General features: G+C 73.8%; 53 protein-coding genes and 1 riboswitch (1 of these 54 only partly in view). Of the genes, 31 read left to right on the top strand and 22 right to left on the bottom strand.

Annotated elements, in window-relative coordinates:
* Both DCW30_RS33890 and DCW30_RS33885 read right to left on the bottom strand, forming a co-directional pair.
* On the bottom strand, window positions 1–129 hold the 5' portion of the coding sequence (locus DCW30_RS33890) for a hypothetical protein (protein WP_062771914.1). 57 nt of this gene lie to the left of the window's left edge; 129 of the gene's 186 nt are visible here — the first part of the coding sequence; it begins with the start codon at window positions 127–129; the stop codon falls past the left edge of the window.
* Between the two features lie 69 nt (window positions 130–198).
* Window positions 199–690 (bottom strand): Asp23/Gls24 family envelope stress response protein, encoded by a 492-nt coding sequence (locus DCW30_RS33885; RefSeq protein ID WP_076686893.1) that lies wholly within the window; start codon window positions 688–690, stop codon window positions 199–201.
* Between the two features lie 96 nt (window positions 691–786).
* Here DCW30_RS33885 and DCW30_RS33880 point away from each other — a divergent pair, with 96 nt between their 5' ends.
* Window positions 787–1,521: a nucleopolyhedrovirus P10 family protein gene (locus tag DCW30_RS33880; protein ID WP_076686892.1), complete on the top strand. Its 735-nt coding sequence runs from the start codon at window positions 787–789 to the stop codon at window positions 1,519–1,521.
* A 22-nt stretch (window positions 1,522–1,543) separates the two neighbouring features.
* Here DCW30_RS33880 and DCW30_RS33875 read toward each other — a convergent pair whose 3' ends face one another.
* The 7 genes from DCW30_RS33875 to DCW30_RS33845 all read right to left on the bottom strand — a co-directional run bounded on the left by DCW30_RS33875 (window position 1,544) and on the right by DCW30_RS33845 (window position 9,411).
* The gene (locus DCW30_RS33875; protein ID WP_062771905.1) at window positions 1,544–2,347 is read right to left on the bottom strand and encodes an enoyl-CoA hydratase/isomerase family protein; all 804 of its coding nucleotides are present in this window, start codon (window positions 2,345–2,347) and stop codon (window positions 1,544–1,546) included.
* Between the two features lie 133 nt (window positions 2,348–2,480).
* Window positions 2,481–2,702, bottom strand: a complete 222-nt coding sequence (locus DCW30_RS33870; RefSeq protein ID WP_055550175.1) for a helix-turn-helix domain-containing protein — start codon at window positions 2,700–2,702, stop codon at window positions 2,481–2,483.
* Window positions 2,703–3,102: 400 nt separating this feature from the next.
* Window positions 3,103–4,701, bottom strand: coding sequence for a ribosomal protection-like ABC-F family protein (gene abc-f / locus DCW30_RS33865; RefSeq protein ID WP_062771902.1), 1,599 nt, complete (start codon window positions 4,699–4,701; stop codon window positions 3,103–3,105).
* 122 nt (window positions 4,702–4,823) lie between these two features.
* Window positions 4,824–5,645, bottom strand: a complete 822-nt coding sequence (locus DCW30_RS33860; RefSeq protein WP_232626647.1) for a PQQ-binding-like beta-propeller repeat protein — start codon at window positions 5,643–5,645, stop codon at window positions 4,824–4,826.
* Between the two features lie 132 nt (window positions 5,646–5,777).
* Window positions 5,778–7,223 (bottom strand): hypothetical protein, encoded by a 1,446-nt coding sequence (locus DCW30_RS33855; protein ID WP_076686891.1) that lies wholly within the window; start codon window positions 7,221–7,223, stop codon window positions 5,778–5,780.
* 111 nt (window positions 7,224–7,334) lie between these two features.
* Complete coding sequence (locus DCW30_RS33850; protein ID WP_076686890.1) at window positions 7,335–8,474, bottom strand: alpha/beta hydrolase; 1,140 nt, start codon at window positions 8,472–8,474, stop codon at window positions 7,335–7,337.
* A 226-nt stretch (window positions 8,475–8,700) separates the two neighbouring features.
* Window positions 8,701–9,411 carry a class II aldolase/adducin family protein gene (locus DCW30_RS33845; protein WP_076686889.1) on the bottom strand — a complete coding sequence of 237 codons (711 nt, stop codon included), beginning with the start codon at window positions 9,409–9,411 and terminating at the stop codon, window positions 8,701–8,703.
* Between the two features lie 373 nt (window positions 9,412–9,784).
* On the opposite strand from DCW30_RS33845, the gene DCW30_RS33840 reads away from it, so the two are divergent.
* The 7 genes from DCW30_RS33840 to DCW30_RS33810 all read left to right on the top strand — a co-directional run bounded on the left by DCW30_RS33840 (window position 9,785) and on the right by DCW30_RS33810 (window position 18,243).
* Window positions 9,785–11,086, top strand: coding sequence for an inorganic phosphate transporter (locus DCW30_RS33840; RefSeq protein ID WP_062771894.1), 1,302 nt, complete (start codon window positions 9,785–9,787; stop codon window positions 11,084–11,086).
* Window positions 11,087–11,098: 12 nt separating this feature from the next.
* Window positions 11,099–11,323, top strand: coding sequence for a hypothetical protein (locus DCW30_RS33835; protein ID WP_076686888.1), 225 nt, complete (start codon window positions 11,099–11,101; stop codon window positions 11,321–11,323).
* A 165-nt stretch (window positions 11,324–11,488) separates the two neighbouring features.
* Window positions 11,489–11,683, top strand: a riboswitch (cobalamin riboswitch).
* On the top strand, window positions 11,667–12,629 hold the full coding sequence (locus tag DCW30_RS33830; protein ID WP_076686887.1) for a cobalamin biosynthesis protein: 963 nt from the start codon (window positions 11,667–11,669) through the stop codon (window positions 12,627–12,629). Its footprint overlaps the riboswitch before it by 17 nt.
* Window positions 12,626–14,134 carry a cobyric acid synthase gene (locus DCW30_RS33825; RefSeq protein ID WP_076686886.1) on the top strand — a complete coding sequence of 503 codons (1,509 nt, stop codon included), beginning with the start codon at window positions 12,626–12,628 and terminating at the stop codon, window positions 14,132–14,134. The genes DCW30_RS33830 and DCW30_RS33825 overlap by 4 nt, the downstream gene beginning before the upstream one ends.
* Before the next feature lie 79 nt (window positions 14,135–14,213).
* Complete coding sequence (locus DCW30_RS33820; protein ID WP_076686885.1) at window positions 14,214–16,259, top strand: putative cobaltochelatase; 2,046 nt, start codon at window positions 14,214–14,216, stop codon at window positions 16,257–16,259.
* Window positions 16,259–16,867: a cob(I)yrinic acid a,c-diamide adenosyltransferase gene (cobO, locus tag DCW30_RS33815; protein ID WP_076686884.1), complete on the top strand. Its 609-nt coding sequence runs from the start codon at window positions 16,259–16,261 to the stop codon at window positions 16,865–16,867. The genes DCW30_RS33820 and cobO overlap by 1 nt, the downstream gene beginning before the upstream one ends.
* Window positions 16,861–18,243, top strand: coding sequence for a cobyrinic acid a,c-diamide synthase CobB (locus DCW30_RS33810; RefSeq protein WP_076686883.1), 1,383 nt, complete (start codon window positions 16,861–16,863; stop codon window positions 18,241–18,243). Before cobO ends, DCW30_RS33810 begins: the two co-directional genes overlap by 7 nt.
* Window positions 18,244–18,260: 17 nt before the next feature.
* Here DCW30_RS33810 and DCW30_RS33805 read toward each other — a convergent pair whose 3' ends face one another.
* Window positions 18,261–18,992, bottom strand: a complete 732-nt coding sequence (locus DCW30_RS33805) for a ZIP family metal transporter (RefSeq protein ID WP_076686882.1) — start codon at window positions 18,990–18,992, stop codon at window positions 18,261–18,263.
* 104 nt (window positions 18,993–19,096) lie between these two features.
* On the opposite strand from DCW30_RS33805, the gene cobC reads away from it, so the two are divergent.
* A complete protein-coding gene (gene cobC, locus DCW30_RS33800) occupies window positions 19,097–20,602 on the top strand; it encodes an Rv2231c family histidinol phosphate aminotransferase CobC (RefSeq protein WP_076686881.1) in 1,506 nt (501 codons plus the stop codon).
* 336 nt (window positions 20,603–20,938) lie between these two features.
* Window positions 20,939–21,736: a 2-phosphosulfolactate phosphatase gene (locus DCW30_RS33795; RefSeq protein ID WP_076686880.1), complete on the top strand. Its 798-nt coding sequence runs from the start codon at window positions 20,939–20,941 to the stop codon at window positions 21,734–21,736.
* A 20-nt stretch (window positions 21,737–21,756) separates the two neighbouring features.
* Here the strand turns inward: DCW30_RS33795 and DCW30_RS33790 are convergent, their stop codons facing one another.
* Window positions 21,757–22,851 (bottom strand): amidohydrolase family protein, encoded by a 1,095-nt coding sequence (locus DCW30_RS33790; RefSeq protein WP_076686879.1) that lies wholly within the window; start codon window positions 22,849–22,851, stop codon window positions 21,757–21,759.
* A gap of 179 nt (window positions 22,852–23,030) precedes the next feature.
* Here DCW30_RS33790 and DCW30_RS33785 point away from each other — a divergent pair, with 179 nt between their 5' ends.
* The 6 genes from DCW30_RS33785 to thpD all read left to right on the top strand — a co-directional run bounded on the left by DCW30_RS33785 (window position 23,031) and on the right by thpD (window position 28,564).
* On the top strand, window positions 23,031–24,131 hold the full coding sequence (locus DCW30_RS33785; protein ID WP_237283580.1) for a pyridoxal-phosphate-dependent aminotransferase family protein: 1,101 nt from the start codon (window positions 23,031–23,033) through the stop codon (window positions 24,129–24,131).
* An 84-nt stretch (window positions 24,132–24,215) separates the two neighbouring features.
* Entirely contained in the window at window positions 24,216–24,743 is a 528-nt protein-coding gene (locus DCW30_RS33780) for a DinB family protein (protein WP_076686878.1), read from the top strand.
* 495 nt (window positions 24,744–25,238) lie between these two features.
* Entirely contained in the window at window positions 25,239–25,790 is a 552-nt protein-coding gene (ectA, locus tag DCW30_RS33775) for a diaminobutyrate acetyltransferase (RefSeq protein WP_076686877.1), read from the top strand.
* A 70-nt stretch (window positions 25,791–25,860) separates the two neighbouring features.
* Window positions 25,861–27,132, top strand: a complete 1,272-nt coding sequence (gene ectB / locus DCW30_RS33770) for a diaminobutyrate--2-oxoglutarate transaminase (RefSeq protein WP_076686876.1) — start codon at window positions 25,861–25,863, stop codon at window positions 27,130–27,132.
* A 53-nt stretch (window positions 27,133–27,185) separates the two neighbouring features.
* A complete protein-coding gene (locus DCW30_RS33765; protein ID WP_062771849.1) occupies window positions 27,186–27,590 on the top strand; it encodes an ectoine synthase in 405 nt (134 codons plus the stop codon).
* Between the two features lie 74 nt (window positions 27,591–27,664).
* A complete protein-coding gene (gene thpD, locus DCW30_RS33760) occupies window positions 27,665–28,564 on the top strand; it encodes an ectoine hydroxylase (protein WP_062771846.1) in 900 nt (299 codons plus the stop codon).
* Window positions 28,565–28,644: 80 nt separating this feature from the next.
* On the opposite strand, the gene DCW30_RS33755 is transcribed toward thpD, so the two are convergent.
* The 4 genes from DCW30_RS33755 to DCW30_RS33740 all read right to left on the bottom strand — a co-directional run bounded on the left by DCW30_RS33755 (window position 28,645) and on the right by DCW30_RS33740 (window position 32,705).
* Entirely contained in the window at window positions 28,645–29,706 is a 1,062-nt protein-coding gene (locus tag DCW30_RS33755; RefSeq protein ID WP_076686875.1) for an aminotransferase class V-fold PLP-dependent enzyme, read from the bottom strand.
* 22 nt (window positions 29,707–29,728) lie between these two features.
* Window positions 29,729–30,445 (bottom strand): DsbA family oxidoreductase, encoded by a 717-nt coding sequence (locus DCW30_RS33750; RefSeq protein ID WP_076686874.1) that lies wholly within the window; start codon window positions 30,443–30,445, stop codon window positions 29,729–29,731.
* A gap of 114 nt (window positions 30,446–30,559) precedes the next feature.
* Entirely contained in the window at window positions 30,560–31,168 is a 609-nt protein-coding gene (locus tag DCW30_RS33745; protein ID WP_062771837.1) for a DUF1349 domain-containing protein, read from the bottom strand.
* Between the two features lie 4 nt (window positions 31,169–31,172).
* On the bottom strand, window positions 31,173–32,705 hold the full coding sequence (locus DCW30_RS33740) for an aldehyde dehydrogenase (NADP(+)) (RefSeq protein WP_076686873.1): 1,533 nt from the start codon (window positions 32,703–32,705) through the stop codon (window positions 31,173–31,175).
* Window positions 32,706–32,852: 147 nt separating this feature from the next.
* Between DCW30_RS33740 and DCW30_RS33735 the strand changes: the two genes are divergently transcribed.
* The 6 genes from DCW30_RS33735 to DCW30_RS33710 all read left to right on the top strand — a co-directional run bounded on the left by DCW30_RS33735 (window position 32,853) and on the right by DCW30_RS33710 (window position 38,836).
* Window positions 32,853–33,626 (top strand): IclR family transcriptional regulator, encoded by a 774-nt coding sequence (locus DCW30_RS33735; protein ID WP_076686872.1) that lies wholly within the window; start codon window positions 32,853–32,855, stop codon window positions 33,624–33,626.
* Between the two features lie 3 nt (window positions 33,627–33,629).
* Window positions 33,630–34,106, top strand: a complete 477-nt coding sequence (locus DCW30_RS33730; protein ID WP_062771828.1) for a GNAT family N-acetyltransferase — start codon at window positions 33,630–33,632, stop codon at window positions 34,104–34,106.
* A gap of 76 nt (window positions 34,107–34,182) precedes the next feature.
* Window positions 34,183–35,214: a hypothetical protein gene (locus tag DCW30_RS33725; RefSeq protein ID WP_076686871.1), complete on the top strand. Its 1,032-nt coding sequence runs from the start codon at window positions 34,183–34,185 to the stop codon at window positions 35,212–35,214.
* Entirely contained in the window at window positions 35,211–36,473 is a 1,263-nt protein-coding gene (locus DCW30_RS33720; protein ID WP_076686870.1) for a sensor histidine kinase, read from the top strand. Before DCW30_RS33725 ends, DCW30_RS33720 begins: the two co-directional genes overlap by 4 nt.
* Window positions 36,470–37,156 carry a response regulator transcription factor gene (locus DCW30_RS33715; RefSeq protein WP_076686869.1) on the top strand — a complete coding sequence of 229 codons (687 nt, stop codon included), beginning with the start codon at window positions 36,470–36,472 and terminating at the stop codon, window positions 37,154–37,156. The genes DCW30_RS33720 and DCW30_RS33715 overlap by 4 nt, the downstream gene beginning before the upstream one ends.
* Window positions 37,157–37,387: 231 nt before the next feature.
* Entirely contained in the window at window positions 37,388–38,836 is a 1,449-nt protein-coding gene (locus DCW30_RS33710) for a peptidoglycan D,D-transpeptidase FtsI family protein (protein WP_076686868.1), read from the top strand.
* A 91-nt stretch (window positions 38,837–38,927) separates the two neighbouring features.
* Here DCW30_RS33710 and DCW30_RS33705 read toward each other — a convergent pair whose 3' ends face one another.
* The 4 genes from DCW30_RS33705 to DCW30_RS33690 all read right to left on the bottom strand — a co-directional run bounded on the left by DCW30_RS33705 (window position 38,928) and on the right by DCW30_RS33690 (window position 41,538).
* Complete coding sequence (locus DCW30_RS33705; RefSeq protein ID WP_076686867.1) at window positions 38,928–39,686, bottom strand: hypothetical protein; 759 nt, start codon at window positions 39,684–39,686, stop codon at window positions 38,928–38,930.
* Window positions 39,683–40,024, bottom strand: a complete 342-nt coding sequence (locus DCW30_RS33700; protein WP_062771805.1) for a PadR family transcriptional regulator — start codon at window positions 40,022–40,024, stop codon at window positions 39,683–39,685. The genes DCW30_RS33705 and DCW30_RS33700 overlap by 4 nt, the downstream gene beginning before the upstream one ends.
* Before the next feature lie 16 nt (window positions 40,025–40,040).
* Entirely contained in the window at window positions 40,041–40,772 is a 732-nt protein-coding gene (locus DCW30_RS33695; protein WP_076686866.1) for a CPBP family intramembrane glutamic endopeptidase, read from the bottom strand.
* Between the two features lie 175 nt (window positions 40,773–40,947).
* Window positions 40,948–41,538, bottom strand: coding sequence for a TIGR03086 family metal-binding protein (locus DCW30_RS33690; RefSeq protein ID WP_076686865.1), 591 nt, complete (start codon window positions 41,536–41,538; stop codon window positions 40,948–40,950).
* Between the two features lie 156 nt (window positions 41,539–41,694).
* Here DCW30_RS33690 and DCW30_RS33685 point away from each other — a divergent pair, with 156 nt between their 5' ends.
* Complete coding sequence (locus DCW30_RS33685; protein WP_076686864.1) at window positions 41,695–42,903, top strand: MFS transporter; 1,209 nt, start codon at window positions 41,695–41,697, stop codon at window positions 42,901–42,903.
* Here DCW30_RS33685 and DCW30_RS33680 read toward each other — a convergent pair.
* The 3 genes from DCW30_RS33680 to DCW30_RS33670 all read right to left on the bottom strand — a co-directional run bounded on the left by DCW30_RS33680 (window position 42,878) and on the right by DCW30_RS33670 (window position 46,465).
* On the bottom strand, window positions 42,878–44,254 hold the full coding sequence (locus DCW30_RS33680) for a S28 family serine protease (protein ID WP_076686863.1): 1,377 nt from the start codon (window positions 44,252–44,254) through the stop codon (window positions 42,878–42,880). The genes DCW30_RS33685 and DCW30_RS33680 overlap by 26 nt on opposite strands.
* Before the next feature lie 64 nt (window positions 44,255–44,318).
* A complete protein-coding gene (locus DCW30_RS33675) occupies window positions 44,319–45,479 on the bottom strand; it encodes a hypothetical protein (RefSeq protein WP_076686862.1) in 1,161 nt (386 codons plus the stop codon).
* Window positions 45,476–46,465 carry a 5-dehydro-4-deoxyglucarate dehydratase gene (locus DCW30_RS33670; protein WP_076686861.1) on the bottom strand — a complete coding sequence of 330 codons (990 nt, stop codon included), beginning with the start codon at window positions 46,463–46,465 and terminating at the stop codon, window positions 45,476–45,478. The genes DCW30_RS33675 and DCW30_RS33670 overlap by 4 nt, the downstream gene beginning before the upstream one ends.
* 273 nt (window positions 46,466–46,738) lie before the next feature.
* Here DCW30_RS33670 and DCW30_RS33665 point away from each other — a divergent pair, with 273 nt between their 5' ends.
* The 8 genes from DCW30_RS33665 (at window position 46,739) to DCW30_RS33630 (ending at window position 54,356) form a co-directional block, all read left to right on the top strand.
* Window positions 46,739–47,548: an NAD-dependent epimerase/dehydratase family protein gene (locus DCW30_RS33665; protein ID WP_076686860.1), complete on the top strand. Its 810-nt coding sequence runs from the start codon at window positions 46,739–46,741 to the stop codon at window positions 47,546–47,548.
* Window positions 47,549–47,779: 231 nt separating this feature from the next.
* Window positions 47,780–48,550 (top strand): DeoR/GlpR family DNA-binding transcription regulator, encoded by a 771-nt coding sequence (locus tag DCW30_RS33660; protein WP_062771781.1) that lies wholly within the window; start codon window positions 47,780–47,782, stop codon window positions 48,548–48,550.
* A 110-nt stretch (window positions 48,551–48,660) separates the two neighbouring features.
* Window positions 48,661–50,025, top strand: coding sequence for an ABC transporter substrate-binding protein (locus DCW30_RS33655; RefSeq protein ID WP_062771778.1), 1,365 nt, complete (start codon window positions 48,661–48,663; stop codon window positions 50,023–50,025).
* On the top strand, window positions 50,022–50,972 hold the full coding sequence (locus DCW30_RS33650) for a carbohydrate ABC transporter permease (protein WP_062771775.1): 951 nt from the start codon (window positions 50,022–50,024) through the stop codon (window positions 50,970–50,972). The genes DCW30_RS33655 and DCW30_RS33650 overlap by 4 nt, the downstream gene beginning before the upstream one ends.
* Complete coding sequence (locus DCW30_RS33645) at window positions 50,972–51,835, top strand: carbohydrate ABC transporter permease (protein ID WP_076686859.1); 864 nt, start codon at window positions 50,972–50,974, stop codon at window positions 51,833–51,835. Before DCW30_RS33650 ends, DCW30_RS33645 begins: the two co-directional genes overlap by 1 nt.
* Window positions 51,832–52,821 carry a zinc-dependent alcohol dehydrogenase family protein gene (locus tag DCW30_RS33640; RefSeq protein ID WP_076686858.1) on the top strand — a complete coding sequence of 330 codons (990 nt, stop codon included), beginning with the start codon at window positions 51,832–51,834 and terminating at the stop codon, window positions 52,819–52,821. The genes DCW30_RS33645 and DCW30_RS33640 overlap by 4 nt, the downstream gene beginning before the upstream one ends.
* 42 nt (window positions 52,822–52,863) lie before the next feature.
* Window positions 52,864–53,085: a hypothetical protein gene (locus DCW30_RS33635; RefSeq protein ID WP_076686857.1), complete on the top strand. Its 222-nt coding sequence runs from the start codon at window positions 52,864–52,866 to the stop codon at window positions 53,083–53,085.
* Between the two features lie 65 nt (window positions 53,086–53,150).
* Window positions 53,151–54,356, top strand: a complete 1,206-nt coding sequence (locus DCW30_RS33630) for a TerD family protein (protein ID WP_076686856.1) — start codon at window positions 53,151–53,153, stop codon at window positions 54,354–54,356.
* Window positions 54,357–54,378 lie beyond the last annotated feature (22 nt).

Raw genomic sequence — 54,378 nt, 5'->3', positions numbered from 1 at the left:
CAGGAACCGCCCGGCCACGAAGCCGACGGCTCCCAAGGCTGCCACCAGCAGGAACGCCCCGAATCCACCGAAGTATCCGGCGAAGCCGAGCGCCATCCCTGCCACCATGCCGATCACGGCCATGCTCATCGTGCGCTCCTCATCGTGCGCTCCCTGTCCTGCGCTCGTCCTCGGGACGCGGCTGCGCCTTCGCCGGTGCTACTGGAGGCGGCCCTCGGGCTCCTCGTCCTCCTCGTCGGGGAGTTTCACGTCGCTCACGGCGATGTTGACCTCGACGACCTCGAGACCGGTCATGCGCTCCACGGCGGCGACCACGTTCTCGCGCACGTCGCGGGCGACGTCGGCGATCGAGACGCCGTACTCGACGACGATCTCCAGGTCGAGCGCGGTCTGCACCTCGCCGACCTCGGCCTTCACGCCGCGCGAGACGGATTTCGTGCCGCCGGGCACCCGGTCGCGCACGGCGCCGAAGGTCCGCGCGAGGCCGCCGCCCATCGCGTGCACGCCCTCGACGTCACGCGCGGCGAGCCCGGCGATCTTCTCGACGACGCCGTCCGCGATGGTGGTCTTGCCGCGGCCCCCGGGGGCGCCGCCGCCACTCGCGCGCCCGGTCTGGCCCCGCGCCGAAGCTTCCGTCGCGGAGTCCTGCCGCAGTGTCTGAGACGTCTTCCGCTGTCCGATGTCGGTCATCGCCGTCCCGTCCGTTCCGAAAGGGGATCTGTCTTCTTCCGCCACATTAAGTCCGGTTGCGCGGCTGCGCTCCGGGGATGCGGCAGGCTGGGGAACATGACGGGTGACGGTTGGCCCCAGGCGGTACGACGGCAGCTCGGGCTCGGCAGGGTGCTGCCGCTCGGCGGCCCGGAAGACGGCACATGGGTGACGGAGGCGGCGGCGGACGGCGCGTTGCGCGCGGCGGCGCGCGACGTGAGCGGCGTACGCCTGGGCACACTGCGCATCGCCCCGGCCGATCCGGAGGACACGCGGGCGCCGGTCGTGCCGCCCCCGCCGAGCGCGCTGCCGCCGGGGCCGCTGCGGATCACGGCGGACTTCGCGGCCGTGGCGACCGCGCCGCTGCCCGCGGCGGCCGACCGGCTGCGCGCGGCGCTCCGCGCGGCGGCGGACCGGCTCGGCCTGGTGGCCCCGGAGGTGGACCTGCGCGTGACGGCGCTGCTCGACGACGCGCGTGACGCCGAACGGGTGACGCGGAAGGCCCCGGCCGGCGCACGGCAGGAGCCGGACGAGGGGGCGACCGCGGCCGAGGACTCGAGCGACGCGGCGCGTGCCGCACGGGCCGCGCTGGCCGTGCCCGGGGTGTCCCGGCTGACCCGCGCGCTGGGCCCGGCCGTGCACCTGGAGGAGCGCCCCGCGGCCAACGCGCTGCCGCGCCGTCACGCGCGCGTGGAGCTGGCCACCGGCGGCGGCCACCGCGCCCTCGACGTGGCGCTGGCGGTCCGCGCGGCGGTGGCGGCGGCCCTGCCGGACCACCCCTCGGTGGCGGTGCTGGTCACCGGCGCAGAGTGAGCCCGGCCGGGCTGCGGCAGGCTCAGTCGCCGAGGCCCGCGAGGTCGCGGAGCCTGCGGCCCTGCGCGGCGCGCTCGGCCACGCGCTGCTCCTCGTAGGTGCGGTCCGTGGCGCCCTGGAGCAGTGCCTTGGTCTCGATGACGGCGTCGCGCGGCGCGGCGACGAGCGCGGCGGCGAGGTCGTTCGCGGCGGCGCCGAGCTGGTCCGCGGGCACGACGAGGTTGGCGAGGCCCACCCGCTCGGCCTCGTCCGCGTGGACGAAGCGCCCGGTGGCGCAGATCTCCAGGGCGCGGGCGTAGCCGACGAGGCCCACCAGCGGATGCGTGCCGGTGAGGTCGGGAACGAGGCCCAGGCTGGTCTCGCGCATGGCGAACTGCACGTCGTCGGCCGCGATCCGCAGGTCACAGGCGAGCGCGAGCTGGAAGCCGGCGCCGATGGCATGCCCCTGGACGGCGGCGATGGACACGATGTCGCTCCGCCGCCACCAGGTGAACGCCTCCTGGTATTCGGCGATCGTGGCGTCGAGGACGCCGTCGTCGCCGCGTGCCAGGTCGATGAAGGACGGCTCGCCGTCGAAGCCCTCCGGCGTGAACGCCTGCCGGTCGAGGCCCGCGGAGAAGGACTTGCCCTCTCCGCGCAGCACCACGACACGGACGCTGCCCGGCAGCAGCTGACCGGCCTCGGCCAACGCCCTCCACAGCGCGGGAGATTGGGCGTTTCGCTTGGCCGGGTTGGTCAGCGTCACCGTGGCGACGGCCTCGTCGATGGTGAGGCGTACGCCGTCCTTGTCGAGAACCGGTGCGAGCTCGCTGTCGGTCGAAGCCATGGGTGCCTCCGGTGGGGTGCGGTCGGGCCGGGCGCGGGTGAGCGCCCGTAAGTGACTGCACAGTAACCACCCGGTCGATCACGTGATCGGCCGGGTGGCCACCATCGGACCATGGAGCAGCGCGCCGCCGCGATCAGCCGGCGGCGGCCTTCTTGCCTCGCGTCGCCCCGCCGCGTCCCCGCAGCGTGACGCCGGACTCGCTCAACATCCGGTGCACAAACCCGTACGAGCGGCCGGTCTCTTCGGCCAACGCCCGGATGCTCGCACCGCCGTCGTACTTCTTCTTCAGGTCTGCCGCGAGCTTGTCGCGCGCGGCGCCGGTAACCCGGCTGCCCTTCTTCAGAGTCTCGGCCACCCGTGCCTCCTCATGGGAAGTGCGCTCTGGACTTCTCATGATCACCCCTCGCGGGCTTCCTGGCCACCCATTCGGCAAGGTCAGTACGGCGAGGTTCCTCGTTCCGGATGCGTCCACCACGAGTGGAATTAACGATTCCACACGCGGGATTTTCCGTACGAGATCCGGCGCCACGGAGAACGAGCAGGTCAGGGGCTTCCGAAGCCGGCGCCTTCCCCATCCCACCGGGGGCCCGCAAAATCCGTGTAGGACACACCTCGGTACGAGGACAGCTCACACAGATGAGGGATCACGGATCGGCCGAATGATCCATACGCAGTGGATCAGCGGTTCGATCACGCCGAGTGGACGCCGCCGCGGTGCGCGGACCGGGCGGTGGGCACCCCGCGGGCGGCCGGACTCAGGCGAGGGCGACCAGGTCCGCGTAGTCCTGGCCCCACAGGTCCTCCACACCGTCCGGCAGCAGGATGATCCGCTCCGGCTGGAGGGCCTCCACCGCGCCCTCGTCGTGGGTGACGAGGACGACCGCTCCCTTGTAGGTGCGCAGCGCGCCGAGGATCTCCTCGCGGCTCGCCGGGTCGAGGTTGTTGGTGGGCTCGTCGAGGAGCAGGACGTTGGCCGAGGAGACGACCAGGGTCGCGAGCGCGAGCCGGGTCTTCTCGCCGCCGGAGAGCACCCCGGCGGGCTTGTCGACGTCGTCCCCGGAGAAGAGGAACGAGCCCAGCGTCTTGCGCACCTCGACGAGGTCGAGGTCGGGGGCGGCCGAGCGCATGTTCTCCAGGACCGTGCGCTCGGGGTCCAGCGTCTCGTGCTCCTGCGCGTAATAGCCGAGCTTGAGGCCGTGGCCCTCGATGACCTGGCCCGTGTCGGGCTTCTCGGCGCCGCCGAGCAACCTGAGCAGGGTCGTCTTGCCCGCGCCGTTGAGCCCGAGGATGACGACCCGCGAGCCCTTGTCGATCGCGAGGTCGACGTCGGTGAAGATCTCCAGCGAGCCGTATGACTTCGACAGGCCCTCGGCCATGAGCGGCGTCTTGCCGCACGGCGAGGGCTCGGGGAAGCGGAGCTTGGCGACCTTGTCGCTCTGGCGGACCTCTTCCAGGCCCGCGAGGAGCTTGTCGGCGCGGCGCGCCATGTTCTGCGCGGCGACGGTCTTGGTGGCCTTCGCGCGCATCTTGTCGGCCTGCGAGTGCAGGGCGGCGGCCTTCTTCTCGGCGTTCTGCCGCTCGCGCTTGCGGCGCTTCTCGTCGGACTCGCGCTGCTGCTGGTAGAGCTTCCAGCCCATGTTGTAGACGTCGATCGCGGAGCGGTTGGCGTCCAGGTAGAAGACCTTGTTGACGACCGTCTCGACGAGGTCGACGTCGTGGGAGATCACGATGAAGCCGCCGCGGTACGTCTTGAGGTAGTCGCGGAGCCAGACGATCGAGTCGGCGTCGAGGTGGTTGGTCGGCTCGTCGAGGAGGAGCGTGTCGGCGTCCGAGAAGAGGATGCGGGCCAGCTCGATGCGGCGGCGCTGACCGCCGGAGAGCGTGTGCAGGGGCTGGCCGAGCACGCGGTCGGGGAGGTTGAGCGCGGCGGCGATGGTGGCGGCCTCGGCCTCGGCGGCGTAACCGCCCTTGGTGAGGAACTCCGTCTCCTGGCGCTCGTACTGCTTGAGGGCCTTCTCGCGGGTGGAGCCCTGGCCGTTGGCGATGCGCTGTTCGTTCTCGCGCATCTTGCGGATCAGGGTGTCGAGGCCGCGCGCGGAGAGGATGCGGTCGCGGGCGAGCACGTCGAGGTCGCCGGTGCGGGGGTCCTGCGGGAGGTAGCCGACCTCTCCGGAGCGCGCGATGGTGCCGCCCGCGGGGGTGCCCTCGCCCGCGAGGCACTTGGTGAGGGTGGTCTTGCCCGCCCCATTGCGGCCGACGAGGCCGATGCGGTCGCCCTTCGCGATGCGGAAGGTGGCGTTCTCGATGAGGATGCGGGCGCCGGCGCGCAGCTCGATGCCGGAAGCGGTGATCACGGGGGTACTCCTGAACAGGGTGGACGGCGAGAGGGACGACTGCGGGTGGTCGGGACCGGTGTCTACGCCGTCCAACTGAGGAGAGGAGCTGCCATGGCAGCCATTCTAACGGCCCAACGCAACTAATTTTCTGGCCGCCCGACGCCGCCGCCCCGGCCGCTGTCCCGCACGCCGTCGCGCTGCGGTTCCCCATTGCCGAGGGGGGTGCGGCCCGGAACGATCCTCCCGTAGTCGTCCACCGCGATGACCTGGGAGGTCCACGAGGCGGCCGGGCCCGTGCAGGGCTGGGCGACCAGCAGGGCCCCGCCGCGCCGCAGCGAGCGGGCGGGCTCGAAGGCGCAGCCGGGGCGGGCGGGCAGCACCCAGCGCAGGTCCCCGTCCGCGGCGCGGTACGCGGCGATGCGGTGCGGGGTGACCACGGCCAGCATGCGGGCGCCGGGGGCCAGGGGCCGCAGCACTCCGGCGCCGCCCCGGGCCCCGGGGGTGCGCAGCCAGGCGGCGCTCGCGGGGATGGCGCGGTGCCAGCGCACGGAGCCGCCGTCGCGGGCGGTGTCGGTGACCAGGCCGTCGCTCCAGAGCGCGACGGCGTGCCCCGGGGCGGCGAGCAGCGTGACGGGGGTGCGCCCCTTCCTCGTGTACGTCCAGCGGACCGTGCCGCTCCCCCGGTCGTACGCCTCCACCGCGCTGCCCCTGGTCCGCAGTCCGGTGGCCGCAGCGGAGCCGCCGCCGGCCACGCGCGCGTGGACGGTGAGGCGGTCGCCGTAGGGGGCAGGCCGCGAGTGGTGGGCGGCGGTGATCAGCGGCACGGCCAGCAGCGCGAGGGCCGCGGGCAGGGCGATGCGGGCGCCTCGGCGGGCCGGGGCGGGGCGGGACGCCGGCTGCGGGCCCCACGCCCCCTCGCTCTCGCGCGGCAGGCCGGTCGCGTCGAGCGGCGGAGCGGACATGGGCCCCCTTCGGTACCTGTGCCACGGATCAGGCGCAGAGCGTAGCGGCGGGTTCCGTGTGGGCCGCGGGGCGCGGGGGCGACACGGCGGGCGGGGTGGCCGCCGTCGCCCGTTCGGGCGTGGGCCCCCGGCTCACTCCCCGCCGGTGTGCACCTGGAAGGCGGCGCGGCGGACGGCCTTGGCCAGCGCCGGGTCGGGGTGCGCCGCGGCGAGCGCGACGAGGACCTGGACCGTGCGGGGGTGTCCCGCGCGGCGCACCTCGTCGAGCAGGGCGGGGACCGTGGGCTGGACCGCCGACTCCAGGTGCCGCACGAGCAGGTGGGCCTCGCCGTGGTCCGCGACGGCCGCCGCGGTGTCGATCCAGAGCCAGGTGGACTCCTCGCGGCTCAGGACGAGGTGGACGTCCTCGGGGTCGGCGCCCTCCTGCTCGGCGAGCCAGAGCAGGGCGTACGGGCGCAGCGACGCCTCGTCGGCCGCGGCCCTGACGTCGGGCTCGGCCGGGGCGCCGACCACCCGCAGGGCCTCGAAGGCGAGGCCGCGCAGCAGGGCGTCCTCGCCGCGGGCCGCGGTGAGCAGGTCGGTGACGGCGCTGCCGACGGGGCGGGCGGCGAGCCAGGCGCGGTATTCGGCGCGTGCGGCGTTGGGCCGCAGGCGCGCGCAGCCGCGCAGCATGTCCTCGGCGGACTGCTCGATGTGCCCGGCGGGGCTCTGCGCGGCGACGCAGATCTGCTCCAGCTTGACCCAGACCGCCCAGCTGCCGAGCGGGGTGAGCGTGGCCTGCCCCTCGGCGTAGGTCAGCGCGCCGACGGCGGCGAGGCCGCGCAGGGCCCAGTCGAGGAGGGCGGGCAGCGGGGCCGCCTCCGCGCCCTCGTCGGCCGCGGGGTCGGGCTGGTCGTAGGGGATCTCGCAGCGCTCGGTGCGCAGTTCGTCGACGCGCTGCTCCAGGAGGTCCAGGAGCTGCGGCACGGGGACGGGTCCCGCCGAGAGCTGGAGGAAGGAGAGCAGCTGCGGCATCGCCTCGACGGCTTCGGCGACCGCGGCGGGCGGCAGGTCGGCGGGCGCGGGATGGGCCAGCGACCAGGCGTCGAAGAGGGCGACCCAGCCGCGCAGGACGGCGGTGTCGTCGCGGTTCCAGGCGCGCAGCCGCCAGCCGGGGCGGGCGCTGTCGCCGTGCACCTCGATGAGGCCCGCGAGCCGTGCGGTGTCCCAGTCGGCGCGCACCTGATCGGGGGTCAGCCCCAGCTCGGCGGCGGCGCGTTCGGCGGTGGCGTCCGAGAGGGCGCCCTTGCCGTCGGGCGCGGCGCCGCCGGGGCCCGGTCGCAGCGCCGCGTCGGCCCAGCGGGCGATCCGGACGGCGTCGGCGAGGCCCGCGCGTGCCCCGCGGGCCAGTTCCGACGGCGGTGGCGTGCCCTCGGGCGGCCGGGGCGCGGGGCGGCGCGTGCGTCGGTGGCTCACCGCGCCCGGGGCGGCGGAGAGGGGGCGCGCTGGGTCGCGCTGGGCGTCTCCTCTCCGGTCGGCCCTCGGGTAGGGGGCGCGGACGAGTCGGAGCCTGGAGTCGCGCGGGGTACGGGACGTCACGGGAGCAGTCTTCCTGTTGACGGTCCGAAAACCCAAACGGAATGGCGACGGCGGCTCTTGGGCCCCGTGGCCGGGGGCCGGGACCGCCCCCTCGGCACGGTGGCCGAGGGGTCACATCAGGGGGACGAGGAAGCGGCGCAGCGCCTCCTCGTAGCCCGCGGGGTCGGCGTTCCACATGGCTCCGTGGGGCGCGCCGTCCACGGTGTGCGTCGTGATGAGGTCCGGGCGCCGCTGGGCGAACCGGCGGGAGGGGCCCCAGGGCGCGACGACGTCGTCGGGGCCGTGCACCAGGAGCGTCGGCACCCGCAGCTCGCCGGGGTCGGTGGCGGCCGGGGCGCGCTCGCCGCGGAGCCCGGTGCGCCCCTGGGCCGCGCGCACCGCGAGCGGGAGGAGCGGGCCGGGGGTGCGCCGGGCCGAGGCGAGGGCGCGCAGGGTGGCCTCCCAGTCGAGCACCGGGGAGTCGAGGACGAGGCCGCTGACGTGCTCGCGCAGGGCCGAGCGGGTGGCGGCGCGCAGGCACATGGTGGCACCGGTGGACCAGCCGTGCAGGACGACGTGGCGGGCGCCGCCGCGCACGGCATAGCGGATGGCGGCGTCCACGTCGCGCCACTCGGTCTCGCCGAGGTGGCCGAGGCCGTCCGGGGAGCGGGGCGCGCCCGGGTCGCCCCGGTAGGCGATGTCGAGCACGGGGAGGCCGAGCCGCCGCAGGAAGTCGAGCACGACCATGGGGTGTTCGCGGGTGGCGCCCAGGCCGTGCACGGTGATGACCCAGGTGTCGCGGTTGCCGGGCACGAACCAGGCGGGCAGGCCGCCGAGCTCGCCGGGCACCACGACGTCCTGGTGGTCGATGCCGAGCGCGGTGCGCGGGTCGCCGACGTGGACCTGCGGGGTGAGCCTGACCTTCGCCCCGGCGTGCAGGGCGCCGCGGGTGACGGCCCGGAGGCGGCGTACGACGGTGTCGGCCTTGTGCGGCGCCGATTCCAGGACGGGGCCGACGACGGCGTGGGCGCCGTCGCCGGTCAGCCCGTAGGTGCCGGGGCGGCGGCTGGCGAGGGCGCGGGTCAGCGTGACCCGGTCCGGGGTCGTGGCGTGCACGGTGAGTCGGGGCTCCGTCGGCAGGGGGCGGCCCGCCGGGGCGCGCAGGGCGGCGTCGCTCGCGAACCGGCCGGCAGCGATCGCGGCTGCTGCGGCCGTCCCCAGGGCGGCGGTGACTGCGGTGACGGCCGCTGCCGTCGCTTTGGCTGGACGCACCGCTCCAGTGTCCGGGCCGGTGCGCCGGGGGGCCAGTGGGCGGCGGCCACGGGGTGACGCGGCGGCGGAACGCCCGCGCAGCCGCTCCCCGCCGCGCCGGGGAGCGGACCAGGGGCCGAAGATGCGTATCGCTCGTGCCATGGGGACCTTCTGCCCGCGATGGGCGGCGTCACCGTCGGGAAATGACGGGCGGCGCCGCTGCCAGGCGCGCCGGGCGGCGGCGCCGTCAGGAACGCGGCTGCCCGTACCCCCGCAGCCGCTCCTGTGCCTCCGCGAGCTGTTCTTCGGTCAGGAGCGCGGGCGTGCGTCCGGGGACCGCGGAGGCGGTGAGCCAGAGGTGGCACATCCACTCCAGCTGGGCCGTGCGGTCGTAGGCCTGGCCCAGGGAGGCCCCGTGGGTGACCGTGCCGTGGTTGCGCAGCAGGCAGCCGGTGCGGTCCCGCAGAGCGTCCAGCATGGCGTGTGCCAGTTCCTCGGTGCCGTACAGGGCGTAGGGGGCGACGCGGACCGGGCCGCCGAGGAGGCCCGTCACGTAGTGGACCGGCGGCACCTCGTCCAGCAGCAGGGAGACGGCCGTGGCGTGCACGGCGTGGGTGTGGACGACGGCCCGCGCGTCGGTGGAGCGGTAGACGGCCAGGTGCATGGGCAGCTCGCTGGTCGGCGCCAGGTCTCCGACGACCTGCCGGCCCGCGAGGTCGACGCCGACCGCGTCCCCGGGGCCCAGCCGGTCGTAGGGGACCCCGGTCGGGGTGATGAGGACCGTGTCGCCGACGCGGACGGAGACGTTGCCCGACGTGCCGACGACGAGGCCGTCCCGCACGGTCCTGCGGGCGGTCTCCACCAGCTCCTCCCACGCCGCCGCGAGCGCCTCGTCCGAGGCCGCCGCGGGGGCGTTCCGCTCCGTGCCGTTTCCGGGGTCCTGCCGCTGCTCGGTCATGCGGCGATCCTGCCAGCCGGGCGGGGCGCGCTGAAGGGCGTCCGCGCGCCGGTCCGCACCCCCTCGTCCGCCCCTGCGGACGGGGGCGGCGAGCGACGCCGTCGCACTCGGGGTGACCAGGATCTCCTCACCGGATTCCGGGGCCCTCGGCGGCCCTGTCCCAGGGGTGGGCGCCCGGATGGCGGAAGGCGACACTCCGCCCGATTTGCAAGGCCCGTACGGTCCGTCCGTACGCTCGTGGACGGAGGCCCGCTCGATGCGGAGTGAACGCACTCCACTTCGGGTCACCGCACCGCCCGACCGAGTTCATCTTCCGTTCACCCGGGTTGCCTAACTTCCAACTGCCACTGACGTCCAACAGAAGCCTGGGTAAATGGAACACATCACGCTTCTCCTCGGGATCGTGATCGTCACCGCTCTCGTGTTCGATTTCACGAACGGTTTCCACGACACTGCCAACGCGATGGCGACGACCATCTCGACCGGCGCTCTCAAGCCCAAGACGGCGGTGGCCATGTCCGCCGTGCTCAACCTCGTCGGCGCCTTCCTCTCCGTGGAGGTCGCCAAGACGATCTCCGGCGGCATCGTCAACGAGGACGGCCTCAAGACCGAGGTCATATTCGCCGCGCTCGTCGGCGCGATCCTCTGGAATCTGCTGACCTGGCTGGTGGGCCTGCCCTCCAGTTCCTCCCACGCGCTCTTCGGCGGCCTCATCGGCGCCGCGGTCATGTCGATGGGCTGGTCGTCGATCAACGGCGGCACCGTCGTCACCAAGATCCTGATCCCGGCCCTCGCCGCGCCGCTCGTGGCGGGCCTCGCCGCGATGCTGGCCACGCGCCTGACGTACCGGATCGGACGCGGCACCGACACCCGGGCCACCGCCAAGGGCTACCGCGTGGGCCAGATCGCCTCCGCGGGCCTCGTCTCGCTGGCGCACGGCACCAACGACGCGCAGAAGACCATGGGCATCATCACGCTCGCCCTGGTCACCGGCGGTGTCCTCAACCCCGGCGCCAACCCCCCGATGTGGGTCATCGTCTCGGCCGGTGTGGCCATCGCCCTCGGCACGTACCTGGGCGGCTGGCGCATCATCCGCACGATGGGCAAGGGCCTCACCGACCTCCAGCCGCAGCAGGGCTTCGCCGCCCAGACCAGCGCCGCGACGGTCATCCTCGCCTCCTCGCACCTGGGCTTCTCGCTCTCCACCACCCAGTCCTGCTCCGGCGCCGTCATGGGCGCGGGCCTCGGCCGCAAGGGCGGCGTGGTCCGCTGGTCCACGGCCACCCGCATGTTCGTCGCGTGGGGTCTGACCCTGCCGGCCGCGGGTCTGGTCGGCGCGGGCGCCGAGTTCCTCACCCAGCAGGGCCCCTGGGGCATCGCGGCCACCGCGACGCTCCTGGTCGCCGGCTCGGCCGTCATCTGGGTGCTCTCCCGGCGCAACGCGGTCGACCACACCAATGTCACCGCCGACGAGATCCGCCACGACGGCGACCGCGCGAACGCGGAGCCCGTGGGCGTCGTGACCACCGCGATCGCCGCCGTCACCCCGCCGCCCGCGGGCCCGGTGACGACCCTCGACGCCTCTTCGGACGACCCGGTCAAGGCCACCATCGCGGGCCCGACCACCGCCACGACCGGCGCCATGGCGGACCCCGCCAGGCCCGCGACGGTATAAGGACGGATCAGCATGAACATCGACTGGGCAGCCCTCGGCTCCGTCTTCGGAGTCAGCCTCGTGGTCACGGTGGCCCTGGTGGGCCTCTTCACCCTCGGCATCATCGGCCTCTCCAAGCAGGAGACGGCCTCCGCCTCGGGCGGCGGCTCCGCGGCCCTGGCCCGCACCGGCGCGTACGCCTGCTTCGCGCTCTGCGCGGCGGCGGTGGCGTACGGGATCTCCCTGATCGTCGTCTGACGACGGGCTGGGCCCGAGAGGGGCGCACGGCGTACTGGACGCCGCGCGCCCCTCTTTCGCGTGAGCGCCCCGCCTCGGCAGCGGGGCCCGCCCCCAGGCGTGCGGGCCCCGCTCCGGCATGTGGGCCCCAACACACTCCTCCGCCGCAGGTCAACGGCGAGTTGACGGGCGTTCGCAGGGCGTGGTGGACTGCCCGGGCCAACTACGGCGGCAGCAGAGGAAGCCGGTGCGAATCCGGCGCGGTCCCGCCACTGTCAGCGGGGGAACTTCCCCGCGAGCCAGGAACTCTCACCGCCGATCACGTCGAACCAGGGCGCGGACACCCTGAGTGAGGACATTTGCCATGCGCGGCGATCGTGACTTCGCGTACGGCGCCGCCGCCGGATTCCTCGGTGACCTGCTGCTCGGCGATCCCCGCCGCGGCCATCCGGTCGCCGCGTTCGGACGTGGCGCCGGCGCCGTCGAGCGGGTGCTGTGGCGCGACCACCGCGGGTGGGGCGCACTGCACACCGCGGTATGCGCCGGAGGCGCCGCCGGGGCCGCCGCCCTCGCCTCCGCCCTCGTACGCCGTTCACGCGCCGGTTCCCTCGCGCTGACCGCCGCCGCGACCTGGTCCGTGATCGGCGGGACCTCGCTCGGCCGGGAGGCGCGCGTCATCGGCGACGCCCTGCGGGACGGCGACATCGGGGCGGCCCGCGAGCGGCTGCCGCATCTGTGCGGGCGCGACCCCCAGGCCCTGGACGCCGACGGCATCGCGCGGGCCGTGGTGGAGTCCGTCGCCGAGAACACCTCCGACGCCGTGGTGGGGGCGCTGGTCTGGGGCGCGATCGGCGGGGTGCCGGGGCTCGTCGCCTTCCGCGCCGTGAACACCCTGGACGCCATGGTGGGCCACAAGTCCCCCCGCTACCGCCGCTACGGCTGGGCATCCGCCCGCCTCGACGACGTCTTCGGCTGGCCGGGCGCCCGGCTCACCGCCGCCCTGGCCGTCCTCGCGGGCGACTCGCCGCGCGGGGCGGCACGGGCGTGGCGCGCCGACGCCCCGAAGCATCCGAGCCCGAACGCCGGGCCCGTGGAGGCCTCCTTCGCCGGGGCGCTCGGGGTACGGCTCGGCGGGACCCTCTCGTACGCGGGACGCGTCGAGCACCGGCCGGTCCTGAACACCCACGGCCGCCCCGTCGGGGGCGGCGACATCGAACGGGCCGTGCGGCTCTCCCGCCGGGTCGGCCTGCTGGCCCTCGGCGTCTCGATCGCCGCACGGGCGGGCCTGCGTGCCGTCGGCAGCAGGAGGAAGGGGCTCCCCTCATGAGTGGTGGACTGCTCGTCGCCGGGACCACGTCGGACGCCGGGAAGAGCGTCGTCACCGCCGGCATCTGCCGGTGGCTGACCCGCAAGGGCGTGTCCGTCGCGCCCTTCAAGGCGCAGAACATGTCCCTGAACTCCTTCGTCACCCGCGAGGGCGCCGAGATCGGCCGGGCGCAGGCCATGCAGGCGCAGGCCGCCCGCGTCGAGCCGACCGCGCTGATGAACCCGGTGCTGCTCAAGCCCGGCGGCGACCGCACGAGCCAGGTCGTGCTGATGGGCAGGCCGGTGGGCGAGATGAGCGCGCGCGGCTACCACGGGGGACGCCAGGCCGCCCTGCTCGACACCGTCGTGGGATGCCTGGAGGAGCTGCGGGGCACGTATGACGCCGTGATCTGTGAGGGCGCGGGCAGTCCCGCCGAGATCAACCTGCGGCGCACCGACATCGTGAACATGGGCATCGCGCGGGCCGCCCGCTTCCCCGTCCTGGTGGTCGGGGACATCGACAGGGGCGGGGTGTTCGCGTCGTTCTTCGGGACGACGGCGCTGCTGAGCGCCGCCGACCAGGAGCTGGTCGCCGGGTACCTCGTCAACAAGTTCCGCGGCGACGTCTCCCTCCTGGAACCGGGTCTCGACATGCTGCTCGGCCTCACCGGCCGGCGCACGTACGGCGTGCTGCCGTTCCAGCACGGGCTCGGCATCGACGAGGAGGACGGCCTGCGGGTCTCGCTGCGCGGCGCGGTCCGCGAGTCCGTGGTGGCCCCGCCGGTCGGTGACGACGTGCTGCGGGTCGCCGTGTGCGCGGTGCCGCTGATGTCCAACTTCACGGACGTGGACGCGCTGGCCGCCGAGCCCGGCGTCGTCGTGCGGTTCGTGGACCGGGCCGAGGAGCTGGTCGACGCCGACCTCGTGGTCGTGCCGGGCACGCGCGGGACCGTGCGCGCCCTGCGGTGGCTTCGGGAGCGCGGCCTCGCCGACGCCCTGGCGCGGCGCGCCGCCGAGGGACGCCCCGTGCTGGGGATCTGCGGCGGCTTCCAGGTGCTCGGCGAGCACATCGAGGACGACGTGGAGTCGCGCGAGGGCTCCGTGGACGGGCTCGGACTGCTGCCGGTGCGGGTGCGGTTCGCCCGCGAGAAGACGCTCGCCCGTCCGGTGGGCGAGGCCCTCGGGGAACCGGTCGAGGGGTACGAGATCCATCACGGCGTGGCCGAGGTCGGCGGCGGCGAGGCGTTCCTCGACGGCTGCCGGGTCGGGGAGGTGTGGGGCACGCACTGGCACGGGTCGCTGGAGAGCGACGGTTTCCGGCGCCGCTTCCTCGCCGAGGTGGCGCGTGCGGCCGGACGCCGCTTCGTCCCCGCGCCCGACACCAGCTTCGCCGCGCTGCGGGAGGAACAGCTCGACCTGCTCGGCGACCTGATCGAAGAACACGCGGACACGGACGCGCTCCTCGCCCTGATCGAGCACGGGGCGCCCGCGGGGCTGCCGTTCATTCCGCCGGGGGCGCCGTCGTGAGCGCCGCCGCGACCACCGTCGTGAGCGCCGCCGTGAGCACCCCCGAAGTCACCGCCGTCACCTCAGTCAAGGAGGCCCCGTGAGTACCCCGTATCCCTTCACCGCCCTCGTCGGGCAGGACGATCTGCGGCTCGCGCTGCTGCTGAACGCCGTCTCGCCCGCCGTCGGCGGCGTGCTCGTACGGGGTGAGAAGGGCACCGCCAAGTCCACGGCCGTGCGCGCCCTTTCGGCGCTGCTGCCCGAGGTGCCGGTCGTCGCCGGGTGCCGGTTCTCGTGCGATCCGGCCGCTGTGGACCCCAACTGCCCCGACGGGCCGCACGAGTCGGGCGGCGCGAGTGCGCGTCCCGCGCGCATGGTGGAGCTGCCGGTCGGCGCGTCCGAGGACCGCCTCGTCGGCGCGCTCGACATCGAGCGGGCGCTCGCGGAGGGCGTGAAGGCCTTCGAGCCGGGGCTCCTCGCCGACGCGCACCGCGGCATCCTCTACGTCGACGAGGTCAACCTCCTCCACGACCACCTGGTCGACCTCCTCCTCGACGCCGCCGCGATGGGCGCCTCGTACGTGGAGCGCGAGGGCGTCTCCGTGCGGCACGCGGCGCGGTTCCTGCTGGTCGGCACCATGAACCCGGAGGAGGGCGAGCTGCGCCCGCAGCTCCTCGACCGGTTCGGGCTCACCGTCGAGGTGGCCGCCTCCCGCGAGACCGACCAGCGCGTGGAGGTGGTACGCCGCCGCCTCGCCTACGACGACGACCCCGAGGCGTTCGCCGGCCGCTGGGCCGACGACGAGGCCGCGCTGCGCGAACGCGTCGTCGCGGCGCGGGCGCTGCTCCCCCAGGTGACCCTGGGCGACGGCGCGCTGCGGCAGATCGCGGCGACCTGCGCGGCGTTCGAGGTCGACGGCATGCGCGCGGACATCGTGATGGCCCGTACGGCGACCGCGCTGGCCGCCTGGGCGGGCCGTACGGACGTCGAGAGCGAGGACGTGCGGCAGGCCGCGCTGCTCGCGCTGCCGCACCGGCGGCGCCGCAACCCCTTCGACGCCCCGGGCCTCGACGAGGACAAGCTCGACGAGACGCTGGAGGAGGCCCGCGAGGACGACGGCCCCGAGCCCCCGGACGGCGACGGCGGTCCCGACGGCGGCGGTCCCGACGGCGGTGGCGGGCAGCCCCCGGCCGACAGCGGCCCCGACTCCCCCGGCCTGCCGTCCCAGAACCAGGGCGAGGGCTCCGACCGGGAGGACGCGCCGGCTCCGCAGGCACCCGCCTCCGGCGGCCCCGGCGAGCAGCAGGCCGTGCCCGCCGCCGAGCCGTTCCGCACGAAGGCGCTGAGCGTCCCCGGCATCGGTGAGGGCGCGGCCGGGCGGCGTTCGCGGGCCCGCACCGAGCACGGGCGCACGACGGGTTCGCGGCGGCCCCAGGGCTCGCTGACCAAGCTGCACCTGGCCGCGACCGTGCAGGCCGCCGCCCCGCACCAGCGGGCGCGCGGGCGTTCGGGCACCGGTCTCGTCGTACGCCGTGACGACCTGCGCCAGGCCACGCGCGAGGGGCGCGAGGGCAACCTGGTGCTCTTCGTCGTGGACGCCTCCGGGTCGATGGCGGCCCGGCAGCGGATGAGCGCGGTCAAGGGCGCGGTGCTCTCCCTGCTCCTGGACGCCTACCAGCGGCGCGACAAGGTGGGTCTCGTGACGTTCCGCGGCTCGGCCGCCGAGGTGGCGCTGCCGCCGACCTCGTCGGTGGACGCCGCCGCCGCGCGGCTCCAGACGCTGCCGACCGGCGGGCGCACGCCGCTCGCCGCCGGGCTGCTCAAGGCGCACGACGTGCTGCGCGTGGAGCGGCTGCGGGACGCGGCCCGGCGTCCGCTGCTGGTCGTGGTGACCGACGGGCGGGCCACGGGCGGCGTGGAACCGGTGGCGCAGGCGGGCCGCGCGGCCCGTCTCTTCGCGGCGGAGGGCGTGGCCTCGGTGGTCGTCGACTGCGAGTCGGGCTACGTGCGGCTCGGCCTCGCGGGGCAGTTGGCGGGCGAGCTCGGCGGGACCGCCGTGACGCTCGACGAGCTGCGGGCGGACTCGATCGCCGGGCTCGTCAAGGACGTGCAGGGACAGTCACACCACTCCAGGAGGGCCGCGTAATGCCGCAGGGACAGCCGAGTGTCGTACCGGACGACGGACTCACCACGCGGCAGCGCCGCAACCGGCCGCTCGTCTTCGTCCACACGGGCATCGGCAAGGGGAAGTCGACGGCCGCGTTCGGGCTCGCGCTGCGGGCCTGGAATCAGGGGTGGCCGATCGGTGTCTTCCAGTTCGTGAAGTCGGCGAAGTGGAAGGTCGGCGAGGAGAACGCGCTGAAGGTCCTCGGCGCCTCCGGTGAGGGCGGCACGGTCGCCTGGCACAAGATGGGCGAGGGCTGGTCGTGGATCCAGCGCGCCCCCGCCGAGGGCGAGCCGACCAACGAGGACAAGGCCCGCGAGGGCTGGGAGCAGGTCAAGCGGGACCTCGCGGCCGAGACGTACAAGCTGTACGTGCTCGACGAGTTCGCCTATCCCATGCACTGGGGCTGGATCGACGTCGACGAGGTCGTCCAGGTGCTGCGCGACCGTCCCGGCACCCAGCACGTCGTGATCACCGGCCGCAACGCGCCGCGGCAGCTGATCGACTTCGCCGACCTGGTGACCGACATGTCGAAGGTCAAGCACCCGATGGACGCGGGCCAGAAGGGCCAGAGGGGCATCGAGTGGTAGCTCGCCTCGTCATCGCGGCGCCGTCGTCCGGCAGCGGCAAGACGACCGTCGCGACGGGCCTGATGGCCGCGTTCGCGGCGGCCGGGCTCGCCGTCTCCCCGCACAAGGTCGGCCCCGACTACATCGACCCCGGCTACCACGCGCTCGCGACCGGCCGCCCCGGCCGCAACCTCGACGCGTACCTGTGCGGGCCCGACCTGGTCGCGCCGCTGTTCGCGCACGGCGCGGCCGGGTGCGACCTGGCCGTCGTCGAGGGCGTGATGGGGATGTACGACGGGGCCGCCGGGCAGGGCGAACTGGCCTCCACGGCCCATGTCGCGAAGCTGCTGCGGGCGCCGGTCGTCCTGGTCGTCGACGCCTCGTCGCAGTCGCGTTCGGTGGCCGCGCTGGTCCACGGCTTCGCCTCGTGGGACCCGGAGGTGCGGGTCGCGGGCGTCATCCTCAACAAGGTCGGCTCCGACCGGCACGAGGCGCTGCTCCGGGAGGCCCTGGACGAGTCGGGTGTGCCGGTGCTCGGCGTGCTGCGCCGCGTGGCGCGAGTGAGCGCGCCCTCGCGGCACTTGGGGCTCGTCCCGGTGGCCGAGCGGCACGCCGAGGCCGTGGAGTCGGTCGCGGAGCTGGCTTCGCGGGTGCGGGAGGGGTGCGATCTGGAGGGGCTGCTGGCGCTCGCGCGCAGTGCGCCGGCCCTGCCGGGGGCCGCGTGGGACCCCGCGTCCGCGCTCGGTCGATCACCGGCTGCGCCGGCTTCGTCCCCGGTCGCCGCACAGGCTGGTCCTGCCCCCCGCGTCGCCGTCGCCGGCGGGGCCGCCTTCACGTTCTCCTACGCCGAGCACGCGGAGCTGCTCACGGCCGCCGGGGCGGAGGTCGTGACGTTCGACCCGCTCCATGACGAGGGGCTGCCCGAGGGCACCGCCGGTCTCGTCATCGGGGGCGGCTTCCCCGAGGTGTACGCGCCCCAGCTGTCGGCCAACGAACGGCTGCGCGAGGCCGTGGCGGAACTGGCGCTCTCCGGGGCGCCGGTGGCCGCCGAGTGCGCGGGGCTGCTGTACCTGACCCGTGAGCTGGACGGAGAGCCCATGTGCGGGGTGCTCGACGCGAAGGCGCGGATGTCGGAGCGGCTGACGCTCGGCTACCGCGAGGCCGTGGCCGTCTCCGACAGCGTCCTCGCCGCCGCGGGCACGCGGATGCGGGGGCACGAGTTCCACCGCACGGCGGTCGAGCCCGGGGCGGGGGCGTCGCCCGCCTGGGGCCTGCACGCGCCGCAGCGCCGCGTCGAGGGTTTCGTGCGGGGGCACGTGCACGCCAGTTATCTGCACACGCACTGGGCCTCGGAGCCCGGCGTCGCGCGGCGCTTCGTCGAGAGCTGCGCACGGTGACCGTACGGCGGCGCGGCTCAGCCCGCGACACCCACCACCAGCCAGATGAACGCGGCCCCCGCCACCGTGCACAGCAGCGTCGAGCGCGCCGGGTGCTCGTGGTGCGCCTCGGGCAGGATCTCGGCGGCGGCGAGGTAGAGCAGGGCTCCGCCGAAGAAGCCGAGGTAGCCGCCGAGCAGCCGCTCCGGGATGGTGAACAGCAGCGTCGACGCGGCGCCGACCACGGGTGCCGCCGCGTCCGCGAAGAGCATCGCGAGCGCCTTGCGGCGGGCGTTGCCGTACAGGCTGGTGATCGTGTACGTGTTGAAGCCGTCCGCGAAGTCATGGGCGATCACCGCCAGTGCCACGGCCACGCCCATGCCGCCGCCGACCTGGAACGCCGCGCCGATCGCGATGCCGTCCATGACGCTGTGCCCGACCATCGCGGCGGCGGCCGTGAGCCCCACCTGGGGGACCCTGCCGCCCTCGTGCTCCCCCGCGCCGTGGGCGGCCTGGCGGCCCGCGAGGAGCCGTTCCACCAGGTGCGCGACGAGGAAGCCGGCCACGAACAGGAGCAGGGCCGCCGGTACGCCGAAGACCGGCCCGCCCGAGGCCTCCAGCGCCTCCGGCAGCAGGTCGAGGCCGACGACGCCGAGCATCAGGCCGCCGGCGAGGCCGAGGACGAGATGGCGCCGGTCGGTGACCCGCTGGGCCGTCCAGCCGCCCACCAGGGTCATGAGGAAGGCGCCGAGCGCCACGAACACCGCCATGCGCCCTTGCTAGCGGATTGACGCCGCCGGGCGCGCGTCCGCCACCCGGTTTGCCCCACGTTTCCCTTCCTGCTCCCCACCACCTCGTACGAAAGGACCCCTCCATGGATGACGCCCAGGTTCTCGTCGTGGGTGTCGGCGCCTGTGAGGCCGCCCCGGAGGAGGAGGTGCTCGGGCTGATCCGGGACGCCGTCCGCGCCGCCGGTCTCGCCGAGCGGTCGATCGCCGAGCTGGCGACGGTGGACGTGAAGGCGGCCGAGCCGGGGATCGTCGGAGCGGCGGCGCAGCTCGGGGTGCCGGTGGTGGCGTACGCGGCGCGGGACCTCGCGGAGGTCTCCGTGCCGAACCCGTCCCCGGCGTCCAGCGCCGCCGTGGGCACGCCGTCCGTGGCGGAGGCGGCGGCGCTGCGGGGCGGGGGTGAGCTCATCGTCCCCAAGCGGAAGTCGGCGCCGGCGGGCCGCCCGCCGATGGCGACGTGCGCAATCGTCCGCAGGCCGGCGCGTCTCGCGTACGAGGAGCGGCCCGCCGCCGTGGCGCACGGCGACCCGGAGCCCGTGCCGGGGCCGGATCTGCGGCACCACGGGGACGCGGAGGTGCGGGACGGCGGGGCCGGGCTCACCGACCTCGCGGTCAACGTGCGGTCCGACACGCCTCCCGCGTGGCTGAAGGAGAAGATCGCCGCCTCGCTGGACGGTCTGGCGGCCTATCCGGACGGGCGGGCCGCGCGCGAGGCGGTGGCCGCGCGGCACGGTCTGAGCCCGGACCGGGTGCTGCTCACCGCGGGCGCGGCGGAGGCCTTCGTCCTGCTCGCGCGGGCGCTGAAGGTGCGTCACCCCGTGGTCGTGCATCCGCAGTTCACCGAGCCCGAGGCGGCGCTGCGGGACGCGGGGCACGAGGTGGAGCGGGTGCTGCTGCGGGAGGAGGACGGGTTCCGTCTCGACGCGGCGGCGGTGGAGCGGGTCCCGGAGGCGGCCGATCTGGTGGTCGTCGGCAACCCCACCAACCCCACGTCCGTGCTCCACCCGGCGGCCACGGTCACCGCGCTGGCCCGACCGGGGCGGGTCCTCGTGGTCGACGAGGCGTTCATGGACGCGGTGCCGGGCGAGCGGGAGGCCCTCGCCGGCCGCACCGACGTCCCCGGGCTCGTGGTGCTGCGCAGCCTCACCAAGACGTGGGGCCTCGCGGGGCTGCGGATCGGCTACGTCCTCGCCTCCCCCGACGTGATCGCCACGCTGGAGCAGGCGCAGCCGCTGTGGCCGGTGTCCACGCCGGCGCTCGTGGCGGCGGAGGCGTGTGTGACGCCGCGGGCGCTGGCGGAGGCGGGGCACGCGGCGCACCGCGTGGCCGCGGACCGGGCCCACCTGCTGGCGGGCCTCGCCTCGCTCGCGCCCCGCGGGGTGCGGGTGGTGGGCCCCGCGGAGGGGCCCTTCGTCCTCGTACGGGCGCCCGGGGCGGAGGCGGTGCGGGAGCGGCTGCGGGGGGCGGGGTTCGCGGTGCGGCGCGGCGACACGTTTCCTGGCCTGGGGCCCGGCTGGATACGGCTCGCGGTCCGCGACCGCGCCACCACGTCCCGCTTCGTCCCCGCCCTCGCCGCGGCGCTCGGCCCCTGACGGGGCGGGTCTTCCCTGCGGGCCCGAAACCCGCCGGCTCGTGGCTGAGCGGCGGACACGGCGAGGCAGGGGCGGCCCTGGGAGGGCCGGCCCGAGAGCCACTACCACCGCCCGTGAGGGTTCCTCCGCCGCAGGCCGGTGGCCGGTGAGGGGCACCCCCACTCACCCGCTGGCGCCGAAGCGGCGGAAGGGGACGTGGGGCGCGAGCGCAGCGGAGGGACACAGCCCCGCCGAGCCGGCTCCCCCCGGGCCGGGCCGAGTGGCAAGCTCGCACGCGTCACCGCGGCCCGAGCCGCGACCGCGCGCCCAGGAACCGGCCCCCGCGTCAGGAGCCCCATGCCCCCGCACAGCGACCACTGGTCCACCCAGTCCCCGTACGGCGTGCGCTGCGAGTGGGGACTCGACGGCGCGCGACGGCTCACCGCAGCCGGAGACGTCGCGTGCCTGGTCGTGGTGGACGTGCTGTCGTTCACCACGGCGGTGTCCGTGGCGGTGGACGCCGGTACGCGCGTCTTCCCGTACCGCTGGCGCGACGAGACCGCGGCGGCGTTCGCGGGCGCGCGGGACGCCGGGCTCGCGGTGGGACGGGGCGCGGCCACGCCGACGACGCCGTGGTCCCTGTCCCCCGCCGCCCTGCGCGCGGCACGGCTGCCCGCCCGGCTGGTGCTGCCCTCCCCGAACGGTTCGACGATCGCCGCGGCGGCAGCGGACGCCGGCTGTCTCGTGGTGGCGGGGTGTCTGAGGAACGCACGGGCCGTGGGGAGCTGGGCTGCCCTCCACGGCTACGGCTCGGCGGAGAAGCCGCTGGCCGTGGTCCCGGCGGGCGAGCGGTGGCCGGACGGCGGGTTGCGGCCCGCCCTGGAGGATCTGCTGGGCGCGGGCGCGGTGATCTCGGCGCTCGGCACGCCCGGCGGGCTGTCGCCCGAGGCGCGGGCGGCCGTGGCGGCGTTCACGTCGACGCCGGGCCTCGGCGCCGCTCTGGCCGGGTGCGCCTCGGGGCGGGAACTGGCCGCCCGCGCCTACGAGGGCGACGTGGCCCTGGCCGCCGAGTCCGACACGTCGGACGCGGTCCCGCTCCTACAGGGCGGAGCCTTCGACCGGGCGCCGGGCGTTCCGAGCCCTTCGTCCCCGTAGGCCCCGCCGGACCACGCCCCCTAAGCCACGACCCTCCCGTTCAGGATCACCCTCCGTGGTGTCGCCAGGACCGCCACGTCCTGCCGGGGGTCCGACCCGTACACCACCAGGTCGGCGGGGGCGCCCTCCGTCAGGCCCGGGCGGCCGAGCCAGGTGCGGGCGCCCCAGGTCGTGGCCGAGAGGGCGGCCACCGGGGGGATGCCCGCGCGGGTCAGTTCGGCGACCTCGGCGGCCACCAGGCCGTGGGCCAGGGAGCCGCCCGCGTCGGTGCCCGCGAAGACGGGGACGCCGGCGTCGTAGGCCGCGCGGACCGTGTCGTAGCGGCGGTCGTGAAGGCGGCGCATATGGGCCGACCAGCGCGGGAACTTCTTCTCGCCGCCCGCGGCCAGGTCGGGGAAGGTCGCGATGTTCACCAGCGTGGGGACGATCGCGACGCCGCGCTCCGCGAAGAGCGGGATCGTGTCCTCCGTGAGGCCCGTCGCGTGCTCGACGCAGTCGATGCCCGCCTCCACCAGGTCCCGCAGCGAGTCCTCCGCGAAGCAGTGGGCCGTCACGCGGGCGCCGAGCCGGTGGGCCTCCGCGATGGCCGCCTCGACCGCGTCGCGCGGCCAGCAGGCGGTCAGGTCGCCCGCCTCGCGGTCGATCCAGTCGCCGACGAGCTTGACCCAGCCGTCGCCGCGCCGCGCCTCCTGGGCGACGTATGCGACGAGGTCGTCGGGTTCGATCTCATGGGCGTAGTTGCGGATGTAGCGGCGCGTGCGCGCGATGTGCCGGCCGGCGCGGATGATCTTCGGCAGGTCCTCGCGGTCGTCGATCCAGCGGGTGTCCGACGGGGAGCCCGCGTCGCGGATGAGGAGCGCGCCGATCTCGCGGTCGGTCAGCGCCTGCTTCTCCGCGGTGGCGGCGTCCACGGGGCCGTGCGCGTCCAGGCCCACGTGGCAGTGCGCGTCGACCAGGCCGGGCAGGGCCCACCCCTCGACGGTGGCCGTCTCCGTCGCCGGGGTCACCGGGCGGTCGTACGTCACCCTGCCGCCGACCACCCACAGTTCGTCCCGTACGTCCTCGGGCCCGACGAGCACCCGCCCCTTCACGTGCAGCACCGCGTGATCACTCATGGCAGCAGCTTAGGAGGCGGCGATGACGGGCGGTACGGGGTGCCGGGGAGGCGGTGCGCGGGGTGCGGGAAAGGCGTGCGACGGGACGCCGGGAACGTGCCGTATGCGGCGGTCGGTAGGCTCGTGCACCGCAGCCGGACGAACTCGTGAGCGAAGTGAGCAGTGACGTGAGCAGTACTGTGACGCACCCCTTTCTGGACCTGGCGCCGCTGAGCGCCCAGCACTTCGCCGCCATCGAGGCGCGGGTGGCCCGGCTGCTCGGCACCGGACAGGATGTCGTGATCATGCAGGGCGAGGCCCTGCTGCCCCTGGAGGGGTGCATCCGCTCCGCGGCGCGGCCGGGCACGACCGCGCTGAACGTGATCACGGGACCGTACGGGCAGACCTTCGGGAACTGGCTGCGGGACTGCGGCGCGGACGTCGTCGACCTCGCCGTGCCGTTCCACACCGCCGTCACCGCCGAGCAGGTGCGCCGGGCCCTCGCCGAGCGCCCCGAGATCGACTTCGTCTCGCTGGTGCACGCGGAGGCCGCCACCGGCAACACCAACCCCGTCGCGGAGATCGGCGCGGTCGTGCGCGAGCACGGGGCCCTGTTCATGCTGGACGCGGTCGCCTCGGTGGGCGCCGAGCCGCTGCTCCCGGACGCGTGGGGCGTGGACCTGTGCGTGATCGGCGCCCAGAAGGCGATGGGCGGCCCGGCCGGCGTCTCGGCGGTGTCGGTGAGCGAGCGGGCCTGGCAGCGGATCGCCGCCAACCCGCGGGCGCCGCGCCGCTCCTACCTCTCCCTCCTCGACTGGAAGGAGCGCTGGATCGACGCCGGGCGCAAGGCCCTGCTGCACGCGCCCGCGCAGCTGGAGATGCTGGCGCTCGAAGCGTGCGTGGAGCGCATCGAGACGGAGGGCCTCGACGCCCTCATGGCGCGGCACGCCACCGCCGCCGCCGCGACTCGCGCGGGCGCGCTCGCGCTCGGCGGCGGTCTGCGGCCGTACGTGCACGAGGCCGCCGACGCGGCTCCGGTCGCCACCACGCTGCGCGCGCCCGAGGGCGTCGACGCCTCGGACCTGGTCGCCGCGGCGCTCGCCGCCGACCCGGTGCTTCCGCTGGTCGCCGGGGGCGGCGCCCTCGCCCAGGAGATGATCCGGGTCAACCACTACGGTCCCGACGCCACCCGCGGTGTCGTCCACGCCTCGCTGGCCGCGCTCGGCGCCGCCCTGGGCGAGGCCGGTGTCACCGTGGACCTGGAGGGGGCCCGCCGCGCGGTGACGGACGCCTGGAGCTGACCGGCGCGCCGCCCGCGCGGCGAAGGCAGAAGAGCCTCGGGACCCCCTTCCCCCGAGGCGCTCCCGCATGGCAGCGTGCCAGGCATGACCACGCTGCCGGACGGACGCCGTATCCCGCCGCTGACCGCCGACGAGCCGGCCATGCTGGCCGGTTGGCTCGATCTGCACCGCGACACCCTCGCCGTGAAGTGCGCGGGGCTGGACGACGAGCAGACGCTGCGCGCCTGCGTGAAGCCTTCCGCGCTCTCGCTGTTCGGGCTGGTGCAGCACCTGGCCGAGGTCGAGCGGAACTGGATCCAGCGGGTGTTCGCCGGGCGTGACGTCCCGCTGCTGTACGGGATGCCGCCCGGCGGCTTCGCCGTGGACGGGTCGCGGACGTTCGCCGAGGTGCTCGCGGTGTGGGAGCGCGAGGTCGCGGTGAGCCGGGAGATCTGCGCGGGGCGCGACCTGGACGAGACGGGGCGGCTCGGTCCCGAGCAGAGGGTCGTCACCGGCGGCGAGGCCGTGGTCAGCCTGCGCTGGATCCTGGTGCACCTCATCGAGGAGTACGCGCGCCACAACGGCCACGCGGATCTGATCAGGGAGCGCATCGACGGCGTGACGGGGACCTGACATGTGCGAGGGCGTCCACGAAGGCACGGGCGGAGACAGGGGCGCGGGCGCGGCCGGGAACGGGAGCGCGATCACGAGGTCCGCGCCCGCGGCGCCCGCACCCGCGGCGCCCGCGACGCCCGAGAAGCGGGGCCGGAATCGGAATCGGGTGTTCTATTACAGCACCCTCCGCGCCCCCTCGGCCAATTCAGCCGCGCATTCTCATGAATTCTTTATCAGCACAGCTTCCCGTATTCTTCTGCCCGCTTCCCGGGGACCTAAACACTAAGATTTCGACAGCGCCAATCACCGCAATCCGGACGCGCCCGCCAGAGCCCGCACCCCTGTGACGTACTCCACATCGCGTGCGTTTTGTCCGCTATGGCCCGGTCAAATCAAGACAAAAGCCCATGTCTTCATGCGGGCGCGCACCCCCGCGTGATAACACATGGGGCGCGCTTGTGTAACCCCTTTCCCCGATGCAATCCGAGAAATTGCTCGGTAAATTCAATCCGCATGACCGCTGCACAAGCCGATCTACCGACCGACCTGCAAGCGAAATTCCTGGAAATGCCCGAGGGGTTGCGCATCGACAGCCCCGCCGTCGCCGACGGCGCCGCGATCTGGCGGATCGCCCGCGACTCCAAGGTGCTCGATCTCAACTCCTCGTACAGCTACCTGCTGTGGTGCCGCGACTTCGCGGCGACCTCCGTGGTGGCCCGGGGCGCCGACGGGGAGCCGGTCGGTTTCATCACCGGCTACTTCCGGCCCGAGCGCCCGGACACCCTGCTGGTCTGGCAGGTCGCCGTCGATCACGCACAGCGCGGTCGCGGTCTGGCCGGCGCCCTGCTCGACGGGCTGACCGCGAAGGTCACCGCCGGACGTGCGCCGATCACCGTCGAGACGACCATCACGCCGGGGAACACGGCTTCCGAGCGGCTGTTCCTCTCCTACGCGCGGCGCCACGGCGCGGCGGTCGAGCAGAAGATCCTCTTCGACGCGGGTCTTTTCCCCGATGACGGGCACGAGCCAGAAGTGCTCTACCGCATCGGGCCCGTCGGCCGCTGACCGGTTTCGCTCCCCCCGCATGTCCGCAACCCCCCACTCCCACGTCTTTCCATCTCCCAGGAGATCCGCTGTGACCATCACCCAGCCCGACCTGAGCGTCTTCGAGACCCTGGAGTCGGAGGTGCGCAGCTACTGCCGCGGTTGGCCTACGGTCTTCGACCGCGCGCAGGGCAGCCGCATGTTCGACGAGGACGGCCACGAGTACCTCGACTTCTTCGCCGGAGCCGGCTCGCTCAACTACGGCCACAACAACCCGGTCCTGAAACGCGCGCTCATCGACTACCTGGAGCGCGACGGCATCGCGCACGGGCTCGACATGTCGACGACCGCCAAGCGCGCCTTCCTGGAGTCGTTCCAGAACATCATCCTGCGCCCGCGCGACCTTCCCTACAAGGTCATGTTCCCGGGCCCGACGGGCACCAACGCCGTGGAGTCGGCGCTGAAGCTGGCCCGCAAGGTCAAGGGCCGCGAGTCGATCGTGTCGTTCACGAACGCCTTCCACGGCATGTCGCTCGGTTCGCTCGCGGTGACCGGCAACGCCTTCAAGCGGGCGGGCGCCGGCATCCCGCTGGTGCACGGCACGCCGATGCCGTTCGACAACTACCTCGACGGGCGGACCCCGGACTTCATCTGGTTCGAGCGGCTCCTGGAGGACCAGGGCTCCGGCCTCAACCAGCCCGCCGCCGTGATCGTGGAGACGGTGCAGGGCGAGGGCGGCATCAACGTCGCCCGCGCCGAGTGGCTGCGCAAGCTCGCCGATGTGTGCGAGCGCTGGGACATGCTCCTGATCGTCGACGACATCCAGATGGGCTGCGGCCGCACCGGCGCGTTCTTCTCCTTCGAGGAGGCGGGCATCACGCCGGACATCGTGACGGTGTCGAAGTCCATCAGCGGCTACGGCCTGCCCATGTCGCTCTGCCTGTTCAAGCCGGAGCTCGACGTGTGGGAGCCGGGCGAGCACAACGGCACGTTCCGCGGCAACAACCCGGCGTTCGTGACGGCCGCCGCCGCCCTTGAGGCCTACTGGACCGACGGCTCCGCGATGGAGAAGCAGACCCGCGCCCGCGGCGAGCAGGTCGAGCAGGTGCTCGCCTCGATCGTCGAGGAGAACCGCGCCGACATCAAGGAGTTCCGCGGCCGCGGCCTGGTCTGGGGCATCGAGTTCCTGGACAAGGACCGCGCGAGCGCCGTGGCGAAGCGGGCCTTCGAACTGGGCCTGCTCATCGAGACCTCCGGCCCCGAGGGCGAGGTCGTCAAGCTGCTTCCGGCGCTGACGATCACCCCCGAAGAGCTGGACGAGGGGCTGCGCACGCTGGCCCGCGCGGTACGCGAGACCGCCTGACCCGGCGGCTGACCGAGCCCCTCACCCCGTAAGAGAAAAGGAACCGATACACCGTGATCGTCCGTTCGTTCAAGGACATTGAAGGCACCGACCGGCACGTGAAGGCCGCGTCCGGCACCTGGGAGAGCAAGCGCATCGTCCTCGCCAAGGAGCGGGTGGGCTTCTCGGTGCACGAGACCATCCTGTACGCGGGGACCGAGACGTCGATGTGGTACGCCAACCACATCGAGGCCGTCGTCTGCACCAAGGGCGAGGCCGAGCTGACCGACGACACGACCGGTGAGAAGTACACGATCACGCCGGGGACCATGTATCTGCTCGACGGGCACGAGAAGCACACGATGCGGATCAAGGAGGACTTCCACTGCATCTGCGTCTTCAACCCGCCCGTCACGGGTCGCGAGGACCACGACGAGAACGGCGTGTACCCGCTGCTCACGGAGCCGGACGAGGCCTGAGAGCCGCGCGCAGGTCGGCTGAGGTCGGCTGACATCCCGCACAGGGCCGTACGAGAGGAGAGGCAGGCAACACCATGACCACCGCACCCGAACGCACCACAGACCTGTACCCGACCCGAGGCGCCGAAGAGGTGCTCATCGAACGCAAGGACCCCGTCGTGTGGTCCGAGCCGGGTGCCGAAGGGCCGATCTCGGCCGGGGATCTGGCGGGGTTCGAGCGGGACGGTTTCCTGGCCATCGACCAGCTGATCACCCCGGACGAAGTGAGCGTCTACCACGCCGAGCTGGAGCGGCTCGTCAACGACCCGGCGATGCGCGCCGACGAGCGTTCCATCGTCGAGCCGCGGTCGCAGGAGATCCGCTCCCTGTTCGAGGTGCACAAGATCAGTGAGCTGTTCGGCAAGCTGGCCGCCGACCCGCGCGTGGTGGGCCGGGCCCGGCAGATCCTCGGGTCCGACGTGTACGTGCACCAGTCACGGATCAACGTGAAGCCGGGCTTCGGGGCCTCCGGGTTCTACTGGCACTCCGACTTCGAGACCTGGCACGCGGAGGACGGCCTGCCGAACATGCGGACCGTGTCGGTGTCGATCGCCCTGACGAAGAACCACGACACCAACGGCGGTCTCATGATCATGCCGGGGTCGCACAAGACGTTCCTCGGCTGCGCGGGCGCCACTCCGAAGGACAACTACAAGCGGTCGCTGCAGATGCAGGACGCGGGCATCCCGTCGAACGAGACGCTGACCCACCTCGCGTCCGACCACGGCATCCGCCTCTTCACGGGCGAGGCCGGCTCGGCCACGTGGTTCGACTGCAACGCCATGCACGGCTCGGGGGACAACATCACCCCCTATCCGCGGTCCAACGTCTTCATCGTCTTCAACAGCGTGGAGAACACCGCGGTGGAGCCGTTCGCGGCGCCGGTCCGCAGGCCCGAGTTCATCGGCGCGCGGGACTTCACCCCGGTGAGGTGACCGGGGCCGGGTCCGCCCGGCCTGACGTACCCGGGACTCGGCCCGGCGCCCCTCGTGGGCGCCGGGCCGATTTCCGTTCCTCAGCCCGCCAGCACGTCCAGGAGCCGGTCCACGTCCGCCTCGGTGTTGTAGAGGTGGAACGTGGCCCGCAGGTGACCCGCCCGCGCCGCGACGACGACGCCCGCGCGGGCCAGCTCCGGCTCGCGGTCGGCGAGCCCCGGCACCGAGACGATGGGCGACGCACCCGGCACGGGCGCGTGGCCGAGGCCGGCGAGGCCCGCGCGGTAGCGGGCGGCGAGGGCCAGGTCGTGGCGGTGGATGGCGTCGACGCCGATCTCCTCGATGAGGGAGAGCGCCGCCGCGGCCCCGTGGTGGGCGAGGAAGGCGGGCGGCTCGTCGAACCGGCGGGCGTCGGCGACGACCTCGCCGATCGGGCCGTAGGTCGAGTTCCAGGCGTCGGCCGCGGCCAGCCAGCCGCCGTGCAGCGGCGCCAGGGACTCCTGCGCCGCCTCCCCGACCGTCAGGAAGGACGTGCCGCGCGGGCAGAGCAGCCACTTGAAGGCGCCGGTCACGGAGTAGTCGTACGCGCCCGCGTCGAGCGGCTGCCAGCCCGCCGACTGCGTGGTGTCGGCCAGGGTGCGCGCGCCGTGGGCGGCGGCGGCCTCGCGGATCGCCGCGCAGTCCGCCGTACGCCCGTCGGCGGACTGCACGGTGGAGAACGCCACGAGCGCGGTCTTCGGCCGTATCGCGTCGGCGAGTTCGTCCAGCGGCGCGAACCGCGGCTTCAGGTCGCCGCGCAGCACGAAGGGGTTGATCAGGGAGGAGAAGTCGCCTTCGGGGAAGAGCACTTCGGCGCCCGCGGGGAGGGACGCCGCGATGAGGCCGACGTGCACGGCGACCGAGCCGCCCGTCGCCACGCGCGAGGGGTCCACGCCGACGAGGCGCGCGAAGGAGGCGCGGGCCCGGTCGACCGTGGCGAAGTCGCCCGATCCGCTCCGCCCGCCGGAGACGAGTTCCGCCGTCAGGGCCTGTACGGCCTCGGCGGCGCGGCGCGGCAGCAGGCCGCGGACCGCGGTGTTGAGGAAGGTCGTCTCCGGCGCGAACTCGGCGCTGACGTGGTGGTCGATCCCCAGGGAAGTCATGGGATCAACCTAGGGTGCCCGGTCAGGCCCCGGGAACCGCGCATCCGTCGGGACCGCACGCCTCGCCGTCACCGGCGTCCGCGAGGGTGGTCAGCGGGGAACGGCCGCCCCACGCCTGCTCGAGGGCCTGGGTGAACACCTCGGCGGGCTGGGCGCCGGAGACGCCGTACCGGCGGTCGAGCACGAAGAACGGCACGCCGTTCGCTCCCAGCTCGGCGGCCTCGCGCTCGTCGGCGCGGACGTCGTCGGCGTACCTGCCCGGGTCGGCGAGGACGGCGCGCACCTCGGCCTCGTCGAGGCCCGCCTCTGCGGCGAGCTCGACGAGCCGCTCGTCGTCGGCGAAGACGGACCGCTCCTCGGCGAAGTTCGCCCGGTAGAGCAGACCGATCAGCTCGTCCTGGCGCCCCCGCTCCTTGGCGAGGTGCAGCACACGGTGCATGTCGAAGGTGCTGCCGTGGTCGCGGCCTTCGATGCGGTAGTCGAGGCCCTCGGCGGCGGCGTTCTCCCCGAGGCGCCGCTCGCCCTCGCGGGCCTGCTCCTCGGTCATGCCGTACTTGTTCATGAGCATCGGAAGGACCTGCCCGGTGTCGCCCTTGGCGCGGCCGGGGTCCAGCTCGAAGGACCGGTGCACGACCTCCACGGCGTCGCGGTGCGGGAAGGCGGCGAGCGCCTTCTCGAAGCGGGCCTTGCCCACGTAGCACCAGGGGCAGGCGATGTCGCTCCAGATCTCGACGCGCATGTGTGGCTCTTTCCGGGTCGTGCGGTACGCGGGTGCGTGACGGTCGGCGCGGAGGGTCCCCTGCGGGATCCCTCCGCCACCGCCGTCAACACACGGGCGAAGCGGCGCATTCCCCTACGAGCCGTCGCGCAGGCCCTTCGGCCAGTTCGGGCGGAACTCGATGTGGTCGTACGTCACCACGCACCCCTCCCCCACCGGCGACTGCGCCATGAAGCCGACGAGGGCGGCGCCCGCCGACTCCTCGTCGCCGAGCGAGAAGATCCGCACGAACGTCCACCGCTCGCCGTCCGCCGACGCGTGGAAGGCGAACGCCGAGCCCGTGCGGCTGATGCGCAGCCAGGCGCTGGCGCCGTCCACGGTGAAGGCGTTGGCGTCGTCGGAGTGGCCGCGCGTCACGACGGTGCAGACCGTCGGCTCGTCCGGGGAGCGCTCCAGGCAGAGCTTGGCCCACTCCCGCTCGCCGACGTGCAGATAGAGCACGCCCGCGTCGAAGGGCGCCGCGAAGCCGACCGTGACGCGGGCGATCAGCTGGAAGTCGCCTTCCGGCGCGCCCAGCAGGCGCGGCGCGTCGGCGGCGGGGTCGAGCGCCTCGCCGGTCGGCGGCACGAAGCGGTCCTGCCGGGCGCCCGCCCAGCCGGTGAGCACCCCGTCCTCGTGGGACCAGTGGCCGTCGGGGCCGTAGCCGCGCAGGGAGAAGGGGAGCTGGGGGAGGTCGAGGTCCATGGCGTCAGTGTTCCAGGGTCCCGTCGACCCGCCGCGGCAGCCCCAGCGGGTTGTCGTCGCGCAGCTCGGGCGGGAGCAGGGGCTCCGGGGTGTTCTGGTACGCGACCGGGCGCAGCCAGCGCTCGATGGCGGTGCCGCCCACCGAGGTCGACGTGGACGTGGTGGCCGGGTAGGGGCCTCCGTGGTGCTGGGCGGGGGCGACGGCGACGCCGGTGGGCCAGCCGTCGACGAGGACGCGGCCCGCGAGCGGCGTGACCTCGGCCAGGAGTTCGGTGCCGCGGGGGCTCACGCCCGCCGCCTCGTCGGAGGAGAGCTGCACGGTGGCGGTGAGGTTGCCGGGCAGGCGGGAGAGGACGGCGGTGATCTCCGCGGCGTCCTTGTAGCGCGCGACGACGGTGACGGGGCCGAAGCACTCCTCGATGAGCAGGTCGTGCTCGCCCTCGGCGGCGAGCCGTGCCGCGGGGACGGTGAAGAAGCCCGCGCTCACGGTGTGCTCGCCGCCCGCGCCGGGCGTGACGGGGGAGTCGACGTCCGCGAGGCCCGCGCGCTCGCGGACCCCGGCGACGAAGTTGTCCCGCATCCGGTGGTCCAGGAGCACTCCGGCGTCGGTGTCGCCGACCGCATCGGTCAGGGACTTCACGAGCCGGTCGCCGCCCGCGCCCTCGGGGGCGAGGACGAGGCCGGGCTTCACGCAGAACTGGCCGACGCCGAGCGTCATCGAGCCCGCGAGGCCGGTGCCGATCTCCTCGCCGCGCTCGGCGGCGGCGGCCTCGGTGACGACGACGGGGTTGAGGGAGCCCAGCTCGCCGTGGAAGGGGATCGGCACTGGCCGGGCCGCCGCCGCGTCGAAGAGGGCCCGGCCGCCGCGGATGGAGCCGGTGAACCCGGCCCCGGCCACCAGCGGGTGCTTGACCAGCTCGATGCCCGCCTCGAAGCCGTGCACCAGGCCGACGACGCCCTCGGGGATGTCGTGCCGGGCGGCGGCCCTGCGCAGCACGGAGGCGACCAGCTCGGAGGTGCCGGGGTGGTCGGGGTGGGCCTTGACGACGACCGGGCAGCCCGCGGCGAGCGCGCTCGCGGTGTCGCCGCCGGGCACGGAGAAGGCGAAGGGGAAGTTGGACGCGGAGTAGACGGCGACGACGCCGAGGGGGATCTTGTAGCGGCGCAGGTCGGGGATGGGCGGGGTCGCCGACCCGTCGGGGTGGTCGATGACGACTCCGAGGAAGGCGCCCTCGTCGACGATGTCCGCGAAGGCGCGCAACTGGAAGCAGGTGCGGGCGAGTTCCCCGGTGAGCCGGACCGGGCCGAGCGCGGTCTCCGCGTCCGCGGCCTCCACGAGCCGGTCCCCGGCCTCCTGGAGGAGGTCGGCGGCGGTGCGCAGGAAGGCGGTGCGCACCGCGCGGTCGGCCAGGGCGGGGGCTGCGTCGCGAGCGGCGGTGACGGCCAGGCCGACCTCCTCGGCCGTGGCTTCCACCGCAACCTGCTCGCGCTGCTTCCCGGTTCGGGGGTCGACACTCCAGACTGGTGCTGCTGCCACCGTGGATTCCCTTTCCAGAGGTAATGCAAGAGGTCATGCAAGAGGTGCCGCTCACCCGGGCTGTTCGATATGCTGAACACTGTCTCTGCTGATGAATGAGCGGGGGCTTCGGAGACTATTTCTCGGCGAACTAAGGGGTCAAGGGCGATGTCGGCTGGCGAGACCGGAGGCGGCGCGCAGGTCAAGTCCGCCGTGCGCACGGTGGAATTGCTCGAATACTTCGCGGGCCGCCCCGGCATGCACTCCCTGGCGGCCGTCCAGGAGGCCGTGGGCTATCCGAAGTCGAGCCTCTACATGCTGCTGCGCACCCTGGTCGAGCTGGGCTGGGTGGAGACCGACGCCACCGGCACGCGGTACGGCATCGGCGTGCGCGCGCTGCTCGTCGGCACGTCCTACATCGACGGCGACGAGGTGGTGGCCGCGGCCAGGCCGACCCTGGACCGGCTCTCCGACGACACCACGGAGACCATCCACCTGGCGCGGCTCGACGGCACCAACGTCGTGTACCTCGCCACCCGCCAGTCCCAGCACTATCTGCGGCCCTTCACGCGGGTGGGCCGCAGGCTGCCCGCGCACTCCACCTCGCTCGGCAAGGCGCTGCTCGCCACCCACACCGACGAGCAGGTCCGCACGATGCTCCCGGAGACGCTGCCGGCGCTCACCGAGCACACCATCACCGACCGCGAGAAGCTCATCGAGGAGCTGCGCGCGGTGCGCGAGCAGGGCTTCGCGGTGGACCGCGAGGAGAACACGCTGGGGCTGCGCTGCTTCGGCGTCGCCATCCCGTACCGCACGCCCGCGCGTGACGCGATCAGCTGCTCGGTGCCGGTGGCGCGGCTCACCCCGGCCCATGAACAGATGGTCAAGGACGCCCTGTTCGACGCGCGCGACCGGCTGACACTGGCGACTCGTAGGCTCTGACGCATGGATGTGTGTCTGCGCGAGGTCCACGACAGCGATCTGCCCGTCTTCTTCCGGCAGATGAGCGATCCCGAGTCCTGCCGCATGGCGGCGTTCACGCCCGAGGACCCCCTGGACAAGGACCGCTTCGACGCCCACTGGACGAAGATGCTGGGCTCCGCCGACGTCGACGTGCGCACGGTCCTCGCCGACGGCGACGTGGTGGGCAGCGCCGCGGTGTACGGCGAGCCGGGCGAGCGCGAGGTCACGTACTGGATCGACCGCGCGTACTGGGGCCGGGGCCTTGCCACGGCCGCCCTGCGCGAGTTGCTCGCACTGATCCCCGAGCGCCCGCTGTACGCCCGCGCGGCGGCCGACAACGTGGGCTCGCGGCGCGTGCTGGAGAAGTGCGGCTTCCGGGAGAGCGCGCGCGACCGGGGGTTCGCCGCGGCCCGCGGGGCGGAGATCGACGAGGTGGTCCTCGTCCTGGACGGCGGCTGACCCTCCGCCGCACGGCCGATGCGGATCATCAGGGCGCAGGAGGTGCGGGCCCGGCCGCGGGCGGGAGCGTGGAGCCATGACGCAGACACTGCCCACCGCCCCGCGGCGCGCCCCGGCCCCGTTCGCCCTCAGCCGCCTCCGCCGCGCCCTGCGGTGCGCCGCGCTGGCCGCCTGTGTCCCGTACCTCTCCCTCAAGGTGGCCTGGATCGCCGGGAGCCGGCCGGGCATCCCCGAGGGCAGCACGCTGCTCGACCACCGGGCCCTGATGATCTTCGCGAACGGGCTGACCGTCCTGATGGACGGCGCCGTCGTCGTCCTCGTGCTGCTGCTCACCCGGCCCTGGGGGACGCGGACGCCCGCCCGGTTCCTCGTGCCGCCGATGTGGGCGGCGACCGGCCTGCTCGTGCCGATCATGGCGGGGTTCCCGCTGACCCAGCTGGTCAGGGCCTTCGACGGCGGCCTCGGCGGCGGCTCGGGGGACGGCGGCGGCGCGGCCGAGCCCTTCCTCGACGAGTGGGTCTTCGGCGTGGTCTACACCGGCTTCATCGTGCAGGGCATCGCCCTCGGCTGCCTCTTCGTCCTCTACGCCAGGGACCGCTGGGGCCACCTGTGGCGCGGCCGGCTGGGGGACCTGCCGCGCGGCCACGGCCGGGCCCGCCGCGCCACGGCGCTCGCCGCCGCCCTGCTCGCGCTCTGCCCCGCCGCCCTGCACCTGCTGTGGGCCACCGGCGCCACCACCGGCCTGAGCGCGGCACGGATCGAGGAGCGCGGCACCGACTTCGCCGTCCTGGAGGCGCTGAACGCCCTCTACCTCGCCGTGGCCGTGGCCGGCGGCCTGCTCCTGGCCTGCGGGTGGCGGCCCGCGCTCCCGGTCAAGGTGCCGCTCGCCCTGGCCTGGCTGGGCTCGGGCGCGGTGGGCTGCTGGGGCGGCTGGCTGCTGTTCGGCGCGCTGACGACCCTGGGCGACTCCACGGGACGGCCCACCGGCACGATGTTCCTCACCTACGCTGTGCACGTGATCATCGGGACGCTGGTGGCCGTCGTCGCGGCGCGGTTCCTCGCCGAGCGGGCACGCGCGTCGGCCGCCGGCTCCGGGGACGGGGCGTGAGAGCCGTCCGCACCGCCCTCTTCGGACGCCGTGCGCGCCGCCGGTGGATCCATCTCATCCTGGGCGGCGCGCTCGCCATGCCGTACGTCTTCGTGGGCTCCGTGATCATCGGGCCGCTCATCGGCGACGACCACGTCCTCGGGTCGCTCACCGCCCAGCTCAGCTCGTTCGCGGTCGGGCTGCCGCTCGCCGCGGTCACCGCGCTGTTCCCGCTGACCCGGCCCATGTCGGTGGCCGCCGTGCGGGCGCTGTGCGGGGTGCCGGACGACGCCCTCGCCGAAGGCCCCGCGCGCTCCCGGGCGGCCCGGGGGCGCACCGCCGCGTGGTTCGCGCTGCACCTGGGTTTCGGCGGGGTCATCAGCGGCATGTCGCTGGCGCTGCCGCCGTTCGCGGCCGTGCTGATCGCGCTGCCGTTCTTCTCGGCCCTGCGGGACAGCCGCCTCGGGATGCCCGCGGCCTTCGGCGAGCCCTGGGTGCTCGCGCTCAGCCCGCTCATCGGCGTCGCCTCGCTGGTGGCGCTCGCGGCGTGCGCGGCGGTGGCGGGCGGGCTCCTGGCGCACTGGGCGCCCCGGCTGCTGGGCCCGACGCCCGCCGACCGGCTCGCCGACGCCGAGCGGCGCGCCGCCGACCTGGCGGTGCGCAACCGCCTGGCGCGCGAGCTGCACGACTCGGTGGGCCACGCCCTGAGCGCCGTCACGCTCCAGGCGTCCGCGGCCCGCCGTGTCCTCGACCAGGACCCGGAGTTCGTGCGGGAGGCGCTGGCCGCCATCGAGGACACCACGCGGCGCACGGTCGGCGAACTGGACGCCGTCCTCGGGGTGCTGAGGGAGGCCGACGGCGCCCGCTCCACGGCGCCCGCGCCCAGCCTCGCCGCAGATCTGGACGGCCTGCTGCGCCGCACCAGGGCGGGCGGCCTGCGCGTGAGCGCCACCGTCGGCATGGACCCCGCGGCCCTGCCGCCCCTCGTCTCCCGCGAGGCCTACCGCATCGTCCAGGAGGCGCTGAGCAACGCCCTGCGCCACGGCGGCGACTCCTGCGTCACCCTGCGCATCACCCCGGCCGGCCCGGACCTCACCGTCACCGCCGAGAACCCCCTGCCCGCCCACTCCCCTGCCACCCGCCCCGGCGGCGGCCACGGACTGCGCGGCATCGCCGACCGGGCCCGCCTCCTCGGCGGCGCCGCGGAGGCGGGCCCCGCGGCCGGGGTGTGGCGGCTGACCGTACGCCTCCCGCTTATGCCCCCGAAGGGACACGCATGACGACCACGCCCGAAGGCACGGGCCCCGGACGCGCGGCCATCCGCGTCGTCCTCGCCGACGACGAGCGCATGGTGCGCACCGCGCTGCGCGCGATCCTCTCCGCCGAGCCCGGCATCGAGGTCGTCGGCGAGGCGGCGACCGGCGCGGAGGCCGTATCCGCCGTCAGGGAGCTGCGGCCCGACGTGGTCCTGATGGACGTCCGCATGCCGGAGGTCGACGGCATCCGCGCCACGGAGCAGATTCTGCGCACGATGCCGGAGCCGCCGCGCGTCGTCGTCGTGACGACGTTCGAGAACGACTCCTACGTCTACGAGGCGCTGCGCGCGGGAGCCGCCGGTTTCCTCCTGAAGCGGGCGGACGCGGACTCCCTGGTCCAGGCCGTGCGCATCGTCGCGCACAGCGACTCCCTCCTCTTCCCCGCAGCCGTGCGCGCCCTGGCCGCCGAGCACGGCCGCCCCGAGCCCGAGCCGCCCGCCTGGGTCGCGCGGCTCACCGCACGGGAGAGCGAGGTGCTGCGGTGGATGGCGACGGGCCTGACCAACGCGGAGATCGCCGGGCGGATGGGCGTGGGCGCGGCCACGGTGAAGACGCACGTGGCCTCGGTGCTGGCCAAGACGGGCGCACGGGACCGCACGCAGGCGGTGATCGCGGCCTACGAGTCGGGCTTCATGGAAGCGGCCTGACGACGGAGGATGGCCGCCCGAAGACCGACGGCGGCCGGGGCCCGGGGGGCCAGGGGGCCGGGGGGCCGGAGGGCCGGGGGGCCGGAGGGCCGGGGGCCGCACCGCATACGCACGACGGACCTGCTGGATCTGCTGCCTGATCTGCTGCCCGATGTGAGAACTGCCTGAGAAAACGGTCACAAGCCCACCAGAAGGGAACGAACCGGCTCCCCCCGCTCGTCATCCCCTGGGATGAACAAGACGATCAGGCACGCCTCGGTCTTCGCTCTGCTGCTCGTGCTCGCCCTCCTCCTGCGGGCGACCTGGGTGCAGTTCCACGACTCGAAGGCGCTCGCGGACGACAAGCACAACCGGCGGAACGTGATCGAGCAGTACGCGAACCCGCTGGGCGACATCATCGTGGGCGGTGAGGCCGTCACCGGCTCCGCGCGGACGAAGGGAGGAGACCTCGCCTACAAACGCACGTACGAGGACGGCGCCCTGTACGCCCCCGTCACGGGCTACAGCTCCCAGGTGTACGGCGCCACGCAACTGGAGGGCATCTACAAGGACGTCCTCGACGGCACCGACAACCGCCTGAAGAACCCGCTCGACACGCTCACGAACAAGCGCGCCGACCCCGGCGACGTCGTGACGACCATCGACCCCTCGGTGCAGAAGGCGGGGTACAAGGCGCTGGGCGACAAGAAGGGCGCGGCGGTCGCCGTCGACCCGAAGACCGGCCGCGTCCTCGGCATGGTCTCCACGCCGTCGTACGACCCGTCGCGGATCAGCGGCTCCATGGACTCCGCGGCGTGGCAGGAGCTGACGACGGACGAGGAGAAGCCGATGGTGAACCGCGCGCTGCGCCAGCCGCTGCCGCCCGGTTCGACGTTCAAGCTGGTCGTCGCGGCGGCGGCCCTGGAGGACGGCCTGTACTCCTCGGTCGACTCGAAGACCGACAGCCCGAACCCGTACACCCTGCCGGGCACGGCGACGGTCCTGCGCAACGAGAACCAGGCGGCGCCCTGCGAGGACGCGGACATCCGCACGGCCTTGCGGTACTCCTGCAACAACGTCTTCGCGAAGATGGCCGTGGACCTCGGCCAGGACAAGGTGAGGGCGATGGCGGAGAAGCTGGGCTTCAACGCGGACAAGCTGGACGTCCCGGTGCGCGCGGGCGAGAGCGTCTACCCGTCGGGCATGGACAAGGCGCAGACGGGTCTGTCCGGCATCGGCCAGTTCGACGTCACGGCGACACCGCTGCAGATGGCGATGGTCTCGGCGGCCATCGCCAACGGCGGCGAGCTGGCCGCGCCGCACATGGTCTCGCAGATCACCGACTCGGGCGGCGACGTCCTGGAGAAGTACGGCGACGGCGACGGCCGGCGGGTGATGGGCGAGGGCACCGCGGAGGGCCTGCAGTCGGCGATGGAGACGGTCGTCGAGGAGGGCACCGGCTCGAACGCGCAGATCGCGGGCGTGACGGTCGGCGGCAAGACGGGCACGGCCCAGCACGGCGAGCGGAACAGCAAGACGCCGTACGCCTGGTTCACGTCGTACGCGAAGAGCGACGACGGCAAGGAGGTCGCGGTGGCCGTGATGATCGAATCGTCCAGCGCGGCCCGCGACGAAGTGAGCGGCAACGGCCTGGCCGCCCCGATCGCCAAGGCGATGATGCAGGCCGCGCTGAGGTCGTAGGCCCCGGCGGTCGCGGAGAAGTCCCGGCGCCACGCCGTACCACTCGGCGTGGCGCCGGGACTTCTCCGCAAGCGGCGCGCAGCGCTGCCCGCTACGACCGCCGGGTCCGCCGCCGCTGGTACGTCCAGGCCGCCGCCGCGGGGATCGCCGCGCCCACGATGCCGCCGGTCACGAAACCGAGGCCGCTGGACGCGTCACCGTCCCCCACGGCCGCCACCGCGCCCGCCACGACCAGCGCGGCGGCGAACACCGCGAGGAGCGCGTAGAACTTCCGGCTGAAGAAGCTGGAGCGCTCCGGCACCGGCGGCGGGGAGTCGACCCGCGCCGCGGGCCCGAGGCTCGCCGCGCGGGGGCGCTTGTAGTAGGCGTAGACGAGCCAGTCCCCGCACGCTTCCCAGCCGTCCGGAGCGAGGCGCAGGTCGACGTCCGCGCGGCCGCGGGTGACCAGCTCGCGCCGGTACTCCCAGCGCTGCGGCTGTGCCACGTCGCGGTGGCTCACGAAGCGCCCGACGGCGTCGACGCGCTGCACCTCCCAGCCCTCGTCGCCGAAGCGGTTCAACAGCGCCTCGTCGACGTAGGCGTCGGCGGTCCAGCGCCACGTCTCCACCTCGTCGCCCGGATCAGCCGGTGCCCGCACCCCCGTGTCGGGCACCAGCTGCCGGGCGAACTCCTCGGCGGGGCCGAACTCGGCCTCCGCGTCCCCCGCGCCGCACTCCGCGAGGTGCGCCCCGAGGTCCATGACGGTCGCCTCGACGCGGTCGGCGGGCAGGCCGTGTGCCCGCAGCCGCTCGGCCAGCTCCAGGAGGTAGCCGTCCTGCCGGTGGCGGTCGTCCGCGTCGGTCGTGCTCATCGTTCCTCCACTCCCGCCCTGGCGAGGACCTCACGTACGGAATGGTCGAAGGCGAGCCAGAGCCCGCCCTGCTCACCGAGGGTCGCGCGGCCCTCTTCGGTGAGCCGGTAGTAGCGACGCCCCGGCCCCTTCTCCGCGGCCCGGAACTCCGCGTCGACCAGGCCCGCCTCCTCCAGGCGGTTGAGGACGGGGTAGAGCGTGCCGCCCTTGATCTGCCCGAAGCCGGCGCCGCCGAGGAGCTTGGCGATCTCGTAGCCGTAGCTCTCGCCGCCGGTGAGGGCGGCGAGCACGAGCAGATCGAGCACGCCCTTGAACCAGCTGGATCTGCGGTCGCTCATGAAGGGTCCGTCCTGGTCAGGCGGCGGCCGCGGCGAGCGGCCTCTCGGGCGCGGGCAGCGTCAGATCGCGTACGGAGATGAGGACGTGCACGGCGGCGGGGAGCAGCAGGCTGCCGGTCGCGAGGTAGAGGCCGCTGAAGAGCACGCCGAAGAGGGCGAAGACGAGGACGCCCTGGCGGCCCTGGTAGAACCCGGCGACGGCGTAGACGACGACGGAGAGGGCCGCGGCCACGGTGACGTCCAGGCCGAGGACCCCGACGCCGAAGGCGGTCAGCAGGCCGCGGTAGACCAGCTCGGCGCAGAGGCCGTCGGTGACGGCGACGGCGACCGCCAGCCGGCGCTCCTTCGGGGTGCGCGGCAGCATCGCCTCGATGGAGGCGCGTCCCGGCACGTTCTTGCCCTGCCGGGCGAGGTCGTGGAAGTTGCGGGCCGAGGCCATGGTGATCGCGGCGGCGAGGAGGACGCCGGTGATCACGACCGCTGACCTGTCCGGCGTCGCGAGGCCGAGGTCGGCGGCGCCCACGCCCGGCGAGAGCAGCAGGGCGGCGACGGCGAGGGCGGCGAACGCCCACCACAGGGCGAGCACGGAGCCGAAGTAGCGGACGAGGGCGCGGGGTTCGGTGTGCCTGCGCCGGGCCAGCGAGCCGTACATCCTGCGGCCCGCCCAGGGTTCGCCGAGCAGCAGGTAGCCGGCGAGCGCGGCTGTCACGGCCGTGGATGCGGCCGAGAAGTCCGGCGAGATGGTCATGGGGTCCCCCTTCCCGAAGGGGCGGCGGGGCGCGCGCACGTGTGCCGCGCGCCGCACCGACCCCTGTGCGTATGAGCTACCTAGACCGTATGGCGACCTAGTCAGGATTGCAACCTATCTCGCTACGCAGACTCTGCTTCCGGCTCGCTCCGCGCGTCCGGCGCCCGGCCTCCCCTCAGCCGCCCGCGGTCCACCGCGGGTCACGGCCGCTCATCCCGATCACCTGGTCGAGCAGGGGCGCGTCCCGCGGCACGGGCACCGGCCGCCCGAACAGGCCGCTCTCCGCGTCATCGCCGTCGGCGGGCGTGAGGAGCGCCCGCGCGCCCTCCAGGCTCGCCTCGTCGGGCGCGTACTCCTGGCCCGTGGCGCGCGCCAGGTCCCAGCCGTGCACGACCAGTTCGTCGAGGACGACGAGGGCCGCGACCTCCCCCGGCAGGTCGACCCCGCCCGCGCGCGTCATGCCCTGCCGGGCCGCCGGGTCGCGCCACGCCTCGACGAGGGCCTCCAGGGACTTCGGCAGCTCACCGCGCCAGCCGGGTCCGATGTCGGGCACGACGCTGCCGGGGTCGCGGTCGAGAACCGGCCGGAAGTCCTTCCGGGCGGCCAGCTCGAAGGCCTGGGTGAGGCCGATGAGATGCCCGAGCAGGTTGCGTACGGCGAACTCGGGGCAGGGCGTCGGCGCCGCGAGCTGATCGTCGCCGACGCGTTCGGCCACGCGCGCCACGAGGCGGGCCTGCGGGCCGAGGTCGAAGGTGTCGTCGGTCATGGTGCTGCCTCCACATGTCCACGCGCCGCGCGCCTCTGAGGCGGCGGCCTCGGTACGTCTCCCCGGTAGACCCGCCCCGCGCCCGTGACTCATCGCCCGCCGCCAGGGCATCCGCCCGATCCCGCCGCCGGGGCCTTAGAACCACCATCACCAGGCATGACATCGACGACGATCGGGCGTGTCCTGCGGGACCGCAACGCGGGGCTCTACCTCGGCGCGGTGCTGGTGTCCGGCTTCGGGAGCACCGCGCTCGGGCTGGTCTCCGGCATCTGGGTCAAGGAGCTGACCGGCTCCGACGGCCTGGCCGCGCTCTGCCAGCTCGCCCTCTGGGCGCCCACCCTCCTCGGCCCGCTGCTCGGCACGCTCGCCGACCGCACGCGCCGCAGGCCGCTGCTCGTGACCGTCTGCCTCGCGCTCGGCGCGCTGCTCCTGGCCCTGCTCGCCGTGGACGGCGCGGGACGGCTGTGGATCCTCTTCGCGGTGCTCCTCGTCCACGGGGCGTGCGGCGTCGTCACGGACGCGGCGGAGGCGGCCCTCGCCCCGGCGGCCGTCGGCAAGGAGCTGCTGGGCGACTTCAACGGCCTGCGGATGGCGGCCAACGAGGGCATGAAGCTGGTGGCGCCGCTCGTCGGCGCGGGGTTGTTCACCGCGTACGGCGGGGCCCGGGTGGCGCTCCTCGACGCCGTCACGTTCGTGCTCGCCGCGGGGATGTACGCGCTGCTGCGGGTCCGCGAGCCGATGCCTGCGCCCGAGCGCACGCCGCTGCGGGCCAGGACCGCCGAGGGGGCGCGGCACCTGTGGAGGAACGCACGGCTGCGGCCCCTCGTCGTGGCGGGCGGCCTGACGATGCTGACGTCGGGGGTGAGCGGCGCCGCGGTGTACGCGATCGTGGAAGGGCTCGGCCACGCGCCCGCGCACACGGGGGTGCTCTACGTCGTGCAGGGCGCGGGGTCCGTCGCGGTGGGCGTGGCCTCGGGCGCCCTGCTGCGGCGCCTGGGCGAGCGGCGGTTCGCCGGCGCGGGCGTCGCGCTGAGCGGCGCGGGTCTGGCGCTCAGCGCCCTGCCGAGCGACACGGCGGTCCTCGCGGGCAGCCTCGCGAACGGCGCCGGGCTGCCCTGCGTGCTGATCGCGGGGCTCACGGCCGTGCAGCGGGAGACCCCGGACGCGCTGCTCGGCCGGGCGGCGGCGACCGCCGGCACGCTGATGTTCGCGCCGACCGCCCTCGGCATCGCGGCGGGGGCGGCGTTGGTGGAGAGCGTCGACCTCCGCGTGCTCCTCCCGCTGCTCGCGGGGGCGCGGCTGCTGATCGCCGCGCCCCTGCTGCGCCCGGCCCGAAGGGCTACTTCACGCCGGCCCACCGCTTGATCGTCGCGATGGCCTTCGACTGCTGCGGCTCGGGCAGCTTGGCGATCGACGCGCCGTGGTTGGCGCCCGGCACCTCGTAGCGGTAGGAGTCGTGGCGGCTGGGGGTGAAGCGCTCGGCGCTCCAGGGGTCGTTCTGGCCGTAGATGAACATCATGCGCTGGCCGCGCTTCTTCACCCAGCGGTCGACGTCGGCGATGGTCTTGTTGTTGTACGTGCCGCGCATGGCCTTCGGCAGCACCGAGTTGGGCTGGTAGACGTCCGGGTGGCGGCGGACGTCCTTGAGGTGGCTGAACCGCAGGTCGGCCCAGCCGAGCTGGGTGGCGGCCTGGCGGTAGTACGGCCCCGAGCCGTTGACGCCGAGCTCCTGGTCGCGGTAGACGCTGAAGCCGTGCCCCTTCGACCAGTCGTACAGCTCGTCGTCGGTGGCCTTCTTCGCGTCGGGCACGGTCGGGCAGGCGGCGGCGGTGCCGCTCTGCCAGAAGTTCCACACCTGGTCGAGGACCGCGAACTCGTAGGCGCGGTCGGTGGTGCCGAGGGTCTGGTCGAAGGTGCTGCCCTCGGCCTTCGCCTCCTTCTCGAACCGGGGGAGGAGGGTGTCACGGCGTACGAGCATCTCGCGCTGCACGGCGTTCAGGGCGTCCCTGCACTCCTGGGTGCCGACCGTCGCGAAGAAGCGCTCGTAGCCGCTGTCGTCGCGGTTGTCGGCGTCGTTGGGCGCGACGAAGGCCACGACCGCGTCCAGGTCGCCGGGGTGGAAGCGCTCGTGGTAGGTGGCCGTCATGCCGCCCTTGCTGGCCCCGGTCCCCAGCCACTTGCCCTTCTCGATGGTGCGCAGGGCCCGGGTCAGGCGGTGCTCGTCGGCGGCCTCCTGCTGGACGGTCAGCTTGGACCAGTCGTCGCCCGCCGGGCCCTCGGGCCGGGACTCGCCGAAGTAGCGGTGCTCGACGCTGACCTGGTTGGCATCGAGCAGTCTGGTGAGGGAGGCGGTGCCGCCCGCGAGGGTGTAGCCGCCGGTGTAGAGGACGGTCGGCTTGGCGGTGGACTTGTGCCAGAGGGTGGCGCGCTGGGTGAAGGTGGCGCCGTGGGGCCTGCGGTGGTCGACGGGCTGCCGGTACGTCAGCGAGTAGAGGGGGTGGCCCTCCCGGTCCGTGACGGAGACGACCTTCATGCCGGGCAGCTTCTCGAGCCGGGCCCTGATGTCGGCCGGCGTATCCTTCGCCGTGTCGGCCGCCGTGTCCGCCGCCCGCGCCGCCGTCGCGGCTTGCGCGGTGGCGGGCGCCGCGCCGCCGAGCACGGCGGCGCCCGCCATCAGTCCGGCACAGGCCAGCGCGGATATCCCCTTGTTGCGCACCTTGTCTCCCTTGTCCCCTGGTCGTACTGGAGCGACGGTTGTGGTGCGCGGATCGTATCGGCGATCACTCCAGGCGCGACAGGGCTTCCGCGACCAGCGCCAGGTCGCCGTCCGAGGCCAGACCGGCGTGGTAGAGGCGGAGTTCGGTGGCGCCGTGCTCGGCCGCCCGCGCCGCGTCGTCGGCGAGGCGGGCGGGGTCGCCGCCCATGCCCGCGACGACGGGGAAGTTGGCGGCGATGACGCCCCCGCCGCGGCCCCTGAAGGGCGTCAGCGGCTCCGGCCCGCCCCCGCAGGGCACGACCACGCCGTCCGCCACCCCGAGGATGTGCTCCGGGTCGACGCCCGCGTTGGCCCCGCAGTGGTACGGGACGGGGTCGGCGTGCAGCAGGACCTGGAAGTCCGGCGGGGCCGCCGCGCGGACCGCTGCGACCGCCGCCTCCTGGAGCGTGCGGGCCACCTCGTCGCGCCACGCGCGCGTGGCCGCCGCCCGGTCGGCGCCGAGGAGCTTCTCGACCCCGGCCCAGCCCGGGTCCTCGCCGGCGCCCCGCCAGACGGGCTCCATGGCGTCCCGCACGGCCGCCGCCAGGGCGTCCGGGTCGAGGCCCGCTCCCGCGTATCCCGCGCGGCAGGAGCCGCAGAAGCACAGGGACATCAGGTACTGGCCCGCCTCGCCGAGTCCGACGCCCGCGGTCTTGTCGTGGGCGTGCAGATGCGCGAGGCCGTACCAGCCGCACGACTCCAGCTCGACGCCGTGCGCGCCGGGGCGTGCGGCGGCTTCGGCGGCAAGGTCGACGAGGTACGCGCGCGTGGCGGTCCGCGCGATGCAGGGCGCCCAGGGGTAGCGGTCGCCGTAGGCGTTGACCACGGAGGTCTCCGGGTGGTCGTCGCCGAGGCGGGAGCTGTGGGCGAGGACGACCCAGCTGTGCACGTCGATTCCGGCGGCGGCCAGGGCTTCGGCCGCCTGTCCGTAGGCGTCGCCGGGCGCCCAGTCCCCGGCCTGGCACGGCTGGAGGGCGCGCCCCCGCCACCGCTCCCCCGGCGGGTACAGCACGGCGGCGTGCGCGGCCGTGACGACGCGGTGGCGGGGGTGGCGCGGGGTCAGCGCGCGCGTGGAGTGGTAGGCGGCGGCGAGGGTGACCTGCCGGATGCCGAGGCCGGTGAGGCGGGCGGGGGCGTCGGGATCGCCGACGACGTCCCAGGGGTAGAGGAACGCGGCGGCCTTCACGCGTTGCCCCGCCGCGTCTTCCCGGCGTCCTGGCCCGGCAGTTCGTCGCCGAGCAGCGCCCGGCCGCGCTCGATGAGTTCGGCGAGGCGCTTGACGTGTTCGGCGGCGGGTTCGTTCAGCGGCGGGCGCACCCCGCCGACGTCGAGACCGCTCAGCCGCACACCCGCCTTGACGAGCGAGACGGCGTAGCCCCGGCCGAGGGCCCGCAGCTCGACGAAGGGCCGGTAGAAGCCGTCGACGAGGCGGTTGACGGTGGCGTCGCCCGCCGCGGTCCCGGCGCCCAGCGCCCGGTGGAAGGCGAGGGCGATGTCGGGGGCGAAGCAGAACACGGCCGAGGAGTAGAGGCTGACGCCGATGCCGCGGTAGGCGAGGGCGGTCAGCTCGGCGGTCGGCAGGCCGTTGAAGTACAGGAAGTCGCCCGGCGCCTCGCTGCGGACGGCGCTGACCGTGCGCTGCATCAGGTCCATGTCGCCGAGGCCGTCCTTGAAGCCGATGACGCCTTCGGCACGGGCGAGTTCGACGACCGTCTCCGGGGTGAGGACGGCGTTGTCGCGCTGGTAGACGATGACGTCCAGGGGGGTGGCCGCGGCCAGTTCGGTGTAGTGCCGGATCAGCCCCTCCTGCCCGGCGACCACGAGGTAGGGCGGCATGGCGAGCAGTCCGTCGGCGCCCGCCTCCTCGGCCAGGCGCGCGTACCGCACGGCGAGGGCGGTGCCGTACCCGGCGCCCGCGACGACCGGCACCCGGCCCGCCGTCTCCTCGACGGCGGCGGCGACGCAGCTGTGGAACTCCTCGGGGGTCAGGGCGTGGAACTCGCCCGTGCCGCAGCAGGCGAAGACGGCCGCCGCCCCGGCGTCGACGCCCGCGCGGACATGGGTGCGGAAGGTCTCCAGGTCGAGGGAGCCGTCGGGTCCGTAGGCGGTGACGGGGAAGAACAACGGCCCGCTGGGAACGCGGAGTCGGGAAGCGAGAGGGGCTGACGTCACGGGCTCTCCCTAGGCGTGCACGTTTCTGATTGGCGTCCATATCCCTGAACGCGACCACGCTAAGGTGCCCTCTCGACCCTGGTCAAGCGGATCCGCCGCGCGCACGGGAGCGGATTCGCCGCGTCCGCGCGACACTTGACGCAGTCGCGCCGAGATCCCTAGCGTGTCCATGGTTGTGAATCCTGTACGTGGATGCGCACGAATCCGGGTCGCGGACGCGTACGCTCCGGCCCCGCCCCGCCGCCCGCGCACGGCCGCACGAGGAGACCCCGCATGCCCGCTTCCCGCACCGTCCTGCTGACCGGCGCCGCCGGGGGCCTCGGCACCCTGATGCGCGAACTGCTGCCGGCCCACGGCCACGACCTGCGCCTGCTCGACGTGCGCGCCATCGAGGGCGAGCCCGACGCGGTCACCGCCGACCTGACCGACCGGAAGGCGCTGCGCGAGGCCGTGCGCGGGGTCGACGCGGTCCTGCACTTCGCGGGCATCTCCCTGGAGTCCACGTTCGACAAGATCCTCCGGGCGAACATCGAGGGGACGTACAACCTCTACGAGGCGGCCCGCGAGGAGGGTGTGCGGCGGATCGTCTTCGCCTCCTCCAACCACGCGGTGGGCTTCACGCCGCGCCCACAGGGGGACGACCCGCTCATCCCGCTCGACACCCCGCGCCGCCCCGACACCTTCTACGGCCTCTCCAAGTCCTTCGGCGAGGACCTCGCCCAGCTGTACTGGGACAAGCACGGCATCGAGACGGTCTCGGTCCGCATCGGCTCCTGCTTCCCCGAGCCGACCAGCGTGCGGATGCTCTCGGTCTGGATGAGCCCGGACGACGGCGCACGCCTCTTCCACGCGGCCCTCACCGCCGAGGACGTCGGGCACACCGTCGTCTACGGCTCCTCCGCCAACACCCGCCTGTGGTGGGACCTCTCCTCCGCCCGCGCGCTCGGCTACGCGCCCCGGGACGACTCCGAGCGGTACGCGGAGAAGCTCATCGCCGAGCAGGGCGAACTGGACCCCGCCAACCCCGACCACGCCCACATCGGCGGCCACTTCTGCACCAACCCGCCGCTCTGGCCGCACTGAATCGAAGGCGGCGGGGGAACGCCCGCGCCCGGTCGGGCGGCAACCGGGCGCCCCCGCTCCCCGAGTCGGGCACGAACGACGCCCGTACCCCAGGCCAACGCCGCATGATGCGGGCACATACGGGCAGCATCGCGCCCGGATGGCACCTTCACTCGTCCGTGCGGGCACGGTAGAACTTCCCCCAAGGGCCCGAACGGGCACAGCGAGACGTGAGGGAAGCAGGTGGCGCCGATGACCGCGGAGGAGCGTCAGCGGCGGATCGTCAACGCGGCCCGGGCTTCCGGTTCCGTCGACGTGACGGAGCTCGCCGCCCGGCTCGGCGTCGCGAAGGAGACCGTCCGCCGCGATCTGCGCGCCCTGGAGGACCACGGCCTGGTCCGCCGCACCCACGGCGGCGCCTATCCCGTGGAGAGCGCGGGGTTCGAGACCACCCTCGCCTTCCGCACGACCATGCACGTCCCCGAGAAGCGGCGCATCGCCGCCGCCGCGGCCGAACTGCTCGGGGACGCCGAGACCGTCTTCGTGGACGAGGGCTTCACCCCCCAGCTCATCGCCGAGGCCCTGCCCCAGGTGGCGGGCGGGCGCCCGCTGACCGTGGTCACGGCGTCCCTGGCCACGGCGGGCGTCCTCGCCGAGGCCGAGAACATCACCGTGCTGCTGCTCGGCGGCCGGGTCAGGCCCGGCACCCTCGCCACCGTCGACCACTGGACGACGCGCATGCTGGCCGGTTTCGTCATCGATCTGGCCTACATCGGCGCCAACGGCATCTCCCGCGAGCACGGCCTGACGACGCCCGACCCCGCCGTGAGCGAGGTCAAGGCGCAGGCCATCAGGGCGTCCCGGCGCACCGTGTTCCCGGGCGTGCACACCAAGTTCGGGGCGACGAGCTTCTGCCGGTTCGCCGGCATCGGCGAGCTGGAGACGATCGTCACCAGCACCCGCCTGCCCGCCTCCGAAGCCCACCGCTACTCCCTCCTCGGACCGCAGGTCCTGCGCGTCTGACGGCCGCCCCTCCCCTCCCCCGCTCCACCCCGTACGGCCGCCCTGGGCTCCCGCACGCCCCGACGCGCCCCGATCACCCCGATATGACCCCTCTACGTCCAGGAGCACTCATGCGAACCCGGAGCCGACGGAGGCCGCGCGCGCTTGCCGCTGCCGCCGCAGGGACGCTGCTCGCCCCACTGCTCACCGGCTGCTGGGCCGGCGCCGGCGGGACCGGTTCAGGCGACTCCCTCAACGTCCTGATGGTGAACAACCCGCAGATGGTGGAGTTGCGCAAGCTCACCGCCGCCCACTTCACCAAGGAGACGGGCATCAAGGTGAACTTCACCGTCCTGCCCGAGAACGACGTCCGCGACAAGATCAGCCAGGACTTCGCCAACCAGGCGGGCCAGTACGACATCGCCACCCTCAGCAACTACGAGATACCCATCTACGCCAAGAACGGCTGGCTCCACGAGGTCGGTTCCTACGCGCGCAAGGACACCGCGTACGACGAGAAGGACATCCTGCCGCCGATGCGCCAGTCCCTCACCGGGGAGGACGGCAAGCTCTACGGGCAGCCCTTCTACGGCGAGTCGTCCTTCCTGATGTACCGCAAGGACGTCTTCGCAAAGGCGGGCCTGAAAATGCCGGAGCGCCCCACCTGGCAGCAGGTCGCCGACCTCGCCGCCAAGGCGGACGGCGCGGAGAAGGGGATGAAGGGCATCTGCCTGCGCGGCCTGCCCGGCTGGGGCGAGCTGATGGCGCCCCTGACCACCGTCGTGAACACCTTCGGCGGCACCTGGTTCGACAAGGACTGGAAGGCCCGCCTGGACTCCCCCGAGTTCGAGAAGGCCACCCGCTTCTACGTGGACCTCGTACGCGAGCACGGCCAGTCGGGCGCCGCCCAGTCCGGGTACGCCGAGTGCCTCAACAACCTCACCCAGGGCAAGACCGCCATGTGGTACGACGCGACGGCCGCCGCCGGATCGCTCGAATCCGCCAAGTCGCCGGTCAAGGGCAAGATCGGCTACGTCTCCGCCCCGGTGGCGAAGACCGGGAACTCCGGCTGGCTCTACACCTGGGCCTGGGGCATGCAGAAGGCCTCCCGCAACCCCGACAAGGCGTGGAAGTTCATCTCCTGGGCCTCGGGCAAGGAGTACGAACGGCTCGTCGGCGAGAAGATCGGCTGGTCGAACGTGCCCGCGGGCAAGCGCGCCTCGACCTACGCCAACCCCGCCTACCGCGAGGAGGCCGCCGCCTTCCAGGACGTCACGCGGGCCGCCATCGAGGGCGCCAGGCCCCGCGACCCCGGCGTCCAGCCGCGGCCCGCGCCCGGCATCCAGTTCGTCGGCATCCCCGAGTTCACCGACCTCGGCACCAAGGTCTCCCAGGAGATCAGCGCCGCCATCGCGGGACGCCAGTCCGTCGCCTCGGCCCTGGACAAGGCACAGGACCTCGCCGAGAAGATCTCCGAGGAGTACGAGGGCCGATGACCGCCACCGCGAGCACCACCACCGTGCGGCACACGCGCGTGCCCACCGCGAAGACACCCCCGTCGGGCCGGCTGCGCGCCTGGGCCACCAGGGCGCCCCTGCTCCCCGCCCTCATCTTCATGATCGCCGTGACCCAGCTGCCCTTCGTGGCGACCCTGGTGATCTCCTTCTTCGACTGGAACGCCCTCTACCCCGACGCCCGCAGCTTCGCCGGGTTCGAGAACTACACCGAGGTCCTCACCGACCCCGACCTGCGCAAGTCGGTGCTGACCACGATCCTGCTCACCGCCTCCGTCGTCCTCGCGAGCCTGGTCATCGGCCTCGGCCTCGCCCTGCTCCTGGACCGCAGGTTCACGGGGCGCGGGCTCGTCCGCACGCTGCTCATCGCGCCGTTCCTGCTCGTGCCCGTGGCCGCCGCGCTGCTGTGGAAGCACGTGCTCTACAACCCGGAGTACGGCCTCTTCAACGGCCTGCTGCACTGGGTGGGCGGGGACTCCGCGGCACAGCCCGACTGGATCTCCAACACCCCGCTGCTCGCCATCGAGGCCTCCCTGGTGTGGCAGTGGACGCCCTTCATGATGCTGATCATCCTCGCCGGGCTGCAGAGCCGTGACAGCGAGCTGATCGAGGCGGCCCGCATGGACGGGGCGAGCGACTGGCAGGTCTTCCGCCATCTGACCCTGCCGCACCTGCGCCGCTACCTGGAACTGGGCGCGCTGCTCGGCTCGATCTACATCGTGCAGAACTTCGACGCCGTCTTCACCATCACCTCGGGCGGCCTCGGCACCGCCAACCTGCCCTACACCGTCTACCAGAGCTTCTACCAGGCGCACGAGAACGGCCTGGCCTCCGCGGCCGGCGTGCTCGTCGTCATCGGCTCGCTCATCATCGCGACCTTCGCCCTGCGGGTCGTCTCGTCCCTGTTCCGTGAGGAGGCGTCCCGCTGATGGCCGCATCCACCGACACGGCGAAAGCCGTGAAGGCCCGTCCACGCGCGCGTGGGTCCCTGGTCGGCCTCGCCGCCTGGCTCGCCGGCATCCTGTTCTTCCTGCCCATCGCCTGGATGGCGCTGACCTCCTTCCACTCGGAGGAGGACGCCGCCACCAACCCGCCCTCGCTCGCCGCCTCGCTCACCCTGGACGGCTACCGCGACTTCTTCGGCACGGGCGGCGGCGCGAGCCCCTGGCCCTCGCTCATCAACTCCACGGTGGCCTCGCTCTCCTCGACGCTGCTCGTGCTCGTCCTCGCCCTGCCCGCCGCGTATGCCCTGTCGATCAGGCCCGTGAAGAAGTGGACGGACATCCTGTTCTTCTTCCTCTCCACCAAGATGCTGCCGGTCGTGGCGGGCCTCCTGCCGATCTACCTGTTCGCCAAGAACACCGACTTCCTCGACAACATCTGGCTGCTCGTCATCCTCTACACCTCGATGAACCTGCCGATCGCGGTCTGGATGATGCAGTCCTTCCTCGCCGAGGTGCCGAAGGCCGTCATCGAGGCCGCGCAGATCGACGGGGCGCGGCTGCCCACCATCCTCGCGCGCGTGGTGGCGCCCATCGCGCTGCCCGGCATCGCCGCGACCTCGCTGATCTGCTTCATCTTCAGCTGGAACGAACTGCTCTTCGCGCGGGTGCTGACGGGCGTCGTCGCCCAGACCGCGCCCGTCTTCCTCACCGGCTTCATCACCAGCCAGGGCCTGTTCCTGGCGAAGGTGTGCGCCGCGTCGCTCGTCATCTCCCTGCCGGTGCTCGCCGCGGGGTTCGCCGCCCAGGACAAGCTGGTCCAGGGCCTTTCGTTGGGAGCTGTGAAATGAAGGCCGCGATCGTCGAGTCGGTGGGCAAAGTCGTCGTCGGCGAGGTGCCCGACCCGACGCCCGGCCCCCGCGAGGTCGTCGTGGAGGTCGCCGCGTGCGGCCTCTGCGGCACCGATCTGCACATCCGCCAGGGCGAGTTCGCCCCGACCCTGCCCGTGGTGCCCGGCCACGAGTTCGCCGGCACCGTCGTCGCCCTCGGCGGTGAGGTGCGGGAACTCGCCGTCGGCGACCGCGTCGCGGTGGACCCCTCGCTGCACTGCCACGAGTGCCGCTTCTGCCGCGTGGGACGCGGCAACATGTGCGAGCGCTGGGCCGCGATCGGGGTCACCACGGCGGGCGGCGCCGCCCAGTACGCCAAGGCGCCCGCCGCCAACTGCGTACGCCTGCCCGACCACGTGCGCACCCAGGACGCCGCCCTCATCGAGCCGCTGTCGTGCGCGGTGCGCGGCTACGACGTGCTGCGCTCGCAGCTCGCCTCGCACGTGCTGATCTACGGCTCGGGCACGATGGGCCTGATGATGCTGGAGCTGGCCAAGCGGACCGGCGCGGCCAGCGTCGACGTGGTCGACCTCAACCCCGAGCGCCTGGCGACGGCGCGGCGGCTCGGCGTCTCGGCGTCGGCGGCCGGGGCCGACGAGCTCGACCGGCCCGAGGGCTGGGACGTGGTGATCGACGCGACGGGCAACGCGGCCGCGATCCAGGACGGCCTCGGCCGGGTGGCGAAGGCGGGCACGTTCCTGCAGTTCGGTGTCGCGGACTACGCCACGCGCGTGGAGATCGACCCGTACCGCATCTACAACCAGGAGATCACCATCACCGGGTCGATGGCGGTCCTGCACAGCTACGAGCGGGCTGCGGAGCTGTTCGCGGCGGGTGTCCTCGACCCGGAGGTGTTCATCAGCGACCGGGTGCCGCTCGACGACTACCCCCGGGCGCTCGACCAGTTCGCCTCCGGGGTCGGGCGGAAGATCGTCGTCGTGCCGTAATCCGGTGTCGCGCGGGCATGGCCGGGGTCTACGCTCCCGGCCATGCCGCGACCCCAGGGATTCACCTACGTCCGACGCCCCGACGACAGCGTGACGATCACGCACGGCGGCCGCCCCGCGGGGACGCTGCGCGGCGTCCGTGCCGAGCGGTTCCTCGCCGAGGTCGAGGGCGAGGACCCGCAGCTGGTGATGGCCCGCTGGACGGGCGACTACAAGCGCGGCAACGAACGGACCGCCCGGAACCACCCGCGCAACCGCCGGTGAAAAAAACCTGCCGCGGGTAAGGGAACGGTAAAGCGGGGTCATTCGTTACCCCTGGCATGACAGCTATGACCCCCGGCTCGAACATCCCTCTGACCGCCGCCCGCGTGGCGGTGGACGTCGCCGCCCCGGTGCGGCTCGACGTATCGGGCCTGCTGCTCACCGCCGACGGCAAGGTGCGCTCCGACGACGACTTCATCTTCTTCAACCAGCCCTCGGGCCCCGGTGTGACCTACCAGTCGGGCGGCGGCTCCACCCCCGACAAGATCACCGTGGACACGGCGTCCGTGCCGCCCGGCATCGAGAAGATCGTCGTGACCGCGAGCCCGGACGCGGCGGGCCAGTCCTTCCAGGGCATCGAGCCCACCGCCACCATCCGCGACGCGGACAGCGGCTCCGTGCTCGCCACGTTCACCCCGCCGCAGCTCGGCGCGGAGACCGCCCTGGTGATCGTGGAGATCTACCTCCGCAACGGCGCGTGGAAGGCCCGCGCCGTCGGCCAGGGGTACTCCAACGGCCTCGCCGGCATCGCGACGGACTTCGGCGTCTCGGTCGAGGAGCCCGCGCCCGCCGCCGCCCCGGCGCCCGCCCCGGCTCCGGCGCCCGCCGCGGCCCCCATGGCGCCGCCGGTGGGCCGGCCAGTGCAGGGCCCGCCCCCGCCGGCCGCCGCGCCGGCCGCGCCCGCGCCCGGCGCCGGGAAGATCAACCTCGACAAGGGGCGGGTCAGCCTCCAGAAGAACCAGACGGTGTCCCTGGTCAAGGGCGGCAAGCCGCTGCTCTCGCAGGTCAAGATGGGCCTGGGCTGGGAGCCCGCGTTCCGCGGCAAGGACATCGACCTCGACGCCTCCGTCATCGCGTACGGCCCGCAGCGCAACCACGTCGACAGCTGCTACTTCGGCAAGCTGTCGATCGTGAACGGCGCGATCAAGCACTCCGGCGACAACCTCACGGGCGAGGGCGGTGGTGACGACGAGGTGATCGTCGTCGACCTCGGCCGCCTCCCCCAGGACGTCACGGGCCTGGTCTTCACGGTGAACTCGTTCTCGGGCCAGAAGTTCACCGAGGTCGCCAAGGCGTACTGCCGTCTGATCGACGCGGCCTCCGGCGAGGAGCTGGTCCGCTTCGACCTGACCAACGCCGAGGCACAGACGGGCGTCATGATGGCGAAGCTGATCAAGCAGTTCAGCGGCGAGTGGGAAATGACCGCGATGGGCCAGTTCGTGAAGTCGCGCACGGTCCGCGGCATGGTGAAGCCGGCGGCGCAGGCGCTCTGAGCGAGCGGACGAGAAGGGGCGG

Origin of the sequence: Streptomyces alfalfae, from assembly GCF_004127445.1 — a bacterium.
In the GTDB taxonomy this organism is placed as follows: Bacteria; Actinomycetota; Actinomycetes; order Streptomycetales; family Streptomycetaceae; genus Streptomyces; species Streptomyces alfalfae.
Note: the sequence above shows the minus strand (reverse complement) of the source record. Positions and strands in the feature narration are given on the sequence as shown.

What these genes read in the sequence shown, in the direction of transcription:
- DCW30_RS33885 (WP_076686893.1), bottom strand. Translation starts at nt 690, where the DNA reads ATGACCGACATCGGACAGCGGAAGACGTCTCAGACACTGCGGCAGGAC.
- DCW30_RS33880 (WP_076686892.1), top strand. Translation starts at nt 787, where the DNA reads ATGACGGGTGACGGTTGGCCCCAGGCGGTACGACGGCAGCTCGGGCTC.
- DCW30_RS33875 (WP_062771905.1), bottom strand. Translation starts at nt 2,347, where the DNA reads ATGGCTTCGACCGACAGCGAGCTCGCACCGGTTCTCGACAAGGACGGC.
- DCW30_RS33860 (WP_232626647.1), bottom strand. Translation starts at nt 5,645, where the DNA reads ATGTCCGCTCCGCCGCTCGACGCGACCGGCCTGCCGCGCGAGAGCGAG.
- DCW30_RS33845 (WP_076686889.1), bottom strand. Translation starts at nt 9,411, where the DNA reads ATGACCGAGCAGCGGCAGGACCCCGGAAACGGCACGGAGCGGAACGCC.
- DCW30_RS33840 (WP_062771894.1), top strand. Translation starts at nt 9,785, where the DNA reads ATGGAACACATCACGCTTCTCCTCGGGATCGTGATCGTCACCGCTCTC.
- DCW30_RS33835 (WP_076686888.1), top strand. Translation starts at nt 11,099, where the DNA reads ATGAACATCGACTGGGCAGCCCTCGGCTCCGTCTTCGGAGTCAGCCTC.
- DCW30_RS33830 (WP_076686887.1), top strand. Translation starts at nt 11,667, where the DNA reads ATGCGCGGCGATCGTGACTTCGCGTACGGCGCCGCCGCCGGATTCCTC.
- DCW30_RS33825 (WP_076686886.1), top strand. Translation starts at nt 12,626, where the DNA reads ATGAGTGGTGGACTGCTCGTCGCCGGGACCACGTCGGACGCCGGGAAG.
- cobO (WP_076686884.1), top strand. Translation starts at nt 16,259, where the DNA reads ATGCCGCAGGGACAGCCGAGTGTCGTACCGGACGACGGACTCACCACG.
- DCW30_RS33805 (WP_076686882.1), bottom strand. Translation starts at nt 18,992, where the DNA reads ATGGCGGTGTTCGTGGCGCTCGGCGCCTTCCTCATGACCCTGGTGGGC.
- cobC (WP_076686881.1), top strand. Translation starts at nt 19,097, where the DNA reads ATGGATGACGCCCAGGTTCTCGTCGTGGGTGTCGGCGCCTGTGAGGCC.
- DCW30_RS33795 (WP_076686880.1), top strand. Translation starts at nt 20,939, where the DNA reads ATGCCCCCGCACAGCGACCACTGGTCCACCCAGTCCCCGTACGGCGTG.
- DCW30_RS33790 (WP_076686879.1), bottom strand. Translation starts at nt 22,851, where the DNA reads ATGAGTGATCACGCGGTGCTGCACGTGAAGGGGCGGGTGCTCGTCGGG.
- DCW30_RS33780 (WP_076686878.1), top strand. Translation starts at nt 24,216, where the DNA reads ATGACCACGCTGCCGGACGGACGCCGTATCCCGCCGCTGACCGCCGAC.
- ectA (WP_076686877.1), top strand. Translation starts at nt 25,239, where the DNA reads ATGACCGCTGCACAAGCCGATCTACCGACCGACCTGCAAGCGAAATTC.
- thpD (WP_062771846.1), top strand. Translation starts at nt 27,665, where the DNA reads ATGACCACCGCACCCGAACGCACCACAGACCTGTACCCGACCCGAGGC.
- DCW30_RS33755 (WP_076686875.1), bottom strand. Translation starts at nt 29,706, where the DNA reads ATGACTTCCCTGGGGATCGACCACCACGTCAGCGCCGAGTTCGCGCCG.
- DCW30_RS33750 (WP_076686874.1), bottom strand. Translation starts at nt 30,445, where the DNA reads ATGCGCGTCGAGATCTGGAGCGACATCGCCTGCCCCTGGTGCTACGTG.
- DCW30_RS33745 (WP_062771837.1), bottom strand. Translation starts at nt 31,168, where the DNA reads ATGGACCTCGACCTCCCCCAGCTCCCCTTCTCCCTGCGCGGCTACGGC.
- DCW30_RS33735 (WP_076686872.1), top strand. Translation starts at nt 32,853, where the DNA reads ATGTCGGCTGGCGAGACCGGAGGCGGCGCGCAGGTCAAGTCCGCCGTG.
- DCW30_RS33730 (WP_062771828.1), top strand. Translation starts at nt 33,630, where the DNA reads ATGGATGTGTGTCTGCGCGAGGTCCACGACAGCGATCTGCCCGTCTTC.
- DCW30_RS33725 (WP_076686871.1), top strand. Translation starts at nt 34,183, where the DNA reads ATGACGCAGACACTGCCCACCGCCCCGCGGCGCGCCCCGGCCCCGTTC.
- DCW30_RS33715 (WP_076686869.1), top strand. Translation starts at nt 36,470, where the DNA reads ATGACGACCACGCCCGAAGGCACGGGCCCCGGACGCGCGGCCATCCGC.
- DCW30_RS33710 (WP_076686868.1), top strand. Translation starts at nt 37,388, where the DNA reads ATGAACAAGACGATCAGGCACGCCTCGGTCTTCGCTCTGCTGCTCGTG.
- DCW30_RS33705 (WP_076686867.1), bottom strand. Translation starts at nt 39,686, where the DNA reads ATGAGCACGACCGACGCGGACGACCGCCACCGGCAGGACGGCTACCTC.
- DCW30_RS33700 (WP_062771805.1), bottom strand. Translation starts at nt 40,024, where the DNA reads ATGAGCGACCGCAGATCCAGCTGGTTCAAGGGCGTGCTCGATCTGCTC.
- DCW30_RS33695 (WP_076686866.1), bottom strand. Translation starts at nt 40,772, where the DNA reads ATGACCATCTCGCCGGACTTCTCGGCCGCATCCACGGCCGTGACAGCC.
- DCW30_RS33690 (WP_076686865.1), bottom strand. Translation starts at nt 41,538, where the DNA reads ATGACCGACGACACCTTCGACCTCGGCCCGCAGGCCCGCCTCGTGGCG.
- DCW30_RS33685 (WP_076686864.1), top strand. Translation starts at nt 41,695, where the DNA reads ATGACATCGACGACGATCGGGCGTGTCCTGCGGGACCGCAACGCGGGG.
- DCW30_RS33665 (WP_076686860.1), top strand. Translation starts at nt 46,739, where the DNA reads ATGCCCGCTTCCCGCACCGTCCTGCTGACCGGCGCCGCCGGGGGCCTC.
- DCW30_RS33660 (WP_062771781.1), top strand. Translation starts at nt 47,780, where the DNA reads ATGACCGCGGAGGAGCGTCAGCGGCGGATCGTCAACGCGGCCCGGGCT.
- DCW30_RS33655 (WP_062771778.1), top strand. Translation starts at nt 48,661, where the DNA reads ATGCGAACCCGGAGCCGACGGAGGCCGCGCGCGCTTGCCGCTGCCGCC.
- DCW30_RS33650 (WP_062771775.1), top strand. Translation starts at nt 50,022, where the DNA reads ATGACCGCCACCGCGAGCACCACCACCGTGCGGCACACGCGCGTGCCC.
- DCW30_RS33645 (WP_076686859.1), top strand. Translation starts at nt 50,972, where the DNA reads ATGGCCGCATCCACCGACACGGCGAAAGCCGTGAAGGCCCGTCCACGC.
- DCW30_RS33640 (WP_076686858.1), top strand. Translation starts at nt 51,832, where the DNA reads ATGAAGGCCGCGATCGTCGAGTCGGTGGGCAAAGTCGTCGTCGGCGAG.
- DCW30_RS33635 (WP_076686857.1), top strand. Translation starts at nt 52,864, where the DNA reads ATGCCGCGACCCCAGGGATTCACCTACGTCCGACGCCCCGACGACAGC.
- DCW30_RS33630 (WP_076686856.1), top strand. Translation starts at nt 53,151, where the DNA reads ATGACCCCCGGCTCGAACATCCCTCTGACCGCCGCCCGCGTGGCGGTG.